Annotated in this window: 48 protein-coding genes (2 of these 48 cut by a window edge); 19 read left to right on the plus strand and 29 right to left on the minus strand. The window is 65.0% G+C overall.

From position 1 onward, the window contains the following. The 3 genes in view from murJ to Q4G24_RS00545 are tightly spaced (at most 50 nt apart) and all read right to left on the minus strand, a layout consistent with a single transcriptional unit that may run on beyond the window. Positions 1-712, minus strand: the beginning of a protein-coding gene (murJ, locus tag Q4G24_RS00535; protein WP_303364539.1) for a murein biosynthesis integral membrane protein MurJ. Its footprint begins 818 nt before the window's first position; the window shows 712 of its 1,530 coding nt (coding positions 1-712); its start codon is at positions 710-712; its stop codon lies beyond the left edge, outside the window. A 21-nt stretch (positions 713-733) separates the two neighbouring features. Then, positions 734-3,472: a [protein-PII] uridylyltransferase gene (locus Q4G24_RS00540; protein ID WP_303364540.1), complete on the minus strand. Its 2,739-nt coding sequence runs from the start codon at positions 3,470-3,472 to the stop codon at positions 734-736. A 50-nt stretch (positions 3,473-3,522) separates the two neighbouring features. Continuing rightward, positions 3,523-4,728, minus strand: coding sequence for a penicillin-binding protein activator (locus tag Q4G24_RS00545; protein WP_303364541.1), 1,206 nt, complete (start codon positions 4,726-4,728; stop codon positions 3,523-3,525). 107 nt (positions 4,729-4,835) lie between these two features. Between Q4G24_RS00545 and rsmI the strand changes: the two genes are divergently transcribed. The 3 genes from rsmI (at position 4,836) to gshB (ending at position 7,156) form a co-directional block, all read left to right on the plus strand. Continuing rightward, positions 4,836-5,735: a 16S rRNA (cytidine(1402)-2'-O)-methyltransferase gene (gene rsmI / locus Q4G24_RS00550; RefSeq protein WP_303364542.1), complete on the plus strand. Its 900-nt coding sequence runs from the start codon at positions 4,836-4,838 to the stop codon at positions 5,733-5,735. Next, a complete protein-coding gene (locus Q4G24_RS00555) occupies positions 5,732-6,142 on the plus strand; it encodes a YraN family protein (RefSeq protein WP_303364543.1) in 411 nt (136 codons plus the stop codon). Before rsmI ends, Q4G24_RS00555 begins: the two co-directional genes overlap by 4 nt. Positions 6,143-6,208: 66 nt before the next feature. Continuing rightward, a complete protein-coding gene (gene gshB, locus Q4G24_RS00560; RefSeq protein WP_303364544.1) occupies positions 6,209-7,156 on the plus strand; it encodes a glutathione synthase in 948 nt (315 codons plus the stop codon). Between the two features lie 108 nt (positions 7,157-7,264). Here the strand turns inward: gshB and Q4G24_RS00565 are convergent, their stop codons facing one another. The 6 genes from Q4G24_RS00565 to Q4G24_RS00590 form a co-directional block, all read right to left on the minus strand. Further along, positions 7,265-8,779 carry a YifB family Mg chelatase-like AAA ATPase gene (locus Q4G24_RS00565; protein ID WP_303364545.1) on the minus strand — a complete coding sequence of 505 codons (1,515 nt, stop codon included), beginning with the start codon at positions 8,777-8,779 and terminating at the stop codon, positions 7,265-7,267. A 133-nt stretch (positions 8,780-8,912) separates the two neighbouring features. Then, a complete protein-coding gene (locus Q4G24_RS00570; protein ID WP_303364546.1) occupies positions 8,913-9,497 on the minus strand; it encodes a d(CMP) kinase in 585 nt (194 codons plus the stop codon). A gap of 1 nt (position 9,498) precedes the next feature. Then, on the minus strand, positions 9,499-10,671 hold the full coding sequence (locus Q4G24_RS00575; RefSeq protein ID WP_303364547.1) for an FAD-binding oxidoreductase: 1,173 nt from the start codon (positions 10,669-10,671) through the stop codon (positions 9,499-9,501). 123 nt (positions 10,672-10,794) lie between these two features. Next, a complete protein-coding gene (tsf, locus tag Q4G24_RS00580; RefSeq protein ID WP_303364548.1) occupies positions 10,795-11,673 on the minus strand; it encodes a translation elongation factor Ts in 879 nt (292 codons plus the stop codon). 85 nt (positions 11,674-11,758) lie between these two features. Next, positions 11,759-12,544, minus strand: a complete 786-nt coding sequence (gene rpsB, locus Q4G24_RS00585) for a 30S ribosomal protein S2 (RefSeq protein ID WP_303364549.1) — start codon at positions 12,542-12,544, stop codon at positions 11,759-11,761. Positions 12,545-12,762: 218 nt separating this feature from the next. Then, positions 12,763-14,307, minus strand: coding sequence for a trimethylamine methyltransferase family protein (locus Q4G24_RS00590; RefSeq protein WP_303364550.1), 1,545 nt, complete (start codon positions 14,305-14,307; stop codon positions 12,763-12,765). 156 nt (positions 14,308-14,463) lie between these two features. Between Q4G24_RS00590 and Q4G24_RS00595 the strand changes: the two genes are divergently transcribed. Then, a complete protein-coding gene (locus Q4G24_RS00595) occupies positions 14,464-15,105 on the plus strand; it encodes a bifunctional 4-hydroxy-2-oxoglutarate aldolase/2-dehydro-3-deoxy-phosphogluconate aldolase (protein WP_303364551.1) in 642 nt (213 codons plus the stop codon). 1 nt (position 15,106) lies between these two features. After that, positions 15,107-16,297, plus strand: a complete 1,191-nt coding sequence (locus Q4G24_RS00600) for an MFS transporter (RefSeq protein WP_303364552.1) — start codon at positions 15,107-15,109, stop codon at positions 16,295-16,297. A gap of 92 nt (positions 16,298-16,389) precedes the next feature. On the opposite strand, the gene Q4G24_RS00605 is transcribed toward Q4G24_RS00600, so the two are convergent. Further along, positions 16,390-19,482, minus strand: coding sequence for an efflux RND transporter permease subunit (locus Q4G24_RS00605; protein WP_303364553.1), 3,093 nt, complete (start codon positions 19,480-19,482; stop codon positions 16,390-16,392). Then, complete coding sequence (locus Q4G24_RS00610; RefSeq protein ID WP_303364554.1) at positions 19,479-20,672, minus strand: efflux RND transporter periplasmic adaptor subunit; 1,194 nt, start codon at positions 20,670-20,672, stop codon at positions 19,479-19,481. Before Q4G24_RS00610 ends, Q4G24_RS00605 begins: the two co-directional genes overlap by 4 nt. Positions 20,673-20,783: 111 nt before the next feature. On the opposite strand from Q4G24_RS00610, the gene Q4G24_RS00615 reads away from it, so the two are divergent. Next, the gene (locus tag Q4G24_RS00615) at positions 20,784-21,311 is read left to right on the plus strand and encodes a TetR/AcrR family transcriptional regulator (protein ID WP_303364555.1); all 528 of its coding nucleotides are present in this window, start codon (positions 20,784-20,786) and stop codon (positions 21,309-21,311) included. Between the two features lie 92 nt (positions 21,312-21,403). Here Q4G24_RS00615 and pcaF read toward each other — a convergent pair whose 3' ends face one another. Genes pcaF through Q4G24_RS00645 form a run of 6 tightly spaced genes read right to left on the minus strand, consistent with a single transcriptional unit; the run spans position 21,404 to position 29,091 of the window. Continuing rightward, the gene (gene pcaF / locus Q4G24_RS00620) at positions 21,404-22,606 is read right to left on the minus strand and encodes a 3-oxoadipyl-CoA thiolase (protein WP_303364556.1); all 1,203 of its coding nucleotides are present in this window, start codon (positions 22,604-22,606) and stop codon (positions 21,404-21,406) included. Beyond that, entirely contained in the window at positions 22,603-24,666 is a 2,064-nt protein-coding gene (locus tag Q4G24_RS00625; RefSeq protein ID WP_303364557.1) for an FAD-dependent oxidoreductase, read from the minus strand. Before Q4G24_RS00625 ends, pcaF begins: the two co-directional genes overlap by 4 nt. Further along, positions 24,663-26,312: a cyclohexanecarboxylate-CoA ligase gene (gene aliA / locus Q4G24_RS00630; protein ID WP_303364558.1), complete on the minus strand. Its 1,650-nt coding sequence runs from the start codon at positions 26,310-26,312 to the stop codon at positions 24,663-24,665. The genes Q4G24_RS00625 and aliA overlap by 4 nt, the downstream gene beginning before the upstream one ends. A gap of 29 nt (positions 26,313-26,341) precedes the next feature. Then, positions 26,342-27,499: a cyclohexanecarboxyl-CoA dehydrogenase gene (gene aliB, locus Q4G24_RS00635; RefSeq protein WP_303364559.1), complete on the minus strand. Its 1,158-nt coding sequence runs from the start codon at positions 27,497-27,499 to the stop codon at positions 26,342-26,344. 29 nt (positions 27,500-27,528) lie between these two features. Beyond that, a complete protein-coding gene (gene badI / locus Q4G24_RS00640) occupies positions 27,529-28,311 on the minus strand; it encodes a 2-ketocyclohexanecarboxyl-CoA hydrolase (RefSeq protein ID WP_303364560.1) in 783 nt (260 codons plus the stop codon). Positions 28,312-28,320: 9 nt separating this feature from the next. Next, positions 28,321-29,091 (minus strand): SDR family NAD(P)-dependent oxidoreductase, encoded by a 771-nt coding sequence (locus tag Q4G24_RS00645; protein ID WP_303364561.1) that lies wholly within the window; start codon positions 29,089-29,091, stop codon positions 28,321-28,323. 173 nt (positions 29,092-29,264) lie between these two features. Here Q4G24_RS00645 and Q4G24_RS00650 point away from each other — a divergent pair, with 173 nt between their 5' ends. Beyond that, complete coding sequence (locus Q4G24_RS00650) at positions 29,265-29,759, plus strand: MarR family winged helix-turn-helix transcriptional regulator (protein WP_303364562.1); 495 nt, start codon at positions 29,265-29,267, stop codon at positions 29,757-29,759. Between the two features lie 24 nt (positions 29,760-29,783). On the opposite strand, the gene Q4G24_RS00655 is transcribed toward Q4G24_RS00650, so the two are convergent. Then, positions 29,784-30,944 (minus strand): acyl-CoA dehydrogenase family protein, encoded by a 1,161-nt coding sequence (locus Q4G24_RS00655; RefSeq protein ID WP_303364563.1) that lies wholly within the window; start codon positions 30,942-30,944, stop codon positions 29,784-29,786. A 275-nt stretch (positions 30,945-31,219) separates the two neighbouring features. Here Q4G24_RS00655 and Q4G24_RS00660 point away from each other — a divergent pair, with 275 nt between their 5' ends. Genes Q4G24_RS00660 through Q4G24_RS00670 form a run of 3 tightly spaced genes read left to right on the plus strand, consistent with a single transcriptional unit; the run spans position 31,220 to position 36,182 of the window. Continuing rightward, positions 31,220-32,365 (plus strand): DUF563 domain-containing protein, encoded by a 1,146-nt coding sequence (locus tag Q4G24_RS00660; protein WP_303364564.1) that lies wholly within the window; start codon positions 31,220-31,222, stop codon positions 32,363-32,365. A 41-nt stretch (positions 32,366-32,406) separates the two neighbouring features. Beyond that, positions 32,407-34,377: a glycosyltransferase family 2 protein gene (locus tag Q4G24_RS00665; RefSeq protein WP_303364565.1), complete on the plus strand. Its 1,971-nt coding sequence runs from the start codon at positions 32,407-32,409 to the stop codon at positions 34,375-34,377. After that, positions 34,374-36,182, plus strand: a complete 1,809-nt coding sequence (locus Q4G24_RS00670; protein ID WP_303364566.1) for a glycosyltransferase — start codon at positions 34,374-34,376, stop codon at positions 36,180-36,182. Before Q4G24_RS00665 ends, Q4G24_RS00670 begins: the two co-directional genes overlap by 4 nt. A gap of 39 nt (positions 36,183-36,221) precedes the next feature. Here the strand turns inward: Q4G24_RS00670 and Q4G24_RS00675 are convergent, their stop codons facing one another. The 8 genes from Q4G24_RS00675 to Q4G24_RS00710 all read right to left on the minus strand — a co-directional run bounded on the left by Q4G24_RS00675 (position 36,222) and on the right by Q4G24_RS00710 (position 45,609). After that, positions 36,222-40,190 (minus strand): G8 domain-containing protein, encoded by a 3,969-nt coding sequence (locus tag Q4G24_RS00675; protein ID WP_303364567.1) that lies wholly within the window; start codon positions 40,188-40,190, stop codon positions 36,222-36,224. Positions 40,191-40,352: 162 nt separating this feature from the next. Further along, entirely contained in the window at positions 40,353-40,589 is a 237-nt protein-coding gene (locus Q4G24_RS00680) for a hypothetical protein (RefSeq protein ID WP_303364568.1), read from the minus strand. A gap of 292 nt (positions 40,590-40,881) precedes the next feature. After that, positions 40,882-41,211 carry a thiosulfate oxidation carrier complex protein SoxZ gene (gene soxZ, locus Q4G24_RS00685; protein WP_303364569.1) on the minus strand — a complete coding sequence of 110 codons (330 nt, stop codon included), beginning with the start codon at positions 41,209-41,211 and terminating at the stop codon, positions 40,882-40,884. 9 nt (positions 41,212-41,220) lie between these two features. After that, positions 41,221-41,715 (minus strand): thiosulfate oxidation carrier protein SoxY, encoded by a 495-nt coding sequence (locus tag Q4G24_RS00690; RefSeq protein ID WP_303364570.1) that lies wholly within the window; start codon positions 41,713-41,715, stop codon positions 41,221-41,223. Next, positions 41,699-43,027: an FAD-dependent oxidoreductase gene (locus Q4G24_RS00695; protein WP_303364571.1), complete on the minus strand. Its 1,329-nt coding sequence runs from the start codon at positions 43,025-43,027 to the stop codon at positions 41,699-41,701. Before Q4G24_RS00695 ends, Q4G24_RS00690 begins: the two co-directional genes overlap by 17 nt. Before the next feature lies 1 nt (position 43,028). After that, positions 43,029-44,036: a YeeE/YedE family protein gene (locus Q4G24_RS00700; RefSeq protein ID WP_303364572.1), complete on the minus strand. Its 1,008-nt coding sequence runs from the start codon at positions 44,034-44,036 to the stop codon at positions 43,029-43,031. Further along, positions 44,033-45,304 (minus strand): NAD(P)/FAD-dependent oxidoreductase, encoded by a 1,272-nt coding sequence (locus Q4G24_RS00705; RefSeq protein WP_303364573.1) that lies wholly within the window; start codon positions 45,302-45,304, stop codon positions 44,033-44,035. The genes Q4G24_RS00700 and Q4G24_RS00705 overlap by 4 nt, the downstream gene beginning before the upstream one ends. Continuing rightward, positions 45,301-45,609 (minus strand): c-type cytochrome, encoded by a 309-nt coding sequence (locus tag Q4G24_RS00710; protein WP_303364574.1) that lies wholly within the window; start codon positions 45,607-45,609, stop codon positions 45,301-45,303. Before Q4G24_RS00710 ends, Q4G24_RS00705 begins: the two co-directional genes overlap by 4 nt. A 349-nt stretch (positions 45,610-45,958) precedes the next feature. On the opposite strand from Q4G24_RS00710, the gene Q4G24_RS00715 reads away from it, so the two are divergent. The 3 genes from Q4G24_RS00715 (at position 45,959) to dctP (ending at position 48,964) form a co-directional block, all read left to right on the plus strand. After that, the gene (locus tag Q4G24_RS00715) at positions 45,959-46,474 is read left to right on the plus strand and encodes a TRAP transporter small permease subunit (protein ID WP_303364575.1); all 516 of its coding nucleotides are present in this window, start codon (positions 45,959-45,961) and stop codon (positions 46,472-46,474) included. Positions 46,475-46,535: 61 nt separating this feature from the next. After that, positions 46,536-47,858 carry a TRAP transporter large permease subunit gene (locus Q4G24_RS00720; protein WP_303364624.1) on the plus strand — a complete coding sequence of 441 codons (1,323 nt, stop codon included), beginning with the start codon at positions 46,536-46,538 and terminating at the stop codon, positions 47,856-47,858. 74 nt (positions 47,859-47,932) lie between these two features. Next, the gene (gene dctP / locus Q4G24_RS00725) at positions 47,933-48,964 is read left to right on the plus strand and encodes a TRAP transporter substrate-binding protein DctP (RefSeq protein ID WP_303364625.1); all 1,032 of its coding nucleotides are present in this window, start codon (positions 47,933-47,935) and stop codon (positions 48,962-48,964) included. Positions 48,965-49,016: 52 nt separating this feature from the next. Here the strand turns inward: dctP and Q4G24_RS00730 are convergent, their stop codons facing one another. Then, complete coding sequence (locus Q4G24_RS00730; protein ID WP_303364576.1) at positions 49,017-49,703, minus strand: response regulator transcription factor; 687 nt, start codon at positions 49,701-49,703, stop codon at positions 49,017-49,019. Between the two features lie 131 nt (positions 49,704-49,834). On the opposite strand from Q4G24_RS00730, the gene ribA reads away from it, so the two are divergent. Together ribA and Q4G24_RS00740 are read left to right on the plus strand one after the other, a co-directional pair. Further along, positions 49,835-50,893, plus strand: coding sequence for a GTP cyclohydrolase II (gene ribA, locus Q4G24_RS00735; protein WP_303364626.1), 1,059 nt, complete (start codon positions 49,835-49,837; stop codon positions 50,891-50,893). Between the two features lie 41 nt (positions 50,894-50,934). Continuing rightward, complete coding sequence (locus Q4G24_RS00740; protein ID WP_303364627.1) at positions 50,935-51,411, plus strand: L,D-transpeptidase; 477 nt, start codon at positions 50,935-50,937, stop codon at positions 51,409-51,411. Here the strand turns inward: Q4G24_RS00740 and Q4G24_RS00745 are convergent. Further along, entirely contained in the window at positions 51,402-52,055 is a 654-nt protein-coding gene (locus tag Q4G24_RS00745; RefSeq protein WP_303364577.1) for a YggS family pyridoxal phosphate-dependent enzyme, read from the minus strand. The genes Q4G24_RS00740 and Q4G24_RS00745 overlap by 10 nt on opposite strands. Before the next feature lie 70 nt (positions 52,056-52,125). Beyond that, positions 52,126-53,061 (minus strand): porin, encoded by a 936-nt coding sequence (locus Q4G24_RS00750; protein WP_303364578.1) that lies wholly within the window; start codon positions 53,059-53,061, stop codon positions 52,126-52,128. Between the two features lie 333 nt (positions 53,062-53,394). Between Q4G24_RS00750 and Q4G24_RS00755 the strand changes: the two genes are divergently transcribed. From Q4G24_RS00755 to holA, 4 genes are all read left to right on the plus strand, one after another. Further along, complete coding sequence (locus tag Q4G24_RS00755) at positions 53,395-53,868, plus strand: DUF3576 domain-containing protein (protein WP_303364579.1); 474 nt, start codon at positions 53,395-53,397, stop codon at positions 53,866-53,868. An 81-nt stretch (positions 53,869-53,949) separates the two neighbouring features. Beyond that, positions 53,950-56,481 carry a leucine--tRNA ligase gene (gene leuS, locus Q4G24_RS00760; protein WP_303364580.1) on the plus strand — a complete coding sequence of 844 codons (2,532 nt, stop codon included), beginning with the start codon at positions 53,950-53,952 and terminating at the stop codon, positions 56,479-56,481. Next, positions 56,481-57,005, plus strand: a complete 525-nt coding sequence (gene lptE, locus Q4G24_RS00765; RefSeq protein WP_303364581.1) for an LPS assembly lipoprotein LptE — start codon at positions 56,481-56,483, stop codon at positions 57,003-57,005. Before leuS ends, lptE begins: the two co-directional genes overlap by 1 nt. Continuing rightward, positions 57,002-57,671 carry the 5' portion of a DNA polymerase III subunit delta gene (gene holA, locus Q4G24_RS00770; RefSeq protein ID WP_303364582.1) on the plus strand. 359 nt of this gene lie beyond the right edge of the window, so 670 of the gene's 1,029 nt are visible here — the first part of the coding sequence; the start codon lies at positions 57,002-57,004; the stop codon falls past the right edge of the window. The genes lptE and holA overlap by 4 nt, the downstream gene beginning before the upstream one ends.

Below are 57,671 nucleotides of genomic sequence, written 5' to 3' on the forward strand. Positions count from 1 at the left end.
CAAAGGCCGCAGGCAGCGCCACCGCGATCAGGCGGCGCATGTCGGGCGTCATCCGCGGCCTGCGCGGCACGAAACGCCAGCCGATGCGCCGCGCCGCCCACCACACCAGCCCAAGCTGCGCCAGCCCGGTCAGCGGCGTGGCCCATGCCAGCGTCAGCCCCATATCCCAGCCCTGCCAGTGACCCAGCAACATTCCGGCGATGAACAGCAGGTTCAACATCACCGGCGCCGCCGCAGCCGCCGTAAACCGGCCATGCGCGTTCAGCACACCCGAAATCATCGAGGCCAGCGAGATCAGCAGGATATAGGGAAAGGTGATCCGGCCATATTCCACAGCCAGATCAAACCGTTCGCTGCCCCAAAACCCCGCCGCCATCGCCATGACCAGCAGCGGCATCAGGATCATCGCGACAGCCGAAATCACCGCGACGACAAAGAACAGCCCTGAAAACGCGTCGCGGGCGAATGTCTGCGGGTCTTCACTCGATTCCAGCTTTTTGGCGAACAGCGGCACAAAGGCGGTGTTGAACGCCCCTTCGGCAAAAAAGCGGCGGAACATGTTGGGCAGCGAAAAGGCCACCAGAAACGCCTGCGCCACCGGGCCGGTGCCCAGCCATGCCGCCATCAGAATATCGCGCACGAAACCCGAAACCCGCGACACGAAGGTCCAGAGTCCCACCGACAGGAAACCGCGGATCAGGCCCTTGCTCATCTTATGCTCCGAAAGGGTGGGTCACTGTTCGGCCCGCTTTGCGCCGTCGGTCATGGCCTGACGCAGCTTGCGTTCCAGCATCTCGCGCTTGGGGGCGCTGTGCAGTTTCAGCCCGAACATGTCCTTGACGTAGAAACTGTCCACCACCTGCGCGCCAAAGGTGGCGATCACCGCGCTGACGATCTGGATATGGTTCGCGGCCAGAGTGCGGGTCAGATCGAACAGCAGGCCGGGGCGGTCGCGGGTGTCCACCTCGATGATGGTATAGATGTCGCTGCCCTCGTTGTCGAAGGTGATATGGGTCGGAAAGCGGAACTCGCGTTCGCGCTTTTTCACCTTGTCGCGGCTGGCGAACACGTCGCGGGCGACGATTTCCCCTTTCAGCGTGCGGTCAATCGTCTGGCGCAGGCGCGGCAGGCGTTCCTCGGCAAAGGGGCGGCCCTCGGTGTCCTGCACCCAGAACACGGCGGTCGCAAAGCCGTCCTTGGTGGTATAGGTGCGCGCATCGACGATATTCGCCCCCATCAGCGACAAGGCCCCGCACAGGCGCGAAAAGATGCCCGGATGGTCGGCCAGCACAAAGGCCGCGCGGGTGGCATCGCGATCATGGTCGGGGTGCAGGTCGATGCGGATCTCATCGCCGCCGATCCCTTGCAGCAGCCCGGCGAACACCGCCTGCGTTTCGGTCGGCAGCCCCGGCCAATAGCTGTCGTAATGCCGCCCCAGTTCGGCGCGGATGGCCCTGGGTTCCCAGCCTTTGGCGATCAGCAGGTGGCGCAGGGCGCGCTTGGCCTCGTTCTGGCGCTTGTCGCGGTTCAGCTCCTCCAGCCCGCTTTCCAGCGCGATGACGGTCTGCTGATGCAGGCGGCGCAGCAGGTCGGCCTTCCAGTTGTTCCATGTGCCCGGCCCGACGCCGCGAATATCGCAGACCGTCAGCACCAGCAGCAGATCCAGCCGCCGCCGGGTTTTCACCACCTTGGCAAAATCGCGCAGCGTGCGCGGGTCGGCGATGTCGCGTTTCTGCGCCACATCCGACATCAGCAGATGGTTGCGCACCAGCCATTCGACGGTTTCCACCTCTTCGGCGCTTAACCCCAGACGGGTGACGATGCGGCGGGCGATCCGGGCACCGATGATCGAGTGATCCTCGGGGCGGCCCTTGCCGATGTCATGCAGCAGAACCGCCAGATACAGCACACGCCGGTTCACACCCGCCCGCATGATGTCAGAGGACAGCGGCAGATCGTCGGGATGTTCGCCGCGCTCGATCTCGGCCAGAGCGGCGACGCATTGGATCAGATGCTCATCGACGGTAAAGTGATGATACATGTTGAACTGCATCATCGCCACGACCGGCTCGAATTCGGGGATAAAGGCGGCCAGAACCCCCAGTTCGTTCATCCGGCGCAGCGCGCGTTCGGGATTGCCGTGTTTCAGCAGCAGGTCGATAAAGATATGCGCCGCCTCGGGCGTGTTGCGCACCTGATCGTCGATCAGGTCCAGCCGCGCCGCCACCGCGCGCATGGCGTCGGGGTGGATCAGCAGGCCGGTGCGCAATGCCTCCTGGAACAGGCGCAGGATATTGACCGGATCGTTAAAGAACGATGCCTCATCGGCGATGGTCAGCCGCCCCATATCGTCGCTGAACCCATCGTGCAGCTTGCGCCGGCGGCGGAACAGCCGGCCCAGAAACGGAGCCTTGCGGACATGGCGCGATTCCAGCCCGGTCAGGAACACGCGGGTCAGCTCGCCGACCTTGGTGGCCTGGCGGAAATAATCCTGCATGAAATGTTCCACGCCGCGCCGCCCGCCTGCGTCGTGATAGCCCATGCGCCGCGCCACCTCGACCTGCATATCGAAGGACAGCACATCCACCGCCCGCCCGGCGATCAGATGCAGATGACAGCGCACGGCCCACAGGAAATCCTCGGCCTGCCAGAATGCGCTGTGTTCGTCGCGGGTGAAAAAGCCAAGGTCCACCAGTTCGACGGCACGATCCACGCGGTGGATGTATTTGGCGATCCAATACAGCGTTTGCAGGTCGCGCAGCCCGCCCTTGCCCTCTTTGACATTGGGTTCCAGCACATAACGCTGGCCGCCCTGACGGCCGTGGCGGTCCTTGCGCTCGTTCAGCTTGGCTTCGACGAATTCGGGGATGGTATTGGCGAACAGATCCGCCCACAGCCGGTCGCGCAGATCCTCGGCCAGGGGGGCAAAGCCCGTGACCAGCCGGTGTTCCAGCAGGGCGGTGCGGATGGTCATATCGGCCTGCCCCAGCCGCAGGCAGTCATCCACGGTGCGGATCGAATGGCCGACCTTCAGCTTCATGTCCCACAGCATGTAAAGCATGGATTCCACCACGCTTTCGGCCCAGCCGGTCACCTTGTAGGGGGTCAGCAGCAGCAGGTCGATGTCCGAGGACGGGGCCATCTCGGCCCGGCCATAGCCGCCGACCGCCAGCACCGCCAGCCGTTCGGCATCCGAGGGGTTGGGCTGCGGATGCAGATGCTGCGTGGCAACGTGATGCACCGCGGTGACGATGCCATCGGTCATGCTGGCGATGGCGCGCACGGTTTCCCGCGCCGCGCGGGGGTGTGTCTCGAAGCCCGCCGTAATATCCGCCATCGCATCGGCGCGCATCCGGGTCAGGAACCCGACCGTTGCGGCACGCAGCGCGCGCGGGTCGGTCAGGTCAGCCAGATGCGCGTCCAGCCGGGGCAGCAACTCCTCGGGCGAGAACAGAGAATGCGCGCCGGGCAATGCCGGCGCGCTTTGCACAAGATCGTTTCGCTGCACCGGATCGGGCAAGATCAGGAGCCCGAGCGCCCAAAGCCGCGCGGTGCCGGTTCAAGGATCACCACCTGACCGCCCCGGATCGTCGCCACCGCCAGCGCGCGCCGGTTGCTGCCATCGGGCAGCAGGCGGAACACGCCGTTGACGCCGCTGAACCCGGCGCTGCTGGTCAGGCCGCGCGTGGTCAGCGCATCGCGACGCCCGGCGCGGGCCAGTGCCGCAATCGCCGACACGCCGTCATAGGCCAGACTGCCCAAGGCATGCGGGTTTTCACCATGCGCGGCGCGATAGCGGTTGTTGAACTGCCCCGACAGCGAGGTATCGGGGATCGCAAACCAGCCGTTTTCCAGCGCGGGCAGGCGCAGGCGCGAGGCGGGTTCGTCCCAGCGGGTCAGGCCCATGAACTGCGTCACCTGCCCGGTAACACCGGCGGCGGCCAGCTTTTCGGTCAGATAGGGCAGCACCGCCTGATTGTTGGCGGTCATGAACACGGCATCCACCCGGCCCGATTGCACGGCCTGCGCGATCTGCGGTGTCACGCCCTCGATCCCCTGCTGCGACACCGGATGCGTCACCCGCCCGGCCAGCGTTGCGCCATTGCGGGCCACCGCGCGTTCGATGGCATGGGCACCGACGCGCCCGGCCACGTCGTTTTCGGCAACCATCAGCACCCGGCGCTTGTTCTGGCGCACGCCATAGCCGACCAGCCGGTCGGCCACATTGGCAAAGGTATTGCCCAGCACAAAGACGTTGCCACCCGCGATGTCGGCATTGTTGGAAAAGCTCAGCACATTCACATCGCGGCCCTGCATCGCATTGCCGACCGCATTGGCGGATTCGGCAAACAGCGGGCCGATGATGACCTTGGCCCCGGCATCCACGGCCTCGTTCGCGCGGGCGACGGCAGTGGCGGGATTGTCGCCATTGGTTTCATAGACCCGCAGGTCGATGATGGCGCCCTGCGCATCGCTGGCCGCCAGCCGGGCCGAGTTGGTCAGGCTGCGCGACAGCCAGTTCAGATCGGCATTGCCCGACCCGCCCGGCACCAGCAGGGCAACCGGCACCGGCTGGCGCGGGTCGATCATCTGGCCGGTAGAGGGGCCGGTCAGCGCCCCTGCCCCCGGCTCGCAGGCCGCAAGGACAAAGGCTGAAAGCACGGCGGCACCGCGCAGAACGATCCCGCGCAGGCGTGACGCGGCGCGGTGGGGGGCAATGGCTGTCATCGCGCTGATTTCCCTGTATGTCGGTGACTTGGAATTGGGTGTTACCCGATGCAACCTATTGCGATACGCCCGCCAAGGCAACGCGCCTATAAAACAGGACACCCGCCATGAGCGACGATCTCAGCCCCGCCGCCACGCCGCTGAGCGCACGAATCGAGGCCCCCCGGCTGGAACCGGGGCTTTATCTGGTCTCGACCCCCATTGGTGCTGCGCGCGACATCACCCTGCGGGCGCTGGACGTGCTGAACAGCGCCGATCTGCTGGCCGCCGAAGATACGCGCGTGCTGCGCCATCTGATGGACATCCACGGCGTACCGCTGCGCGGGCGGCGGATTGTCGCCTATCACGACCACAACGCCGACCGGCAGCGCCCGGCGATCCTGTCCGCGCTGGCCGAAGGTCTGTCGGTCGCCTATGCCTCGGACGCGGGAACGCCGCTGGTGGCCGATCCGGGCTATCGCCTTGGCCGCGACGCGACCGGGGCCGGACACCGCGTCCACGCCGTCCCCGGCGCATCCGCAGCACTGGCGGCGCTGACCGTATCGGCGCTGCCATCAGACCGCTTTCTGTTCGCGGGCTTCCCCCCCACCGCCAAAGGTGCCCGCCGCGACTGGCTGTCCAGATGGGCGGGCGTCGATGCCACCATCATCCTGTTCGAAAGCCCGAGGCGCGTTAAGGAAACATTGGGAATTTTGTGCGAATCTGAACCGGATCGGGTTATGGTGATTTGCAGGGAACTGACCAAGAAATTCGAACAGGTGATGCATGGCACCGTCACGGAACTGGTGCAAATGATCCCCGACGAAGGGTTGCGCGGGGAAATCGTGCTGGTGCTGGACCGGCCTGCCCCGGTGATCGCGGGCGATGATGACATACAGGCCGCCCTGCTGGCGCGTCTGGACCGGATGTCGGTCAAGGACGCCGCCCGCGAGGTGGCCGAAGAACTGAATATGCCGCGGCGCGATGTCTATCAGATCGCGCTGTCGATCGAAAGGAATGGGGAATGACGATTCATCTGCGCGACGTTCACGGCACCGGCCCGGCGGCCACACGGTCGCGGCGCGGTGCCCTGGCCTGCCTGTCCGGTGCCATGGCCGAAGACAGCGTTGCCGCCCGTTATCAGGCGGCAGGGGCCGATCTGCTGGCACGCCGCTGGCGGGGGCGTGCGGGTGAAATCGACCTGATCGTGCAGCAGGATGACTGCGTGATCTTTGTCGAGGTCAAGAAATCGCGCACTCACGAACTGGCTGCCCTGCGTCTGGACCGCCGCCAGATGGATCGCATCTGCGGCGCTGCACTGGAATATTGTGGCACGCTGCCCTTGGGTTCGCTGACCGAAATGCGGTTTGACGTGGCGCTGGTCGATGAAACCGGGCGCATCGACGTGATCGAAAACGCCTTTGGCGAGAACTGATGCCAAGGGGTGACTTGCATCGGGCGTCGCCCCGCGCGACAACCGCCCCAAACCCCGGAGGATGGTATGAGCCTTTACGTCGCCCTGCAAATGGACCCGGTCGAGCATGTCTCGATCCACGCGGACAGCACCTTCCGCATCGGGCTTGAGGCACAGGAACGCGGGCACCGGTTGTTTCAATATACCGTCGACCGGCTGATCTACGATCAGGGCCGCGTTCTGGCGCAGGGCCGCCCCGTCACCTTGCAGCGCGAACAGGGCAATCACGCCCTTTTCGGCGATTGGGCCGAGGTGGATCTGACCGAATTCGATGTGGTCTGGCTGCGGCAAGACCCGCCCTTTGACATGGCCTATGTCACCTCGACCCATCTGCTGGACCGGGTGCGCGAACAGGTGCTGGTGGTGAACGATCCGTTCTGGGTCCGCAACTGCCCCGAAAAGCTGATGGTGCTGGATTTCCCCGACCTGACACCCCCCACCATGATCGCCCGCGACCCCGCCGCCATCCGCCGGTTCCGCGACCGCCACGGCGACATCATCGTAAAGCCGCTTTACGGTAATGGCGGTGCCGGGGTGTTTCACCTGCGCCCCGAAGACCCGAACCTTGCCGCGCTGCTGGAAACCTTTGCCGGCATCAACCGCGAGCCGATGATCGCCCAGAAATACCTGCCCGCCGTGGTCAAGGGCGACAAGCGGATCATCCTTGTCGATGGCGAACCCGTAGGCGCCATCAACCGCGTGCCGCAAAAGGGCGAGGCGCGGTCGAACATGCATGTCGGCGGCCGCGCCGAAAAGGTCGGCCTGACCGAACGCGAACGCGAAATCTGCGCCCGCATCGGCCCGGTGCTGCGCGAAAAGGGGCTGATCTTCACCGGCATCGACGTGATCGACGGCTGGCTGACCGAAATCAACGTCACCTCGCCCACCGGCTTGCAGGAACTGGAACGATTCGACGGCACCAATGCTTCGGCGCTGATCTGGCAGGCAATCGAACGCCGCCTTGCCGCAGCCTGAACCCGACACAATCGCCGCCGGAAACAGCCACAGCCCCGGCGGCACACACCAACCCTGCCCACAGATAACGGGCATCGCGAACCGGCGGCCAAAACCGCCATCGCGCAATCAGCCCCCCGCCACAAAGGGCAAGCGATAGCTGATCGCCTCGGCCAGATGGTTGACACGCACCGCCTCGGACCCGTCCAGATCGGCAATCGTGCGCGCCGCCCGCAGGATGCGGTGATAGCCGCGCGCCGTCAGCCCCAGCTTTTCCGATGCCTTCACGATCAGATCGCGCCCCTGCTGATCGGGCTGCGCGATCTCGTCCAGAATGGCGCTGCCCGCTTCGGCATTGGTGCGGATGCGCGGATCGCCCGCGAATCGCCGCGCCTGCACCGCACGCGCCGCCGCCACCCGTTCGGCCACCATGGCCGAGGTCTCGCCGCCCGAGGGCAGCTCCAGATCCAGAAAACTGACCGCGGGCACCTCGATGCGCAGATCGAAGCGATCCATCAGCGGCCCCGAAATGCGCCCCAGATAATCCCCCCCGCAAACCGGCGCCCGGTTACAGGCCCGCGCCGCATCGGCCAGATAGCCGCAACGACAAGGGTTCGCCGCCGCCACCAGCAGAAACCGGCAAGGATAGCGGATATGCGCATTGGCCCGCGCCACCACCACCTCGCCGGTCTCGATCGGCTGGCGCAGCGTTTCCAGCACCGGACGGGCGAATTCGGGAAATTCATCCAGAAACAACACGCCATTATGCGCCAGGCTGATCTCGCCCGGCTTTGCCCCGCGCCCGCCACCGACAATCGCCGCCATCGAGGCAGTATGATGCGGCTCGCGCAGAGGCGGACGGCGCGAGATCCCGCCCTCCTCCAGCACCCCCGCCAGCGAATGGATCATCGAGGTTTCCAACGCCCCGGCAGGGTCCAACGGCGGCAACAACCCCGGCAAACAGGCCGCCAGCATGGATTTCCCGGCACCCGGCGGCCCGACCATCAGCAGATGATGGCGACCTGCGGCGGCGATTTCCAACGCGCGCTTGGCCCGCTCCTGCCCTTTGACATGCGACAGACAGGTGCCGACGGGACGATCCGCGATCACTCCCGGCTGCGCGCGCGCCAGGGGGCTGCGGTCGGTCAGATGATCCACCGCCTCGCGCAGCGTCACCGGCGCCAGAACCGGAACCGATCCGACCCATGCCGCTTCGGCCCCACAGGGGCGGGGGCAGATCAGCGCCCGGTCATCCTCGGCGGCGGCCATGGCGGCGGGCAAGGCCCCGGCAACCGCCACCAGCCGCCCGTCCAGCGCCAACTCGCCCAAACAGACACAGCGCGCCAGCTCATCCGCCGGAATAACCTCAAGCGCCGCCAGAACCGCCAGGGCAATCGGCAAATCGAAATGCGACCCTTCCTTGGGCAGATCGGCAGGCGACAGATTCACCGTCACCCGCTTGTTCGGCAGCGCCACCGACAGCGCACCAAAAGCGGCGCGAACCCGCTCGCGCGCTTCGCTGACGGCCTTGTCGGGCAGGCCGACAATGGCAAAACCGGGCATCCCCGGTGCGACCGAACACTGAACCTCGACCAGACGCGCCTCGACCCCTTCGAAGGCGACGGAATAGGCGATGGCAACCATCCGCAAATCCTTTTTACGGTAATGGTTAACGCAACCCGGCTTAAAGAAAGGTTAACAACCCCGGCCCAAACCCGTCTTTCGTTGATAAATATCCCGCGGGGGTGCGGGGGCGCGAAGCCCCCGCTGCAACCGCTCAACCCAAAGCGGCCCTGACGATCCGCACCGCCTCGGCCACGGCGGCGTCAATATCCATCGCAGTGGTGTCCAGCACCAACGCATCTGCCGCCGGCTTCAGCGGCGCGGCGGCGCGGCCCGCGTCGCGGGCGTCGCGTTCGCGCAATTCGGCCAGCATCCGGTCCACATCCGCACCCAGTTCCGCCGCACGCCGCGCCGCGCGCACACGGTCGTCAGCCACCACATACAGCTTGACCGCCGCATCAGGGCAAATCACCGTGCCGATGTCGCGCCCGTCCAGCACCGCCCCCGGTTCCTGCGCGGCAAAGCGGCGCTGGAAATCGGTCAGCGCCCCGCGCACCTCGGCAATGGCGGCCACGCGGCTGGCGGCCTGACCCGCCGCCGCAGACCGCAGATCACCGCGCGCCAGATCATCGGCGCTCAGCCCCTGCGCCGCCGCAACCGGATCACCGCCCTTGGCCCCGACGGCGCGATACAGCAGCCCGGTATCCAGATGATGAAACCCGAAATGGGCGGCAAGAGCGCGGGCGATGGTGCCCTTGCCCGATGCGGCAGGCCCGTCGATGGCGATGGTGAACGGCATGTCAGACGATATGAGCTTCGGCGAATGGTTGGCGGTCGATCACCCTTTGCACCCCAAGCGGCGAAAGGTCCAGCGTCTGCCAGTCGCCATGCAGGATCTGTTCGGCAATCCCGCGCCCGACCGCCGGGGCCTGCTGAAGCCCGTGCCCGGAAAAGCCATTGGCGTGATACAGGTTCGGCACCAGCGGATTACGCCCCAAAATCGCGTTCTGATCCAGTGTGTTATAGGCATAATGCCCCACCCACCAGCGCACCACCCTGGCTGCGGCAAAGCCCTCGGCGCGGTGATACAGCGCGGGCCAGACCTCATCTTCGAACAGATCATGGCGCGGCTCGAAATCATCGGGGTCGCATGGCCCGTCATCGGCGGGAACGGTCGCCGCGATCCAGCAGCCGTGTTCCGGCCGGGCATAGATGCCCGAATGGTCGATGAACAGCGGCGCATCGGGGTGCCGTGCATCGGGGGCATCGACAACGAAAACCGTGCGCTTGCGCGGCTCGACCGGCAAACGCAGCGGCAGCCCATCCATCAGCGCATCGCAGCGGGTGCCGGCGGCATTGACGAAATGGCTGGCCTCGAACCGTTGACCATCTTCCAGCATCGCCGCCGTAACCCGATCGCCGTCGGCTTCAAACCGCACCACCCGCCCGGTGACGAAGCGCGCCCCCGCCGCCCGCGCCGCATTCCGCAGCCCCGACAGCAGGCCCATATTGTCGAACCAGCCCTCGTCACGGGGGCCGAAACTGGCCGCCACCACATCATCGCTGTTCATCCACGGATAGCGCCGGGCCAGCGTGGCGGCATCCCAGACCTCGGTCCCGGCCCCAAGGCCGCGCTGCATCTCGGCCAGTTCAGCCAACTGCGCCGCACCCGCATCAGTTCCGGTCAGAAACAGATAGCCGTTTTCGCGCAGCCCCAGATCGGGCACCCCACCCGCAGGCCCGGTGTTCCCGACAAAATCGCGGATGAAATCAATGCCAAAGCGGCTGATCTGCACATTCACCGGATTGGTGAACTGCGACCGGATCGAGGCCACCGACAGCGCGGTCGAACTGAACTGATAGCTGGGGTCGGGTTCCACCACCACCACCCGCAGGCCCGGCGACATCCGCGTTAACCAATAGGCGCAAGAGGCACCCATCACCGCCCCGCCCGCGATCAGAACATCCGCCATGCCGCACCTCCTGAAGATCGGTCATAGCAAGCCGATTCCGCCGCCGGGCGCAAGCGTCCGCACATAACAAAAACGCCGGTCCCGAACAGGACCGGCGTTCGCATCAGCGCAAAGGGGGAAGGATCAGTTCCCGCTCAGGGTCTTGGCGACCTCGGCGGCAAAGTCTTCTTCTTTTTTCTCGATGCCTTCGCCAACGGCCACGCGGGCAAAGCCGACGATGGTCGCACCCGCATCCTTGGCGGCCTGCTCGACCGTCACATCGGGGTTGATGACAAATTTCTGGCCCAGCAGGGTTACTTCTTCAAAGAACTTCGCCATCCGGCCGACGATCATCTTTTCGATCACGGCATCGGGCTTGCCCGATTCGCGGGCCTGTTCGGTCAGAACCTGCTTTTCACGCTCGACCAGCGCCGGGTCCAGATCGGCCTCACCCAGCGAGGCGGGCGAGGTCGCGGCAACGTGCATGGCGATCTGACGGCCAAGGGCCTCGTCGCCGCCGTCCAGACCAACCAGAACGCCGATCTTGCCCATGCCATCAGCAGCGGCGTTGTGGACGTAAGACACAACCAGCGGCGCCTCGACCTTGACCATGCGGCGCAGGGTCATGTTTTCGCCGATCTTGGCGATGGCGTCGGTCAGCACTTCGCTGACCGGCTTGCCGTCAACCGGAGCATTGGCCAGTTCCTCGACCGTATCCACCGACAGCGCGGCCTGCGCGATGGCGCGGACCATGTTCTGGAATTCTTCGTTCTTGGCAACGAAGTCGGTTTCCGAGTTCACCTCGACCGCGACACCCTTGCCATTGGCAACGGCGACAGCCACCAGACCTTCGGCGGCGATGCGGCCCGATTTCTTGGCGGCCTTGGCCAGACCCTTGGTGCGCAGCCAGTCAACAGCGGCTTCCATGTCGCCATCGGTTTCGGTCAGCGCCTTTTTGGCGTCCATCATCCCTGCGCCGGTCGTTTCGCGCAGTTCCTTCACCATCGCAGCGGTGATAGCCATCGGTTTTCTCCTTCGGATCAAAGCGTCAGGCGGGGCTTATCCCCGCCTGATGACAATTCGGTAACGATGCGGGCACCGGGCCGGATCAGGCTTCGGCGGTCTCGGCTTCCGCCTCGGCAGCGTCGTCCAGCTCTTCGACCGGGGCTTCGGCCAGCGCGCCCAGATCGACGCCAGCGGCACCCATCTGCGCCGACATGCCGTCCAGCGCCGCGCGGGCAGCCAGATCGCAATACAGCGCAATGGCGCGGGCAGCGTCATCGTTGCCGGGGATGATGTAATCCACGCCATCGGGCGAACAGTTGGTATCGACCACGGCCACAACCGGGATGCCCAGCTTGCGGGCTTCCAGAATGGCCAGATCTTCCTTGTTCACGTCGATGACGAACAGCAGGTCCGGCAGGCCGCCCATATCGCGGATACCACCCAGCGAGGCTTGCAGCTTGGCCTGTTCCCGCTCAAGACCCAGACGCTCTTTCTTGGTCAGCCCCTCGGCGCCCTGTTCCATCGTCTCGTCGATGGCCTTCAGGCGGTTGATCGACTGCGACACGGTTTTCCAGTTGGTCAGCGTGCCACCCAGCCAGCGGTGGTTCATATAGAACTGCGCCGATTTTTCGGCGGCATCGGCCACGGCCTTCGAGGCCTGACGCTTGGTGCCGACGAACAGCACGCGGCCACCCTTGGCCACGGTGTCGCGGATGACCTTCAGCGCCTGATCCAGCATCGGAACGGTCTGCGTCAGGTCCAGAATATGGATACCGTTGCGGTCGCCATAGATATACTGACCCATACGCGGATTCCACCGCTGGGTCTGGTGACCATAGTGAACGCCAGCTTCAAGCAGCTGACGCATGGAGAAATCAGGAAGCGCCATGTCCATGTCCTTTCCGGTTTGCGCCTTGGCAAGGGATTCAGGACAGATGCCCCAACCGGTGGACCATAACGGGATGTCTCCCCGCTGCGGCCCGCCCTTACCTGTGAAGTGGTCGCGCCTTACACGTCAAACGCACCGATGACAAGGGCCATCTTTGGTCCGATAAATATCCTCGGGGGGTCCGGGGGGCGAAGCGCCCCCGGCCTTCGGGCGCGACCTCACATAAAGGCGTCGGGTTCCGCCGCCTTTTTCCGCGCCACATAATCCGCCAGCGATTCAGCGATCCCGGCATCCAGATCGGGGGCCTGATATTCGCCCAGCATCCGCTGCACCTTGGCCGCGGCCAGCGTGGCGGTGTCGCGCGCGCCTTCTTCTTCCCAGGTCTCGAACGGCTTGTAATCCAGAACGCCGGTGCGCCAGAAGGCGTCCTTGTAATTCGCCTGGGTGTGACCGCAGCCAAGGTAATGCCCGCCCGGCCCGACCTCGCGGATGGCGTCCATGCCCTGCCCGTTGTCCGACATGTCGATGCCGGCGGCCAGGCGGTGCAGGATGCCCAGCTGATCGGCGTCCATGACGAATTTTTCATAAGACGACACCAGCCCGCCTTCCAGCCAGCCGCACGAATGCAGCATAAAGTTCACCCCCGCCAGCAGACCGATATTCAGCGTGTTCGCCGTCTCATAGGCGGCCTGCGCGTCGGGCAGCTTGGACCCGCAGAACGACCCGGCGCTGCGATACGGCAGCCCCAGCCGCCGCGCCAACTGCCCCGCGCCAAGGGTGATCTGCGCCGCCTCGGGCGTGCCAAAGGTGGGCGCGCCCGAATTCATGTCGATGCTGGTCACGAAAGCGCCAAAGATCACCGGCGCGCCGGGGCGGACCAACTGCGAATAGGCGACGCCCGCCAGCACCTCGGCCAGAACCTGTGTCAGCGTGCCCGCCACCGTCACCGGGGCCATCGCACCGCCGACGATAAAGGGGCTGATGATCGCGGCCTGATTGGCCTTGGCATACACCTCCAGCGCGCCCATCATCACCGAATCGAACGTCAGCGGGCTGTTGATGTTGATAAGGCTGGTCATCACCGTGTTCTGATCGACGAAATCCGACCCGAACAGCAGCCTGGACATTTCCACCGAATCCGCCGCCCGTTCAGGCAGCGTGACCGACCCCATGAAGGGCTTGTCCGAAAGCGTCATATGCGCGTGCAGCATGTCCAGATGCCGCTTGTTCACCGCCACATCGGTCGGTTCGCAGACGGTGCCGCCGGAATGGTGCAGCCATTTCGACATCTGCCCCAGCTTCACGAAATTGCGGAAATCGGCGATGGTGGCGTAACGCCGCCCGCCCGCCTGATCGCGCACGAAGGGCGGGCCATAGACCGGGGCCAGCACCAGATTGCGCCCGCCGATCTCGACGTTCCGTTCCGGGTTGCGGGCGTGCTGGGTAAAGGCGCGCGGCGCGGTGGCGCACAACTGCCGCGCCAGACCGCGCGGAATGCGCACCCGTTCGCCCTGCACATCGGCCCCGGCCTGCCGCCAGCGTTCCAGCGCCTCGGGCTGTTCAGGAAAGTTCACGCCGATTTCCTGCAAGACGGTATCGGCATTGGCCTCGATGATCTCGATCGCCTCGGCGTTCAGGATTTCAAGGTTGGGGATATTGCGGCTGATAAAGCGCGCGAATTCCGTGCGTGTTGCGGTGCGTTCTGCCCGCCGCGCCGCGCCGCCGCCACCGCGCCGTGACCGGCGTTCACCCTCATCGCTCATCTGCGGTCTCCCTGTCTGCTGCCTGATCCATAGGCCGCGCGCCCTGCCCCAACCCGCGCGTTTGCGTCAAAACACCGCCACAAAACGACATCGCGCACCCTTGCACCTTTCGCCGCCTGCGTTACCCTGCCCGCGACGCAAGGAAAAGGTGGCATCATGACCCCACAAGAACAGTCGCGGAAATCCCGCGCCCTGTGCCAGATCGCGCCGGTGATCCCGGTGATCGTCATCCGCGACGCCGCCCGCGCCGAAGGTCTGGCCCGTGCGCTGGTCGCAGGCGGCACCCCCGTGCTCGAAGTGACGCTGAGATCTGATGCCGCGCTGGATGCGATCCGCGCCATGGCGGCGGTTCAGGGCGGCTATGTCGGCGCGGGCACCGTGCTGACGCCCGATGATGCAAAACGGGCGAAAGACGCAGGGGCCAGCTTTGCCGTATCGCCCGGCCTGACCGACCGGCTGATCGACGCCTGCACCGACATCGGCCTGCCGCTGCTGCCCGGCACCGCCACCGCGTCCGAGGTGATGCGCGCGATGGAGGCCGGTTACGACATGCTGAAATTCTTTCCCGCCGAAGCCATCGGCGGCGCGCCGGCGCTGAAATCCCTGGGCGGGCCGCTGCCACAGGTCAGCTTTTGCCCGACGGGCGGTATCTCGCCCAAAAATGCGGGCGATTATCTGGCGCTGCCCAATGTCATCTGCTGCGGCGGAAGCTGGCTGGCAAGCGATGCCGACATCGGCGCCGGGAACTGGGACCAGATCGAACAACGCGCCCGCGACGCCGCCGCGCTGAGAGGCTAAGATGGATCGCGCCCGCCGGAATGTCGCGGTGCTGGTCGCCGCGCAGGCGATCCTTGGCGCGCAGATGTCGATGATCTTTATCGTCGGCGGGCTGGCGGGGCAGATGCTGACGCCGAACCCCTGCATTTCCACCCTGCCGCTGTCGATGATTATTCTGGGGTCGGCCCTATCGGCGCGGCCCTTGGCGGGGTTCATGCAGCGATACGGGCGGCGCGCGGGATTCAGCCTTGCGGTTCTGGCCGGAGCCATCGGCGCGGGCATATCCGCCGCCGGGCTGTGGCTGGGATCGTTCTGGCTGTTCATGGCCGGATCGCTGTTTACCGGCATCTATATGGCGGCGCAGGGGTTTTACCGCTTTGCCGCGACCGATACCGCCTCGCCCGAATTCGCGCCCAAGGCGATTTCATGGGTGATGGCGGGCGGTCTGGCCGCCGCGATCACCGGCCCGGCGCTGGTGCGGATGACCAATGACATTACCGCCGTGCCGTTTCTGGCCACCTATGGCGCGATTATCGCGCTGAACCTGTTTGGGCCGCTGCTGTTTTCCTTTCTCGACATTCCGCGCCCGCCCGCCCGCACCGCCGCCACGCCACCGGGCCGCCCGCTGGGGCAGATCCTGCGCGACCCCACCATCATCGTGGCGATGATCTGCGGCATGGTCGCCTATGCGCTGATGAATCTGGTGATGACATCGGCCCCGCTGGCGGTCGTGGGCTGCGGCTTTGCGCCCAATGACGCGGCCAGCATCGTCAGCCTGCATGTGCTGGCGATGTTCGCGCCCAGCTTTTTCACCGGCCATCTGATCGCCCGCTTTGGCGCGCCGGTGGTGGTGGGGGCCGGGCTGATGATTCTGGCCGGGTCGGGTGCCATCGCCCTGTCGGGGGTCGAGATGTCGCATTTCTATGGGGCGATGCTGCTGCTGGGGCTGGGGTGGAACTTTGGCTATATCGGCGCCACCGCCATGCTGACCGCCGCCCACAAGCCCGAGGAACGGGGGCGGGTGCAGGGCATCAACGATTTCTTCGTCTTTGGCGGGGTATTTCTGGCCTCGCTGTCGTCGGGCGGGCTGATGAACTGCCTTGGCGGCGACGCCCAGACGGGGTGGAGCGCGGTAAACCTTGCCATGCTGCCGTTTCTGGTGCTGGCGGGCGGGGCGCTGATCTGGCTGGTGCTGCGCCCCAAAGACGCCTGAGCGCCCCGCCACCGGGCCGGGCCGGGCCAGACATAACAACGCCGGGGCAATCACCGCGCCCCGGCGTTTTTATGCTGGCAACAGGCCGGGCCTTACTGTGCCGGCTGCTGGTCCACCCGCACGCGGGCCTGTTCGTCGGGTTCCTCGGGCGCGGGCCTGGCCTCTTTGGGGGCGATCAGCGTGTAAACCGTCGGCACCACGAACAGCGTGAACAGCGTCCCCACGGAAATGCCGGAAAAGATCACCAGACCCATGGCAAAGCGCGCCGCCGCACCCGCGCCATCGGCGGTCATCAATGGCACCACCCCCACCGCCGTGGCGATGGTGGTCATCAGGATCGGGCGCAGACGCAGGCGGGCCGCCTCGATCATGCCTTCCTCGCGCGACAGGCCACGTGTTTCCCGCTGCTGATTGGCGAATTCCACCAACAGGATACCATGTTTCGAGATGATGCCGATCAGCGCCAGCATGGCGATCTGGGTATAGATGTTCAGCGTTCCCAGCCCCAGATTCAGCGGCACGATCACGCCAAAGATCGCCAGCGGCACCGAGGTCAGGATGATGAACGGATCGCGCCAGCTTTCGAACTGCGCCGCCAGCACCAGATAGATCACCACCAGCGCCAGCCCAAAGGCCGCCAGAATGCCCGCGCCTTCGGTCTTTTCCGTGCGCGACTGGCCGGAATAGTCGATAAAGAAGCCGTCGGGCAGAATTTCGGCGGCAATCGCCTCGATCTCGGCCAGACCGTCGCCGGTGGTCACGCCCGGCAGCGGCAGGGCGGAAATGGTGGCGGCGTTCAACTGGTTGAACTGTTCGATGCTGGCGGGCGCGGCGCGGGTGTTGATGTCGATCACCGCCGACAGCGGCACCATTTCCCCGGTCAGCGACCGGATGCGGAACTCGCCCAGACGTTCGGGGTTTTCCCGGTATTCCCGCGGCACCTGCATGATGACGTCATAGCTGTTGCTGTCGCGGTCGAACTGGCCGATGGCCCCGCCCCCCACCAACAGCGACAGCGTGGCGCCGATCTGGCTGGCCGGAATGTTCAGCGCCGCCGCCCGGTCGCGGTCGATGGTGACGACAACCTGCGTGGTGTCGAAACTCATCGAGTTCTGCACGATGATGAACCGCCCCGAGGCCTGTGCGCGATCCTTGATTTCCTCGGCCAATTCATAGACCTGCGCGGCATCCGAGGTGGACTGGATCACCATGGTGATCGGCAGCCCGCCCCCCGTGCCCGGCAGCGAGGGCGGCGCAAAGACAAAGGCCTGCACCCCGGCCAGCGGCTCGATCCGCGCTTGCAGATCCTGCTGCACCTCGGCCTGACTGCGATCGCGTGCGCCCCAGTCCTTCAGCGCCCACAGGGCAAAGCCCGAATTGGTGCCGCCGCCAAAGCCGACCACGGAAAAGCTGGCCTCGACCTCGGGCAGGCCGGCGGTCAGATCGTTGATCTGATCGACATAGCGCGAGGTATAATCCGTCGTCGCATAGGACGGCCCCGCGACCATGGCCAACAGCGCGCCCGCGTCTTCCTCGGGGGCCAGTTCGGTCGAGGTCTTGGTGAACAGATAAGCGGTCACACCCATCAGCACGACCATAATCATGATCGTCACTGGCCGGTAATCGAACGAGCTTGCCACCCGGCGCGCATACCAGCCCTCGACCTTCAGGAAATTGCGGTCGATCCATTGCTGAAACCGCGAATGCCCGCCCGCCTTCAGGATACGCGCCGACATCATCGGCGAAATGGTCAGCGCGACAATGCTGGACAGGAACACCGCCCCGGCCAGGGCCAGGGCAAATTCCTGAAACAGCGCCCCGGTCAGGCCGCCGGTAAAGAACAGCGGCATGAACACCGCCATCAGCGCCAGCGTGGTGGCAACGATGGCCGTGAACAGTTCCTTCATCGAGAAAAAGCTGGCCTGCATCGGCGTCATGCCGTCATCAATATGCCGCTGGACGTTTTCCACCACCACGATGGCATCGTCCACCACAATCCCGATGGCCAGCACCAGCGCCAGCAGCGTCAGCAGGTTGATGGAATAGCCCGCCACGAACAGCAAAAACAGCGCCCCCACCAGCGACAGCGGGATGGCGGCCACTGGCATGGCCACCGACCGGATCGACCCCATGAACAGCAAGATCACCACCGAGACGATGGCGGTCGCCTCGGCGATGGTGCGCAGCACCTCGCGGATCGAGGCGGAAATGGCGTCGGTGGCATCATACATCAGCGTCATCGTCATGCCCTGCGGCAGCGATGCCTGAATCACTGGCAATTGCGCGCGGACATTGGCGGTGGTGTCCAGCGGGTTGGCCCCCGGCGTGGGAAAGATGCCGATAAAGGTGCCGGGTTCGCCGTTGAATTCGACCACGGTATCGGTGCTTTCGGCCGCCAGTTCGACGCGGGCCACATCGCGCAGCCGCACCACGCTGTCACCGCTGCCCGACAGCGGCATCGCCCCGAACGCCTCGGGCGTTTGCAGCGTCGATTCCATGGTGATGGGATAGCTGACCAGCTCGCCCTCGGTCTTGCCGGGCGCGGCCAGAAAGTTGGAGCTGTTGATCGCCTGCATCACCTCGGATGCGGTCAGGCCACGGCTGGCCAGCAGCACCGGGTCGATCCAGACCCGCATGGCATAGTTGGCGCCGCCCAGAATTTGCACCTCGGCCACGCCCTCGATGGTGGACATGCGGGGGCGGATCACCCGTTCGATATACTCCGTCAATTGCTCGGGCGTCATATGCGGGTTTTGCAGCGCCAGATACATGGTGGCGAACTGCATGCCCGTGCCCTTGACGATCGAGGGGTCTTCGGCATCCGATGGCAGTTCGCTGCGCACCTCTTGCACCTTGGACATGACCTCGGTCAGCGCCACGTCGGGATCGGCCCCCAGCCGCATGTTCACCGACACCACCGAGGCCGAAGGCTGCGACTGCGTGCTGACGTAATCCACCCCTTCGGCGGTCGAAACCGCCGCCGCAATGGGCGAGGTGACAAAGCCCTGTATCAGATCCGCCGAAGCGCCGGGGTAAACCGTGGTGACGGTGACAACGGTTTCGTCAACCTCGGGGTATTCGCGGATTTGCAGGTTCGACGCACCCATCGCACCCAGCAACAGCATGAACAGCGCCACCACGGTCGCCAGAACGGGCCGCTTGATAAAGATGTCCGACATGCTCATGGCGCGGCATCCCCGGCGGGCTGATCCGATGCCGGTTCCGCGGGCGCGGCGGCGGTTTGGGCCGAGGGGGCTGGCGGGGTCTGGCCCTGCCCGTCGGGGGTGACGGTGTTATCCACCCTGACCCCGGCCCCGTTCGACAGCCGGTTCTGGCCCGATGTCACCACCTGCTGGCCCGCCGTAACGGCGCCGCCCCGAACTTCGATCATGCCCCCCGACCGGCGGCCCGGCTGCACAAAGACCTGCGCCACCTCTTGCGTGGCACCGCCTTCGGGCGGGTCTTCACGGTCGCGCAGCACATAGACGTAATCGCCATACAGGCTGGACATGACCGCCGTCTGCGGCAGCGCGATCACGCCGTCTTCGGCGGGCAGCACCACCGACACGCGCACGAACTGCCCCGGCGTCAGCGCGCCATCGGCCCCGTCGATCTGCGCGCGGATCGACACCATCCGGCTGGCGGAATCGATGCGCGGGTCGATGCCGGTGATTTCCCCGGCCAGGGGCTGCGCGTCTTCGGCGATGCGCGCCTCGATCCGCTGGCCCATGCGCAGATTGGGCAATTCCTGTTCGGGCAGGCTGAAATCGACATGCACATTGTCGATGTCCTGCAAGGTCGCCACCACCGTGCCGGGGCTGATATAAGCGCCCGGATCGACCTGCGGCAGACCGATGATGCCATCGAAAGGCGCGACCAGACGGCGCTGCTGCACCACGGCTTCGGCCCGCGCGACCTGCGCTTCGGCGGCGCGGGCATTCGCCTGAGAGGTTTCCAGATTCGCATCCGCCGCCACGCCGCGCTGTTGCAATTGCCGCGACCGGCGCAGCGTGGTCTGCGCCAGATCCAGCTGGCTGCGGCTGGCGGCCAGATCGGCGGTCTGCATCACGTCATCCAGTTGCAGCAACAGCTGATCCTGTTCCACCCGGTCATTCGCGGCAAAGGCGATCTGTGTCACGATACCTGCGGTTTCTACCGTCAGATCAATGCCTTGCGACGCCTTGACGGTGCCGGTCGCCTCGATCCCCGGACGCCATGTCACGGGTTCGACGGTCACGGTCGTCACCGGCATCACCTGTTCGGGCAGGTTGGCGAAAATATCGGTAATCATCTGGTCGCGGAACATGTTGAACCAGATCAGGCCACCCCCGACCAGGGCCAGCATGACAGCGGCAATGATGAATCGCAGGATCATCGGATGTCTCTCTCGTTGCGGCGCAGGCTGAAGAGTAGCTGTATCGCGCGGATTGTGCTATCGCCGGAATAACTTTACCGTCCAGACGGTATTGTCAATGCCGAGGACAAGATGGCCCGCGATCCCCGCCAGACCCGCCTGCGCATCCTGACCGCCGCCGAAACGCTGACCCGAACGCAGGGGGCAAGGGCCGTCTCGCTAGAGGCGGTGGCCGAACAGGCGGGTATATCCAAGGGCGGGCTACTGTATCACTTTCCCAGCAAAGAGGCGCTGATGCAGGGGCTGGTGCAGCATTATCTGGATCAGGCCGTGGCCCGTCTGGATGCCGCAGATGCGGATCGACCCAATGGCATCCTATTGCAATTGCTGAATAATTTCGAACAAGACTGGCAGGAATCGCAATCGGCCAGCGGTCTGCTGGCGGCGGTGACGGAACATCCCGGCATTCTGGCCCCCGTGGCCGAATTCAACGATCAGGCGCTGCGCCGGCTGCGCGCCGGATCAACCGATCCGCTGCTGGCCGAGCTGATCTTTCACAGCCTGAACGGGCTGTGGTCGGCGCGGATGCTGGGGATTCATTCCCCCGATGACAAGCATGTGATGGCGCTGATCGCGACGCTGCGTCAAAGGCTGGTCTAGGCTTTCGCCCCGCTCATTGCACGGCGGCGCGGCGGCGTGGGTGATCGGCCCGCGATAGCCCGCTGCGATGGGGCCGCACGGCCTGCCCGGCCCTAGGCGCGTTCGATCAGCAGCGCCGCCCCCTGCCCCACGCCGATGCACATGGTGGCCAGCGCATATCGCCCGCCGCTGCGGGCCAGTTCCAGCGCGGCGGTGCCAGCGATGCGCGCGCCCGACATCCCCAGCGGATGCCCCAGCGCGATGGCCCCGCCGTTGGGATTCACGCGCGGATCGTCATCGGCCAGCCCCAGCCCGCGCGTCACGGCAAGGGCCTGCGCGGCGAAAGCCTCGTTCAGCTCGATCAGCGACAGATCGGCCAGGGTGATCCCGGTCAGCGCCAGCAGCTTGCGCACGGCGGGCACCGGGCCATAGCCCATCACGCGCGGCGCCACCCCGGCACTGGCCGCCGCCACGATCCGGGCCAGAGGGCGCAGGCCGTGGCGCTGTGCCGCCGCCGCACTGGCCACCACCAGCGCCGCCGCTCCGTCATTCACGCCCGAGGCATTCCCCGCCGTGACCGAGCCATCGGGCCGCGTGATCGGGCGCAGCGCCGTCAGTTGCGCCAAGGTGGTGTCGCGCGGGTGTTCATCCTGCGCGACCGTGGCGGTCTGGCCCCGCCCCTGCGGCACGCGCACCGGGGTGATTTCCACCGCCAGCCGCCCGCTGGCCTGCGCCGCCGCCGCGCGCCTTTGCGACCGCAGGGCAAAGCCATCCTGATCGGCGCGGCTGATGCCGTGTTCGTCGGCCAGATTCTGCGCGGTGTCGGGCATGGACTCGGTGCCATAGGCGGCCTGCATCCGGGGGTTGACGAAACGCCAGCCGATGGTGGTGTCATAAACCTCGCCCGCGCGCGACCATGCTGCGCCGGCCTTGGGCATGACGAAGGGCGCGCGGGTCATGCTTTCGACGCCGCCCGCGATGGCCAGTTCCATATCGCCCGCCCGGATCGCGCGTGCCGCCGCCGCCACCGCCTCTAGCCCGGAACCGCACAGCCGGTTCACCGTCACCCCCGGCACACTGTCGGGCAGCCCGGCCAGCAGCGCGGCCATGCGGGCGACGTTGCGGTTATCCTCGCCCGCCTGATTGGCGCAGCCCAGCCAGACCTCCTCGACCGCCGCCGGGTCCAGCGCCGGGTTACGCCGCAGCAGTTCGGCCAGCGGCAGAGCGGCCAGATCATCGGTCCGCACCTGCGCCAATGCGCCGCCATAGCGCCCGATGGGCGTGCGGATGTAATCGCAGATGAAGGCGTCGCTCATCCCGGTGCCCCCGTCAGTTCGTCCAGCCCGACACCCGTTTCCACCGCGCGGCGCAGGATTGCGGGCACCTGCCATGACAGCGGGTCCGCCGCCGCATACCCCTCGATCCGGGCCAGCACCCCGGTCAACCCGGCCCGCCCGGCATAATGCAACGGCCCGCCGCGCCAGCGCGGAAAGCCATAGCCATGCACCAGCACCAGATCGACATCGGACGGTGCGGTGGCAATGCCCTCATCCAGAATTTGCAAGCCTTCCGCGATCATGGCGGTGGTGGCGCGGGCCACGATTTCCTCATCAGAAAAGGCGCGGCGGGTGATGCCCGCCTCGGCGCTGGCCTGCGTCACAATCGCGTCGATCATGGCCGAGGGCGTCGCCGTGCCACCGTCGTAATCATACCAGCCCGCCCCGGTCTTGCGCCCCAGCCGCCCCGTTTCCACGATCCGGTCGGCAATCGGCACATAACGCACACCGGGCTGACTGGCCCAGTTCAGCCGTTTGCGGTTGGCATAGGCAATGTCCAGCCCCGACAGGTCTTGCACCTCATACGGACCCATCGCCATGCCCCAGCCGCGCATCGCCGCATCGACCTGCGCGGGCAGCGCGCCTTCAATCAGCATCACATCGCAGATCTGCCGGTATCGCGTCAGGATACGGTTGCCGATAAAACCGTCGCAGACCCCCGCCAGCACCGGGATTTTCCCCAGCCGCGCGGTCAGGCGCAGGGCGGTGGCCAGCGTTTCCGGCGCGGTGGCGCGGGCGCGGATCACCTCGACCAGCTTCATCACATGGGCAGGGCTGAAGAAATGCAGCCCCAGAAAGCGTGAAGGGTCACGCACCGGCTGCGCAATGGCGTCGGGGTTCAGATAAGACGTGTTGGTGGCCAGAATCGCATCGGCGGGCAAGGCGGCGTCCAGCGCGGCAAAGACCTGCTGCTTGGCGGTCAGATCCTCGGGCACGGCCTCGATGGCGATCTGCGCCGGGGGCAGGTCGGCATAGCCGCTGTGCAGGCTGTGCCGCGCGGCCTGATCGGCGGCGGCCTGCCCTGCCGTCATCTTGCCGCGCCTGACCGCATCGGCATACAGCCGGGCCAGATTGCCGCGCGCCCGTTCTGCCGCCGCCGCATCCGTCTCGACCGTTGCGACCTGAATGCCCGCCTGCGCCAAGGCATAGGCGATCCCCGCGCCCATGGTGCCGCCGCCGACCACCACGGCGCGTTCAACCGGGGCACCGCCCTGACGGCCAAGGGCCATGGCCGCGCGCTCGGCGAAAAAGAGGTGCCGCAGCGCCGCGGCCTGATCCCCGGTCTTGAGGTCCAGAAACGCCGCGCGTTCCAGCGCCAGCCCCTGATCCAGCGGCAGCCGGGCCGAGGCCGCGACCAGATCGACCGCCCGCTGCGGCGCGATCTGCCGGGGGCTGCGTTTCGCCGCCCGCGCCCGCGCGGCATCCAGCGCCGCATCATCCGCCGCCGGGGTGGGCCGCGCGCCGGTGGCGGGCCGGTCGGGCAGCGCCATCCGCGCGGCATGGGCCAGCGGATCGTCGCAAACCGCATCGACCAGACCCAATGCCTGCGCCGCATCGGCCTTGATAACGCGGCCCTCGGCAATCATCGCCACCGCCTGCGCCACGCCGATCAGGCGCGGCAGGCGCTGTGTGCCGCCCGCGCCGGGCACGACACCCAGCGTGACTTCGGGCAGGCCCAACGTCGCAGCGGGCGCGGCCACCCGCGCCGCACAGGCCAGAGCCAGCTCCAGCCCGCCGCCAAGCGCCGCGCCGTTGATCGCGGCCACCACCGGCACCGGGCTGGCTTCGATCCGCGCCACCACATCGGGCAGGTGCGGCGGCTGCGGCGGGGCATCGAATTCGCGCGCATCGGCCCCGGCGACAAAGGCACGGCCCGCGCCGGTCAGCACGATCCGCGCCGCCCCGGCCCGCACGGCGGCATCCAGCGCCGCCATCAGCCCGGCCCGCACCGGCTGCGAGGTGACATTCACCGGCGGGTTGTCGATGGTGATGACGGCCACATCACCGTCATGGTGCAGCCGGACCGGATCAGCCGTCATGGCTGCGCGGCCTGATTTTCCGCGCGCAAACGGTTGCGCAGCACGAATTTCTGCACCTTGCCCGAAGCGGTGGCGGGCAGGGCATCGACGATCTCTAACCGCTCGGGCCAGTATTGCGTGGCAAACCGGCAGGATTGCAGATGCGCCGTCATCTGGTCGAAACTGATCGTCTGCCCCGGCCTTGGCACGATAAAGGCGCAGGCCCGTTCGCCCAGCCGTTCATCGGGATAGCCGACCACGGCAACCGCCTGCACGGCGGGATGACGAAACAGCGCCGCCTCGACCTCGACCACGGGGATGTTTTCGGCGCCGCGGATGATGATGTCCTTGGACCGGCCGCAGATGCGGATATAGCCATCGGCATCCATCCGGGCGATGTCGCCGGTGTCGAACCAGCCTTGGGCATCGGTGTTGTTCCACTGCGGGCGTTTCAGATAGCCGCCAAAGTTGGAACAGCCGCGCACGAACAGTTCGCCCTCATGGCCCGGCGGCACGGGCTGGCCATCCGGCCCGCGAACGCACAGCTCCATCCCCGGCAGGGGCACGCCGTCGGAACTGGCCGATTTATCCGCCGCATCGTCCAGACGCACGGTGGTCACGGCCCCGTTTTCCGTCATTCCCCAGGCGGAAATCACCCGCGCGCCCGTCACCTGCTGCGCCCGTTCCACCACCGGGCCGGGGATCGCCGTGCCCGCGCATAAAAAGATGCGCAGCGCGCTGGTGTCGATCCCGTCCTGTTCGACCACCGTGGTCAGGTCGATCAGGAACGGGGTCGAGGCCATGGTCCATGTCACCCCTTCATCCCGCAGGATCTGCGCGGCGCGCGCCTTGTCCCATGTGTTCAGCAGCACCGACCGCGCCCCCAGCATCAGCGGCAGCAGCAGCCCATACATAAAGCCGGTCTGATGGGCCATCGGCGAAAACATCATGATGACATCATCGCCGCCCATCCGCAGCCGGTCGGCAAAGGGGGCAAGGTTGGCATACATGGTGTTGGCGGTGTGCATCACGCCCTTGGGCTCGCCAGTGGTGCCGGATGTATAGATCAACTGGCACACATCATCGGGGCCAAGCCGGTCGGCAGGGGCCAGCCCGGCGGCATCGGCATCAAAGGCCGGATCGCTTAGCGCCGCGTCAAAGCTGTGGGGGCCATCGCCGCCCATCACGATGACATGGCGCAGGTCAGGCAGATCGGGGCGCATCCGCCCGGCCATCGCCTGATGGTCAAAGCCGCGGAACTCTTGCGGCACGATGAACACCTTGGCCTGCCCATGGGCCAGCATAAAGCCCAGCTCGTGTTCGCGGAAAATCGGCATCACCGGGTTGAACACCGCACCGATCCGGGAACAGCCCAGATAGGTGGCGACGAATTGCCAGCCATTGGGCAGTTGACAGGTGACGACATCGCCACGCCCGACACCCAGCCGCCGCAAGCCCACCGCCACGCGGTTCGCCAGCCGGTCAAGCTCGGCCCAGGTCAGATCGCGGCGGGTGCCGGCCACCAGATCAAAGGCCGACAGCGCCAGCCCCTGCGCATCGGCGGCAAGGCGGGCATCAAGGTAATCATCGGCGGTGCGGTCGTGCCACAGCCCGGCCTGCGTCATCGCCTGACGGCGCGGTTCGATCAGAACGGCGTCAAATTCCATGCTGTCCTCCCTTGGGGCAAGGTCCCGGTTCAGGCGGTTGTGGCATCGCGCCCGGCGCGTTCGCGGGCGATGATGTTCTTCATGATATGCGCGGTGCCGTCGCCGATTTGCAGCCCCAGCACATCGCGCAGCCGCTGCTGAAACGGCAGCGCATCGGAATAGCCGGCATGGCCGTGGATCAGCAGGCAGGCGTGGATCGTCTCGTAGGCCAGCAGCGGCGGCCACCATTTGGTCATCGCGGCCTCGGCCGTGTGCGGCAGGCCCTGATCCTTCAGCCACAGCGCATTCAGCGACATCAGCCGCGCCGCCTCGACCCTGGTATCGAAATCGGCCAGTTGGTGGGTGATGCCCTGAAACGCGCCCAACGGTTTCCCAAAGGCCCGCCGTTCGCCGATATAGGCCCATGTTTCATCCAGACTGGCGCGGGCCGCGCCCAGACATTGCAGCCCGATCAGGCTGCGGGAAAAGTCGAACCCCTGCATCACCTGCCCGAAACCGCGCCCTTCTTCGCCCAGCAGATAATCGGCGGGCACCCGGACGTTATCGAACCAGATCGAGCCATGCCCGACCGAATTCTGCCCCATGTTGGAAAATTTCGAGGTGGTGATGCCCGGCAGGTCCAGCGGGATCAGAATGGCCGACACACCCCGCGCGCGATCCTCGGGGCGGCCGGTGCGGGCAAATGTCACCACGCCCCGCGCGATCTGGTTGGCGGAAATCGAGGTTTTTTCGCCGTTGATGATATAATCGGCCCCGTCGCGCTCCATCCGCAGGCCCAGATTTGCCGCATCTGAACCGCCCTTGGGTTCGGTCAGCGCGATGGCCAGCATGATCTGCCCGGCGGTCAGTTGCGGCAGCCATTCGGCGGCGATATGCGGTTTCGCGAATGTCGCAAGGATCTGCCCGTTCAGCGAGGCCAGCAGCGGCGCATAGCCAAAGGTGAAATCCGCCTTGGCGATTTCCTCGATAATGGCACCGGAATACAGGTAATCGGCCCCGATCCCGCCAAATTCCGGCGGCAGTTCCGGGGCGATCAGGCCCAGTTCGCCCATCTCGTGCAGCAGCGACATGTCGAATCTGCCCGCCTTTTCCCGCGCCAGATAGCCGGGGGCGACACGGTCTTGCGCGAATTTACGCGCCAGATCGCGGATCTGATCCAGTTCCGGGCTGTCGAAAACGGTTCTCATGCGGGGCACCTGCTGCGGATGGGCGGGGCTTATTTGCCGAACTTGCGGAAATCGGGCTTGCGCTTTTCGCGAAAGGCGATCCCGCCCTCTTTGCTTTCATCGGTATCATAATACAGCGACAGCGCCCGCATCCCCATGGCGGAAATGCCCCGGATGCTTTCGCTGTCGGCATTGAACGACAGCTTGGCCAGCGCCAGTGCCGTGGGCGAGCGTTCCATCAGCTCGGCCGTCCAGCGATCCACCTCGGCATCCAGTTCGGCGGCGGGGACGACGGCATTCACCAGCCCCATCGCCAACGCCTCGGCTGCGGTGTAACGCTTGTTCAGATACCAGATTTCACGGGCGCGTTTTTCGCCCACGACGCGGGCCAGATAGGCGGTGCCAAAGCCCGGATCGACGGACCCGACCTTAGGCCCGACCTGCCCGAACTGCGCGGTCTCGGATGCGATGGTCAAATCGCAGATCGTCGCCAGCACGTTACCGCCACCGATGGCAAAGCCGTTGACGCGGGCGATGACGGGTTTGGGCACGTCGCGGATCAGCGATTGCAATTCGTCGATCGGCAGGCCGATGACGCCGCGCCCGTCATACCGGCCATCATGCGCCGACTGATCGCCGCCGGTGCAGAACGCCTTGTCGCCCGCGCCGGTCAAAACGATCACGCCGATGTCGCGATCCCAACCCGCCTTTTGAAAGGCGTGGATCAGCTCGTCCACGGTCTGCCCGCGAAAGGCGTTGTATTTCTCGGGGCGATTGATGGTGATCCAGGCCGCGCCGCCGCGTGTGTCATAGGTAATATCGGTATAATCCATGATGCCCCCTCAGCCGTGCATGGTCAGGCCGCCCGATACGGAAATCACCTGTCCGGTGATGAACGCCGCATCGTCGCTGGCCAGAAACAGGATCGCGCCCGGCAGATCGTCGGGGCGGCCAAGGCGGCCCATCGGAACCGCCCTGGCAAAGGCGCCGCGCAGTTTTTCCGTGTCACCCGCGGCTTCCAGAAAGGCATCCAGCATCGCGGTTTCGGTCACGCCGGGGCAGACAGTGTTAAAGGTGATCTGATCGCGCGCATGTTCGCGGGCCAGCGTTTTCATGAATGCGATGATCCCCGCCTTGCAGGCCGCATAGACGGATTCGCCCGACGACCCGACCCGCCCCGCGTCCGAGCCGACCGACACGATCCGCCCGCCATTGCCCCGCGCCACCATCGAGGCCAGCACCGGCTGGGTGATATTCAGCACCGAGCGCAGGTTGATGTCGATGATTTTGGTCCAGAAGTCAGGGTCTTGTTTCAGGAACGGCACGAACAGATCCCAGCCGGCATTGTTCACCAGAATGTCGATGGGGCCAAGCTCGGCCTGAACCCGCTCTACCGCCGCGCCGGTGGCGGCATGGTCGGTCAGATCGGCGATCATCGCAAACGCCGCGCCGCCCGATGCGGTGATCTGGTCAACCACCGCCTGCGCCGCGTCAGTGCTGATGTCAGCCACCACCACCCGCGCCCCTTCCTGCGCAAACCGCAAACAAGTGGCCGAGCCGATCCCGCCGCCGCCGCCGGTCACGACAACCAGTTTATCCTTCAGACCTCTCAAGACATCCTCCTGCCGTTCATCACGCCTGTTCGGATCGGGACCGGCCTGCGGTCATCCAGATCGCGCGTCTTGCCGGGCAGTCTGCGGCGGGGGTGATATTATGTCAACTAGTTTACGCAAAAATTCCGGCGCACCATCTTGCGCCGCATCCGCTTTCGCGCAACCCTGCGGGGATGAACGACAAAACCCGGCACACCGACACCTTTGGCGCGGACCTGTCCAACCGGCTGGCCTTTCGGCTGTATCAATGCGCCAATCAGTTGAACAAGACCGGCACCAAATGGATGGAGCGGCACGAGGTGACGACCCAGCAATGGGCCATCATCGGCGCACTGGTCAACCCACGCTGGCGCGACGGCATTGCGGTGCGCCATCTGGCCGGGGTGCTGATGGTCAGCCGCCAGAACCTGACCGGCGTGCTGTCGCGGCTGGAATCGCGCGGCTGGATCGAACGGACGATGGACGAACAGGACAACCGCTCGCGGCTGATCCGCCTGACGCCCGAGGGCTGGCAGCGGTGGGCCGAAATGCAGGCCGACATCCTGTCCTTTTACGATGCCGCGATGAAGGACATGTCCAACAGCGACAAGATCCACCTGCTGCACCATCTGGACAGATTGCGCCACAATTTCCGCGACATAGATCAGTTGCAGGGCGGCGAGGGCTGAGGCCCGGCCAGCCCTGCCAGCGGCTCAGATCGCGGCGCGGGCCTGTTCGGCCATGGCGCGGGCGATGATGCCCTGCTGAATCTGCGTCGTGCCTTCGTAAATGCGGAACAGGCGGGCGTCGCGGAACAACTGTTCGGCCCGGTATTCGCGGATATAGCCGTTGCCGCCATGCACCTGCACATTGCGGTCGGCGACCCGGCCGACCATTTCGGATGCGAACATCTTGGCGCAGGATGCCTCGACCCCGACATCCTGCCCGGCATCGCGGCGGCGCGCGGCATCCAGCACCATGCAGCGCGCGGCATAGGCCTCGGCCCGGCTGTCGGCGAACATCGCCTGCAACAGTTGAAATTCCGCGATGGGTTTGCCGAACTGCCGGCGCGTCACGGCATAGGCCATCATGTCGTCGATGATCCGTTCCGCCAGCCCGGTGCAGGCGGCGGCGATATGCAGGCGGCCCTTGTCCAGCACCTTCATCGCGGTCTTGAAGCCCTGCCCCTCGACCCCGCCGATCAGGGCATCCGCCGGGATACGGCAATCCTCAAGGATCACGTCGCAGACATGCGCGCCCTGCTGGCCCATCTTGTGTTCCGGCCTGCCGGTGGACAGGCCCGGCGTGCCCGCCTCGACCGCAAAGGCGGATACGCCGCGCGGGCCGGGCTGGGCCGGATCGGTGCGCGCCATCACCGTGAACAGACCGGCATGGGGCGCATTGGTGATAAAGCGTTTGGTGCCGTTCAGGATGTAATGATCGCCGTCGCGCCGCGCCGTGGTGCGCACCGATCCGGCATCCGACCCCGCATCCGGTTCGGTCAGCGCAAAGGCCCCGATAATCTGCCCCGAGGCCAGCCCCGGCAGATATTTCGCCTTTTGATCTGCCGTCCCGTCAATCGCGATCCCCTGCGAGCCGATGCCGATATTGGTGCCGAACACCGACCGAAAGGCCGGCGCGGCGCGGCCCAGTTCCAGAATCAGCAGGGCCTCTTCTTCCATGTTCAGGCCAAGGCCGCCGTAATCGGGGCTGATCGACAGGCCGAACAGGCCCAGATCGCGCATCGCATCCAGCAGATCACCGGGAATGGCATCGGTTTGCGCGACCACGGCTTCGGCGGGGATCAGGCGTTCATCCACAAAGCGGCGGATCGTCGAAATCAGATGGTCGCGGGTGTCCGGGTCCAGTGCCATATCGCCCTCAATCTTGATATATGGCAATATATTGTCACATATGACAGCAAAGGCAAGGCCCTGCGCAGATCACAGCCGCCCGCGCCCGCCAAACCCGCAACGCAGCCGCCGGATGCAAAGTTTTTCCCATTCGCAGAATGGCATAACCGCCTCTGGTTAACGCCGCAGGCCGGGCGAATACCTTGTGAAGCGGGCGTTTCTGTGCAATGTCTGCACCCTGAATTTCCCTGCCCGCATCCTTGGCCGATGCGGCAGCCAGCCAAGGTGAACCCGGCATGTTCGTAGATGAATCCTTTGAACCAAGCCCCGATCACGGCTGGTCGCGCGAGGTCAGGCCGGTCGAAGGCGCGACGATCATTCCGCCCACCAATATGCTGGCCTTTCCGACCTGTGGCGTTCTGGACAGCAGCGGCACCGATCTGCCCGAGGCCGCGATCTATCGCAGTTCCGCCGAGGGGCGCCTGCGCCGCATGATGCTGCCGCCCAAACCCGCCCAAGGGCCGGTGGCGCGCCTGTCGGGCACGCATCTGTGGGGCGGGCAGATCTTTAACCATTTCGGCCATTTCCTGACCGAATCCATCTCGCGGCTGTGGGCGGTTGCCGATCATCCGGCGGACAGCATCGTTTTTGTCGGTCGCCACAAGGAAATGACCGATCTTCAGCAATGGCACCGCAATTTCCTGACCATGGCAGGGATCGACCTGCCGGTGCGGCTGATAACCGAACCAACGCAGGTCGAACGCCTGCTGGTGCCGGGTCAGGGCTTTGGCCTTGGTCCCATCGCCCGCGGCACGCCGGAATTCCGCGCCTTTGGCCACCGTCTGGCCGAACAGATCGAACCCAAAGGCGACGACAGGATCTATATCTCGCGCACCCGGCAGGGCAAAAAGGGCCGGGCGCTGAACGAGGTTCAGATCGAAGACAACATGCGCCGCAACGGCTATGGCATCTATTACCCCGAACGGCATTCGCTGGCCGAACAACTGGCCCAGTATCGCAAGGCCAGCCATATCGTCGGGCTGGACAGTTCGGCCTTTCATCTGGCCGGACTGATCGCCCGCCCCGGACAAAAGATCGCCATCATCCTGCGCCGCAACATGTCGGCCTATTACAACATCCAGCGCCAGTTCGAAGGCATGACCGGCACCAGCCCCGATATTCTGAACGTGCTGGAAGGCGACTGGATGCCCGAAAAGCACAAAGGCGCATCGCGGCTGAGCTGGGGGCAACTGGATCATGCGGCACTGGCGCGGCTGCTGGCCGAACGCGGCTATATCGACAGCGCCGACGACTGGCACCTGCCGACCGAAACCCAGAAAGAGGGTGCATTGCAGGGGCTGGCCAAGCATATGGGCGGCGCGGCGATGAAATTCGTGCCCGCCGACACGCCAATAGACCAACAGATGGCCGGCAGGCACTGACGGCCCGCCGTGATCCGATCCGCAGCGCAGGGCCGCATCCGATGACCTCGAAACCGACTGACACGACCAAGGCCGGGCTGGCGCCCATCGGATCGCTGTGGATCGACGGGCCGCTGTCATGGCTGGAAATCGCCTCGGTCCGCAGCTTTGTCGAACTGGGCCATGATTATGTGCTGTATAGCTATGGCTCGGTGCCCAACCTGCCCCAGGGCGCGCAACTGCGCGACGCGCGCGAGGTCTGGGCCAATGACGACATCATCACCCATGCCAAGGCGGGCAGCCCGGCCATCCACGCCGATGTGTTCCGCGCCATCATGGTGCGCGATACCGGCCGGGTCTGGGTCGATACCGACATCATCGCGCTGAAACCCTTTCCCGCCGATCTGCAATGGTTCATCGGCCATGAACGCGATGACAAGCTGTTGCTGGGCAATGCCGTCATGGGCGCGCCGCGCGGGTCTGAAACCATCCGGCTGCTGGCCGATTTCCTGACCACCCCCAACGCGATCCCGCCATGGCTGCCGCAGGGCCAGCGCAAGCGGATGCAGGCGACGCTGGACGCAGGCCAGACGCTGAATCTGGGCGATCTGCCATGGGGGGCCACCGGTCCCATCGCGCTGACGCATTTCGCCAGCCAAACCGGCGATCTGGCCCATGCGCAGCCGACGCATGTGTTCTTTCCGATCAGCTTTCAGGATCGCAAGCTGCTGACCGAAAATGCCAGTCTGGACCGCGCCACCCAGTTGATCGGGCAGGACGACGTGCTGTGTGTGCATCTGTATTCCCGCTGGATGCGCAAATACACCAAGGGGATGCGCGGCGGCGTTCCGGCGCGGCGGTCATGGATCGGCGCATGGCTGGATCAGCGCCAGCAGGTCGATTACGACGCGCTGGAACAGAAAACGCAGGTCAAGGCCGCCCAGCAGGAACGCAGCAAGGACAAGCTGGACCGGATCGACCCGGTGGCCTTTCTGACCGATCTGGAGGAACGCAAGGCGCACATTCCCGGCGGGGCCAACAGCTCGCCCTATGGGCATGTGATGCTGACCACCATGGCCAAGGACGAGGGGCCGTATATTCTGGAATGGGTGGCCTATCACCACCTGCTGGGCTTTACCGATATTCTGGTGCTGACGAATGACTGCACCGATGGCACCGATGAAATGCTGGATGCGCTGGCCGCGCTTGGGCTGGTGTCGCGGCTGGATAACGGCCCGTGGCGCGACAAGCCGCCGCAATCGCGCGGCATTGCCCGCGTCGGGGGGCATCCGTTGTTCACCCGCGCCGACTGGCACATGCTGATCGACCTTGACGAATTCTTGCAGATCAAGACCGGCGACGGATCGGTGAACGCGCTGATCGACCAGATCGTGGCGAAAAAAGCCACCGCGATGCCGGTGGCGTGGCGCTTTTTCGGGTCGGGCGGCAACCGGCTGTATCGCGACGAACCCGTGGTGTCGCGCTTTACCGCTGCGGCAACGGATCAGTTCGTCAAAGGCCATGGCGTCAAGACGATCTATCGCCCCGAACCATTCATGAAACTGGCGATCCACCGCCCGCATCTGAAACCCAAGTTCCTGAAAACCGACGAAAAGCAACTGCGCTGGGTCAACGGCTCTGGCCAGATACTGGATGGCCGCAAGGTCGCGTGGAAATACAAGCAGGGCCAGGCGGGCTATGATCTGGCGCAGGTCAATCATTACGGGGTGAAATCGGGCGAAGAATACCTGATGCGCCGCCTGCGCGGCGACGTGCTGAACAATCACAGCAAATATGACGCCGAATATTTCCGCACCTTCGACCGCAACGACATCACCGACACAGGCGCCGCCGATCTGGCCGACAAGGTTGCGAAATTCTGCACCCGCCTGCTGCGCGACAAGGGCGTAAAGCAGGCGCAGGCGCTGATCCGCGAACGCTATGCCGCCAAACTGGCGCGGCTGCGCGCGTCAGACGGCTATGACGACCAACTGGCGGAACTGGGCTTTGCCGGACCGGACGCCGGGGAATGAGGGTCATCGTCCATCCGGGCCTGCATCAATGCGGCACGGCCTTTCTGCACGAGACGCTGCGCGCCATCCCCCAGCCATTGCCGCAGGGCTGGATCAACGCCCGCAACGACGACCGGCTGCGCCCGGTGTTTCGCAGGCTGGCCGACGATCTGGCGAATTTTGCCACCACCGGCAGACCGCGCAAACGCGCCGGGGCACAGGCGGCGCTGCGCGATCTGCTGCAACAGGCGGGCGATCTGGGGGCGCAGGTTCTGCTGCTGTCGGATGACGGCTTTCTGGGCAGCCCGCCGGCGGGCCATCTGGCGGCGGGGCGGCCGCCGCTGCTCTATCCGCGCGCGGCCGAGGTCGCCGAACTGTTCGAGGCGGCGCTGTCTGGCCATGACCGCGACTATCTGTTCACCCTGCGCCCGCATCTCGACCTGCTGCGCCGTCAGTATCTGGACGCCATCGGGCATATCCGCTTTGACCTGTCGCTGCCCGATTATATCGACCGGCTGGCCGAACAGGGGCTGGCGGGCCATCGCTTTGACCGGGTGATCGGCGATTGGGCGCAGCACAGCGGCGCCCGGCGGATCACCCTGCTGCATCACGACCTGCTGGACGACGATCCCGACCAATATCTGCGGGCGCTGGAACGGTTTCTGGCCCTGCCCGCGCGGCTGCTGCACCCCCCGGCAAACCGGGCCGAGCCGGAACTGACGCCGGGCCAGATCGCCCTTGCACGGTCGCTGTTCGATCCGGGTCAAAGCAATCAGGACATCCGCCACAAACGCGAACAACTCGCCGCGCATCAGCCCGGCCCCGGCGATCCGCCCGACGACCCCCCGACCGCCGCGCAGGCGCAACTGATCCGCGACAGCTTTGCCGCTGATCTGGACAAGGACGCGTGGCCCTACCAGCAACTGACCCCACCCGACGACCTGCCCCCCGATCTTGGCGCGCTGAACGCTCATTTCGGCATCGGCGGGCTGGCGGATGCGCGGCCGGACGGGCGCAATGTCATCTATTTCTGGGATGCCGCGCTGAAAATGCCGCGTCCGTTTTACAGCAACGTCGCCCATTGCGCCGCGCAGCAACCCGGCTGGCAGGTGATGCTGTTGCACGATGCCGACGCCCCTGCCCTGCTGGACGGGCTGGACCCGGTGCTGGCGCAGACCTATCCGCAGATCCGCCCGCCCGCCGCGCGCAGCGATATTCTGCGGCTGGCGTTTCTGTTCAAACACGGCGGCTGGTATATCGACGCCGATTCATCGCCGGTGATGCCGCTGGATGATTTCGACCTGTCCCGCCCGGTGATGTTCCACCGCGATGACATGTCGCGCGGCCTGCGATTTTGCGCCAATCATTGCCTGTATTTCGACGCGGGCCACCAGATCCCCGGCCTGTGCCTGCAACGGATTGCCGAAAACATCACCCGCAAAACCCATCTTTACGATGTCGAGGCGTTTTCCGGCCCGGCGCTGCTGACGCGGGTTCTGACGGAACTGGATTACCCGGCAGATGCGCTTTACCCCTATTCGCGCTATTTCGTGCAGAAAGACCCGCTGTATTTCCGGTCGCTGCGCCTGCCCGGCTCTACCTCCTGGTCGATGGAGCAGTTCTTTGGCGTGCTGGACAACCTGCCGCCCGATTTCAGCGGGTTGCCGCTGAAGCTGTCGCCGCGCACCTCGGGTCAGTTGATGGTCATGCTGAACCGCCACCCCGACCCGGCCATTCTGGCGCAGATCGCGCAGATCCGGCCACGCTTTCTGAAAGACGGGCCGTTCCGGCAGCGTTACGAAACCGCATTCGGCCCCATCGGCTGATCGCTGCGGGACCGGCAGGCACCGGCCCCGCAACATCGGTCAAAAGACGAAGAAGTCATCCCCGTCCAGATTCAGCCCGCGCGACAGCGTGGCGAAATGCACCCGCGCAGCCGAACCAGTGCCATCTTCGTCGTAATACAGCCGGCCCGAGCGTGAATCATAGATGATCCGGTCCGCGCCGCTTTGCGCAACGCCGGTGGTGTTCGACCGAAAGCCCACATCCAGCGCACCGCCACGCAGCCCGGTAAAGATCGACTGAGCCAGCCAGATCGTATCCTCGTTCGGGGCAAAGTCGCGGATCGAATCGACGCTGCCATACGGCCGCGTATCTATGACAAAAACATCCGCGCCCGCGCCGCCGATCAGCACATCGCTGCCCGCGCCGCCATACAGCGTGTCATTGCCGCCTCCGCCGCGCAGCGTATCGTTGCCAGACCCGCCCCAAAGCCGGTCGTCGCCCGCATCGCCGCTGAGCGCATCATTCCCGTTGCCGCCATGCAGCCAGTCGTTGCCCACGCCGCCGAACAGGGAATCATTGCCGTTACCGCCGTGCAACGTGTCATTCCCCAGCCCGCCCCAAAGACGGTCATCGCCATCATCGCCATACAGCAGATCGTTATCCGCATCGCCGAACAGCTGATCGTTGCCGATGCCGCCATACAGGGTGTCGTTCCCGCCACCGCCGCGCAGCGTATCATTGCCGTCATCGCCCCACAGCCGGTCATGGCCGGTGCCGCCGTTCAACACGTCATGGCCGGAACCGCCATAGAGCCAGTCGTTGCCCGCGCCGCCGAACAGGGTATCGTTACCCGCATCGCCGCGCAGCGTATCGTGGCCATCCTCGCCCCACAGGCCGTCGTTACCGTCGCCGCCGCGCAGCAGATCGTTACCCTGATTGCCATGCAGCGTATCGTTGCCAGAACCACCATCCAGCGTATCGTTACCGCCGCCGCCATGCAGTTTATCGTCACCGGTATCGCCATACAGCCGGTCATTGCCCGCGCCGCCGTTCAGCAGATCGTTCCCGGCACCGCCATACAGCAGATCATCGCCGGATTCGCCATTCAGCATATCGTTGCCATTGTCGCCGCGCAGCGTGTCATTGCCCGCACCGCCGTAAAGGCGGTCGTTGCCGTCGTCACCATGCAGCAGGTCGTTGCCGGCGTGGCCATACAGCACATCATCGCCCAAACCGCCGTAAAGGCTGTCATTGCCGTCCCGGCCATAGAGGGTATCGTTGCCCTCATCGCCCCACAGCCGGTCGTGGCCGCCACCGCCGTCCAGCACATCATGGCCCGACCCGCCATACAGCCAGTCATGGTCGTTGTCGCCAAACAGGGTATCGTTGCCCGCACCGCCGCGCAGCGTGTCATTGCCATTGCCGCCGCGCAGGACGTTGTTGCCGGAATTGCCGGTCAGCACATTGGCGCGCGCATTGCCGGTGCCGTTGATATGGGCCGTGCCGGTCAGCGTCAGATCCTCGACAAAGCGAATGCCCTGATGCGTGTCCAGCGAATAGGTGACAGAGCTTTCCACCCGGTCATGCCCGCCCGCATCAACATGCCCGCCGCGCACCGTCGCCTCGTCCACGATGTCGGTGGTTTTGGTTACGGTATAAACATCGTCACCGGCCCCGCCCATCATGACCAGCGCGCCCTTGGCGTCGATCCAGTGGATCATGTCGGTTTCAGGGGCCGTTCCGTCAAAAGAGCCATTGTTGCGCAGGCCATAGCGCGCGATTTCCCGTTCGGTCACGCTGAATTTGACGATGTGATGAACCTCCAGCACCTCGCCGGTGGCGCGGTCAGCCACATAGTCCAGAAAGCGGATGACACGGGTGCCATCGGGCAGCGTCCAGAACCCGTCGCGCTGAATCAGCATCAGCATCGAGTTCTTGTCCACCAGCTCACGGTCATTGACCGACAGCCGTTCCTTGGTGCCGATGGAATCGGTCTTGATGCCCGCGCGGCTGAACGGCTGGCCCAGCTTGTAAACTTCCGGCCCGGTATAGGTCAGCGACAGCCGGCCGGGGGTCAGATCGGCGGAATCCATCGTGGTATGGAAACCGGGGCGAAAATTCACCAGCACGTTCTCCACATTGGTCGCATCAAGGTCGATCAGGATATGCGCCACATCCGAGGGCAGCACCTTCGGGTAATGTTCGGAAAACGATTCGTCCGCCTCGGTGAAGTAAACGCCGTTCTTGAACCCGTCCAGCTTCAGACCGTTGAACACCATGTCAAAGACGTTCAGGCTGAACCGGACACCGTTCGACGCAGCGGCGACCCGTTCGGAGTTCGTCGTTCCGATCAGATCAAAGTCCAGCATCGTGTAATGCGACGTATAGCCGATCACAACGCCGGTCGAGGTTTCCCAGTTCAGGAAACCGTCAAAAACCGAACGAAGATCGTTGTTTTGTTCAGGGGTGGCCTTGATGACCATCAGCCCGATCTGGGTGCCGAAGGCCTCGTTGTCGCGGAACCCTTCGATCGGGGTGCGGTTAACGGCCACGGTGTCCTGCCCGTAAGCGATACCGGGATATTCCAGATTATCCGCCAGCGGATTTTCAGGTGCGACGCGATGGAACCATGTATAGCCGTGGGTGGTGTTGATCGCCACGTTTTCAACGGCATGAACCTGACGCCCGGCGAAAAAGAACCCGTCGCCGGTCTTGCCGATGTCATTGTCGGCGGGGTCGCCCACACGTTTCACCGACCAGTCGCCATAATCGACACCAGAGGATTTGATGGCCATGTTCTGGCCCCAGACGCCGGTTTCGTTGCCGTCCTCGGCCACGAAGGCGGCGCCGAACACGTCAAAGGCCACGTTGCCGATGAAATCGGCGTGGCTGCCGTGATGAACAAAGCCCCAGCCCGGCGATCCGCTGACGGTATTGCCGATGGCGATGGCGGGGTTGTCCTGATCCTCGACCCCGTTCTTGTGGAAATGGAACGGATAACGCGCCTTGGCGTTGAAATCGGCCGTCAGCGTCCCCGCCTTCGAGGCGTCCATCGCCGCCTGCGATTTGTCGGTGCGGCCCAGATCGTCAAAGGCGGCATAGCGCACATCGACATCGTTGGAATGCATGAACATCACATGACCGCGGTGATGCGTCTGCGTGGCATCTCCGTCGATACTGGAAAAGGTGATGTTGCGGGTCATGTTCGCGACATAGGCCGACAGATCGTCGCGCGGCGTGTCGTGGTCATAGGTCAGCGGGCGGTCCAGCGTAACGGTGTTACCCTCGATCCCGATGATCCGCACTTCTTCGTCCTGGCTTTCCTTGTGAACCACGGCGCGGACGCTGTTATCCCAGGTCCAGCCGGTCTTGTGCGTGCCGCTGAGAACCAGGTTGTCGCCGACCTGCCAGCCCTTGGGCACCTCGGCCAGTTTCAGCACCGTGTCGCCTGCCATGGCATCGGTAGCGACCTTGACGAAGGGGGTCTTTTCCGCCCCGTGAATCTCTGCCGCCCCGTGCGAGATGACGCCGCGCGACAGCAGCGCCGGGTCCCAGCCGATGTCGATATCGCCGTTATTGGCGATCTTGATTTCCGCCTGAACGCCGGCCTGCACCGGATTGTCGGCGGTGCCGATTTCCAGCCGCCCCTGCGGGCTGACCACCAGCGTATCCACCACCATCCGGGTGTCCGAGGCCGTGGCAAAGGACAGTTCGCCATCGACACGCACGGTGAACAGCGAGGTATCGCTGACCTCGTTGTAATTCACCGAAATACCTTCGGGAATCAGCGCCTTGGCCCCTGCGGTGGGGATGCGCCCCTGATACCATGTGCCCGGATCGAACCAGTCGCCGTTCTTGATGGCGATATGGGTCGCCTCGGCCCGTGGCACCAGCGCCAGCAGCCGCGCATGATCCGCGGCCATCCCCTCGTTCGACATGTCATGCGCATGTTCAGGCGCGTTCTTTACCGCCCGGACAAAAGCATCAGCATCGCCCGTGTTGACAGGGTAAGTCGGATGATCCGCAGAATGATCACCGTTCGTTGGCATGATGCACCTTTAAATTCAGAAGTCAGCGTCCTGCGATAGCCTGTGATCGCCGACGTCATCAATACGGTCTTGCATGCAAAATGCGACGTAATTGTAATGCCCGCCAGAAGATCGGCATAAATCTGCCGCGAATCGGCGGAAACCTCTGAAATTAACTAAAAATTAACCTTTAATCGGTAGTTTTCCGCCGATTTTCAACGCAGGGTTGAGGGTTTTGCTCAATAGCCTAATTTGCACATGCTGCATAAACGTGCAGATGAGGGCGGGTAAACAAGCATATAGAATCAACGCAGCACCCTGCGGCGCGGGCAATGCCGCGCCGCAGAAACCGTCTTGACCCTCAAGGGTGATGCTGCGCCCGGCCCCGGCGAAATCGCCGCGCTCATCGGTCCAGATCATGCGCAAGGTGCCGCTGTCGCGGGCGGCACAGGTGAAACCGATACAGGGTTCCGGGATACAGCCGGTTTCAGCGCACCCTGCGGCGCGGGCAATGCCGCACCGCAGAAACCGTCTTGACCCTCAAGGGTGATGCTGCGCCCGGCCCCGGCGAAATCGCCGCGTTCATCGGTCCAGATCATGCGCAGGGTGCCGCTGTCGCGGGCGGCGAAAGTGAGAACTCGATACAGGGTCGGGATACAGCCGGTTTCAGCGCACCCTGCGGCGCGGGCAATGCCGCGCCGCAGAAGCCATCTTAACCCTCAAGGGTGATGCTGCGCTCGGCCTCGGCGAAATCGCCGCGTTCATCGGTCCAGATCATGCGCAGGGTGCCGCTGTCGCGGGCGGCGAAGGTGAACTCGATATAAGGGTTCTGGGAGACAGTCGGCTCGGGCTGCCATTCCATCAGCACGGCATCATTCAGCAACGCGCGGAACCCGGTCAGGATATTGCGCGGCATAGGCGTGCCATCGGCCTGTTGGCGAAAGCCGGTTTCCATCGGATGCGCGATCTGGGCGCGGATGCGCACGATTTCATCCCTGGCGGGGGTTTCGGTGCTGATCCAGATGCGGGGGGGTCTGCTCATGGTTGGTCCTCACATACCGCAGCCGCCGGCGGCGACGGTGGTTTCGGCGCTGGCTTGCAGGAAACGGCCATCGCTCATCCGGGCGACGGCGCGGACGCGCATGCTTTCGATCAGGCGCAGCCGCAGGGCCACATCCACCGGACCCGTCGCCGGGCCAAAGCGGAACACGCTGGCCAGCGGCAGCGGGTTACGGTCGGCCAGCACGATCAGTTCCTCGCAATAGACATCCGCGCCGGGGTCGGCCGCGATCTGCACGCGGACGGGCACAGCGGCGGGGTTATCGGCCAGCGCGGGCAGGTCCAGCAGCAGGTCGGCTTGCTCTGCCGTGGCATCGCCCAGGAATTCGGCGATAATCCGGTCGGCCTCGGCATCGTCGGGCTGCGGAAAGGCGCTGGTCAGCATGTGCTCCTGTGCCATCGCCGCCTGCCCGGCCAGCGCGGCGGCGCCAAAGGCTGCCGCGCCGATCAGGATCTGCCGCCGGTCGGGTTCAGCGCAAAAAGTCATTGAACATCCCATCAATCCAAACAAAGTCTTCTTCCAGCAGATCGGGCGTGCGCACGTCAACGTCAATCTGCGTCTGCTGCACATTCCCGTCAGGGCCGATTTCGTAAAAGAACTCGACCGAGATGGCCTCGCGCGGGTCGCCGTTCACCAGCATATAGCACAGGTTGTCGGGCAGTTCCGCCACGACTTCTTCGCCGCGCACGCGCTGACCGATGTTCCGTGCCACGATCTTGGCGATATAGTTCGCGACATGCGCGCTTTTGGGGTAATGGCCGAACTGCGGGGAAATCGTGCCCATGCTGTCGCCGACGATATACACGCTGTCATCGCTGTTGGCGTGGAACAGGCGCGGGTGCATATCGGCCCAGCCGGTCGAGTTATCCTCGGCGTCGCGGCCGATCAGATCGGCATAGAACACCATTTCCGACGCCTGATGCGGCGGCATGATGATGGCTTCGTCAAAGTCGAAATCACCCGCCTCGGTCATGATGCGCTTGTTATAGGGGTCCAGTTCGCGGACGCGCGCATTGGGCACATGGGTGATGATGTCGGGATACAGTTCCTCGAACGCGGCGCGGTATCCGGCCCCGATGGGGGCGATCATCGGTTTCGGGTCAAGGATCAGGATCTTGGCCGGGATGTTGTTGACCTTGAAATGCCACGCCATCACGCAGGCCCGCTCATAGGGCGAGGGCGGGCAGCGATGCGGCGGCGGCGGCAGCGTCATCACGATGGTGCCGCCCTTGAAATCGTGGATCTTGTTCTTCAGCGCCACATGTTCCGCACTGGGGATATAGGCCGAAGGGAAATGCGTCCGGGTGTAATCCGCCGCCGCCGTGTCATCGCCGAACCACACGTCATAGGCATTGCGGATGCCGCCCGCGAGGATCAGGAAATCGTAATCAACGCTGCCTTTTGACGTGCGCACGATCTTGCGGTCGCGTTCGATGCCGGTGATCTCGCACTGGATCAGGCTGTAGCCGTATTTATTGGCCGGATGCAGCATGTCCTGGGTCAGGAATGCGGTATCCACCACGTCGATCAGCCATTTGTTCGACATCGGGCAGGACCAGAAGAACGGGTTGCGTTCCAGCAGGATCACTTCGGCATCGGGGACCTCTTGCCGCAGATAGCGTGCGGCGGTCATCCCGCCCCATCCGCCGCCGCAGACGACGATGCGCGGACCGCGCCCCTCGCGCGGTTTCAGTATCGTGTCGGCGGTCAGCGCGGCGGGGGCGGCCAAAAGGCCAGTGGCGGACAGGCCAAGGGCCAGGGCGGGCGCCCCGGTCAGCAAGCTGCGGCGATGGATCATGTCAGATTCCGGTGTTTCGTGTGTGACGGGTTGCGATCAGAGCAACCGCAATCCCGGCCAGAATACCGGCAAACGCGACCAGACTGGCCAGCGACAGCGTAGAAACTCCGCTTAAACCTTGCCCGATCGAACACCCCAAGGCAAGCACTCCGCCAAAGCCCATCAGCACGCCGCCCGCGATAGCTTTGACGGTCTGGCGCGGGGTGGTAAAGCTTTCGATGCGCAGATCGCGCATCAGCACGGTCATGCCAAAGGCCCCCAGAAACGTGCCGCCCACAACCGCCACGCCAAAGACCAGCGCCCGCCCGGTGGACAGCATCAGCCACAGCAGGCCGTCGCCCACCGGCCCGACAAAGCTGACCGAGGTCAGGATCGGCGGATCGAACGGGTCAGCCGTCGCCGCCGTGATCCACCAGCCCGCCGCCACGGTTGCGCCCACGATCACGGCGGCGGCGGCCTGTGGCAGATGAGTGCGGCGGATCAGCGGCCATGCCAGTGCCAGCAGCGCCAGCACCGGCCCGCCGATGGCCAGTGGCGCGGGGATCACCTGCGCCAGCGACAGCGCCTGCGGCTGCGCGACGCCCCACGACTGCATCCACAGCCGCAGCGGGGCCAGCACGCCGGTCAGGCTGGCCTGCGCGGTCAGGCCAAGGCAGGCCAGCACCACGACCGAACGCAGGTTGCCCCCCGCCGCCAGCACCACCGACCGCGCCCCGCAGGCATTGGCCAGCACCATGCCCACGCCAAAGATCGCACCCCCCGCCAGCATCGCCACCCAGGAAAAGCGGGGCCGCATCGGCAGGGATTCCGCCAGATCGGTCAGCCCCGCCATCTGCAAGCCCTGCGCGCCGATGATCGCCACCGCCAGCGCCAGCGCAAAGGCGCGCAGCGGCGACAGATCGCCGCCGCTCAGCAACCCCTTCATCCCGCGCAGCAGGCAGAACCGCCCGGCCCGCGCCGCCGCACCAAAGACCACGCCCAGCAGCAGACCGGCCAGAACCGGCGTCACGCCGCGCCCCAGATGTCGGTGGTGATGGCCTCATACCAGCCCGCGCCATAGACCGCCTCGGCCTTGCGGAATTCGGCGTCGGCCTCGATGGGGCTGACGCCGCCCGCGCCCTCGATCTCGACCACGGCATCGTCTTGCGCGGCATAGACCCCGGCGACCGAGATGCCCCAGTCCGGCCCGATCAGGCTGTAGCAGGTGTTGGCAAAGCTGGCGGTCGGGGGTTCCTGCCCGGCCAGTTCGGCGCTGATCGCCGCCGCCGCCACCTTGGCCTGCGCATTGGCGCAAAAGCCCGATTTCGGCATCGGCGCGGCGATGGTCGCATCGCCCACCACATAAATGCCCGGCACCTGCGCCGATTCAAAGCGGCCCGCCCGCACCGGCACCCAGCCCGTCGCATCGGTGACGCCGGCACGATCCGCGATCCAGCCGGCCTTTTGCGGCGGGACCACGTTCAGCACATCGGCCCGATGCACGGTGCCAAAGGCGGTTTCCACCTGCCGCGCCGCCGCATCGACACGCAGCACCTGCCCGTCATCCGACAGCGGCACCCATTCGATCATGTCGCCATACAGCGCATCCCAGCCCTGCTGGAACAACCCCTGCTTGGAAAAGCTGTCCTTGCTGTCCAGCAGCAGGATTTTCGACGCCGGCTTGTTGGTTTTCAGGTAATGCGCCACCATCGAGGCGCGCTCATACGGGCCGGGCGGGCAGCGGAAAGCGCCGTCGGTGATCGACATGACGAATGTGCCGCCGTCCTCCATCGCCTCTAGCCGGGCTTTCAGCAATTGCGTCTGCGGCCCGGCCTTCCACGCATGGGGGGCCAGTTCCGCCGCCGCCTCGTCATAGCCGTCCAGCGCGTTCCAGCGGATGTCGATGCCCGGCGACAGGATCAGCCGGTCGTAATCCAGCACCGCCCCATCGGCCAGCGTGACGCGCCGGGCGGCGCTGTCCACATCCTGCGCGGTGGTGTGGATCACCTCGACCCCCTGCGCGCGCAGATCGTCGAACCCGTGGCCGATGCTGTCCCATGTCCGCAGCCCGCCCAGATAGAGGTTGGAAAACGGGCAGGTCACGAACCGCTGCGCCGGTTCCACCAGCGTCACCCGCAGATCCGGGTTCAGCCGCCGCAGATAGCGCGCCGCCGTGGCCCCGCCAAAGCCGCCGCCGACCACCACCACATGCGCCGAGGCCGCCTGTGCCCGCACCAGCGCGGGGGCCATCAGGCTGGCCCCGATACCGCCCAGAACCGTTCGCCGTGTGAATGTCATTGCCCGATCTCCGAAAACCATTGCGCCAGCGCGGCGATCTGCGCCTCGTCATAGCCGCGCATATGCCGCCCCATCACCGTCGAAGGCTCTGATCCGTCGCGAAAGGCCAGCATCCGCGCCTGCAAATCATCGCGCGGCAGCCCCGCGATCGAGGGAATCGCCCCCGGCGAATGCCCGTCGGGGCCGTGGCAACTGGCGCAAGGCCCGGCCAGCACCTGCACCGCCGTGCGGTCCGGTTCCTGCGCCGCCGCCATGCCCGGCAGCAGGACGCACAGCGCCAATATCCCCGTCAGTTTCAGGCGCATCGCAGTCTTTCCCCTTGCAGCCAGATCTCGCCGCCATGGTGGCGCAGCGATCTGGCCAAGTAAAGCAATGGAAACAAAAAGGAAAGTTTGTTTCGCCACATTGCGACCAGCCGGAACGGCGTTCCCCGAAACGCCGGCGGGGCAGAACCTGCGCCCCGCGCCCGCGATACACCCCCGCCACGCCGGGCACAGGCCGCACAGCCGCCGCGCGACCCCGAAACCGCCCTTTCCCGCCAGAGCTGCGCCGCCGGGCCGCAAAACTGTTCAAAAGGTCACGACTGCCGCGATTGACACACCGTCGCCAAATCGAAACAGTGCGCGCGCATAAAACAAGAAAAGGAGGGGGGACATGATCTCGGTCATCGACTGGATCAATGAAACGGTCGGGCGCGTGCTGTCGCTGATCGCGGGCGTGTTTGCCGTTATCATCATCTATGACGTGTTCATGCGCTATGTGATGGTGCGGCCAACGCCCTGGGGCTTTGACATGACAAAGATGCTGTATGGCTTTTACTTTGTCATGCTGGGCGGCTATGCGCTGCGCCATCAGGCCCATGTCAAGGTCGATCTGCTGACCGCGACCATGCGCCCCGCGATGCGCCGCTGGACAGAGGTCGCCGGTTACATCATCTTTTTCCTGCCCTTCAGTCTGGTGTTCATGCTGTATAGCTGGCAGTTCGGCCTGCGTGCGCTGGCGCAGATGGAACGCACCTATGGCGCCGTGCAACTGCCGGTCTATCCGCTGAAACTGGCGATGGGCGTCGCCGCCACGCTGCTGTTCATTCAGGGCATTTCCGAATTGCTGAAGCTGGTCCTGCACCGCACCGACCATCTGGAACCGATGGAGCCGCTGGATGTTCACTGATTTCATCAACAGCGCCATCCCGGTGCTGAACGGCGCGCTTGGCTGGATGGCCGTTCCCGGCATCAGCGGCGAAGGTATCGCGCTGGTCATGGCCGGTCTGCTGGTGATCGGCCTGTTCATGGGGCACCCGCTGGCCTTCGTGCTGGGCGGCACCGCCGTGCTGGGGGCCTTTATCGCCGGAAAACCGATGGTGCTGGGCATCACCATCAACCGCATCTTTGGCGATGTTCTGGATAATTACACGCTGATCGCCATTCCGCTGTTCGTGCTGATGGCGCGGTTCCTGTCGGACAGCGGCGTGACCGACAAGATGTTCGAGGCGCTGCGCCACCTGATGGCCAATGTGCGCGGCGGGCTGGGGCTGGCGGTGGTGTTCATCTCGATCCTGCTGGCGGCGACCACGGGCATCATCGGGGCCTCGATCACCGTCATGGGGCTGATGGCACTGAAACCGATGCTGCAATACCGCTATGACAAGCGGCTGACCACCGGGCTGATCGGTGCCTCGGGCTGTCTGGGCATCCTGATCCCGCCCTCGATCATGCTGATCCTGATGGCATCCTATGCCCCCGGCCTGTCCGTGGGCGAGCTGTTCGCCGGCGCGCTGATCCCCGGCGTGGCACTGGGGCTGATGTATGGGGTCTATGTCTATATGGTGGCGCTGATCCGCCCCGACATGGCCCCGCGCCTGTCGGAAAGTGAACAGATCAGCCGGTCTGCCATGTGGCGGATGCTGATCGTCGAGGCGGTGCCGCCGCTGATCCTGATCCTTGGCATTCTGGGGTCGATGCTGATGGGCATCGCCACCGCGACCGAGGCATCGGCCATCGGCGCCGTGCTGGCGCTGCTGATCGTGATCGTTCGCGGGCGTTTCACCTGGGCGAATTTCTACAGCGCCTTTCTGGAAACCGGCCGCACCTCGGCGATGATCCTGTTCATCGTTGTGGGCGCGACCGCCTTTACCGGCGTGTTCAACATCACCGGCGGGCTAAGCGCGACGCAAAGCCTGATCCGCGGGCTGGCCGACGACCCGAACACGCTGCTGATCGTGATGCTGGTGTCGGTGTTCATCCTGGGCATGTTCCTTGACTGGACCGGCATCGTGCTGCTGTGCTTTCCGATCTTTCTGCCGATCGTGACGGAAATGGGCGTCAGCCCGCTGTGGTTCGTGGTGCTGATGGCTGTCGTGCTGCAAACCAGCTTTCTGTCGCCGCCCTTCGGCTATGCGCTGTTCTATATGCGGGCGATTTCGCCGCCCGACATTACCATGGTGGACATCATCAAGGGCGTGATCCCCTTTATCATCATGGTGTTGCTGATGTGCGGCCTGATCGTGCTGTTCCCGCAGCTGGTCACATGGCTGCCCGAAACGCTGTATAAATAACCAACGGAGGAGATAAGATGAAAACCGCAATCCTGACCTGCGCCGCGCTGGCCGCACTGACGGCGGCCCCGGCCATGGCCAACAACTGGACGATGACCAGCACCTGGCCATCCTCGCTGGAACTGATCGAGATTGACAAACACTTCGTCAAGCTGGCCAACGACCTGATCGACGATTCTGACCTGACCATCGAGTTCTTTGAGGGCGGCGCACTGGTCCCCGCAGGCGAGGTGTTCGGCGCGGTCGAATCGGGCACCATTCAGGCCGGGGCCGACTGGCCGGGTTACTGGGCCGGGCGCGACCCCGCCTTTTCGCCTCTGGCCACCACCGCCAGCCTGTTCAATGCTGTGGATTACGTCAACTGGATCAAGGCATGGGGCGGGGATGAAATCTATAACGAGGTCTATGGCCGCTTTGGCATGGTCTATCTGCCCTATGGCGTGACCAACAATGAATCCGGTTTCCGCACCGTCAGCAAACCGATCCGCACCACCGACGACCTGCAAGGTCTGCGCCTGCGCGTATCTGGTCTGGAACAGGGGCGGCTGCTGGAAAAGCTGGGCGGCAGTCAGGTCTCGATCGCGGGTGGCGAGATTTACCAGTCGCTGGAACGCGGGGTCATCGACGGGGCCGAATTTTCCACCCCGAACGTCGATCTGTCGGGCGGTTTCCAGCAGGTGACCAAATACTGGTCCACGCCGGGCTGGCACCAGTCGTCATCGGTGTTCGGTGTCATGATTAACAAAGCCGCATGGGACGCCCTGTCCCCCGAAACCCAGGAAAAGCTGAAAATCGCCGCCGATGCCACGCTGCTGTGGTCGCTGGCCAATACCGAAAAGCGCGCGACCGAAGCCTATCAGGCATTCCAGGACGCGGGCACCGAGATTACCCGGTTGGACGATGCAACGCTGGAAAATATCCAGAACATGGCCAACGAAACCATCGTCGAGGTGGCCTGCGCCAACCCGACCTCGGCCAAGGTCTATGCCTCGATGCTGACCTATCTGGACGATTATGCGAAATGGCGCGATGCCTCGGCCCCGTTCAATCTGGGCCGCACGCCGCAAGGCCCCGATCTGGCCCGCATTCAGGAATGCGCGGGCTGACCTGACCCGCCGCCGCAACGACAAGGCCCGCCACACGGCGGGCCTTGATCGTTCAGGCCACCAGACGATAGCCGCCCGATTCCGTCACCAGCAGCCGGGCATTGCCGGGATCGGGTTCGATCTTTTGCCGCAGCCGATAGATATGGGTTTCCAGCGTGTGCGTGGTGACGCCCGCGTTATAGCCCCAGACCTCGTGCAGCAGCACATCGCGCGGCACCACCCCATCCTGTGCCCGATACAGGAATTTCAGGATATTGGTTTCCTTTTCCGTCAGCCGGATCTTGCGATCCTTGGCATCGACCAGAATCTTCATCGAGGGCTTGAACGTATAGGGGCCAAGCTGGAAAATCGCGTCCTCGGACTGTTCATGCGTGCGCAATTGCGCCCGCAGACGCGCCAGCAGAACCGGGAATTTGAACGGCTTGGTAATGTAATCATTCGCGCCTGCGTCCAGCCCCAGAATGGTGTCCGCATCGGTGTCATGGCCGGTCAGCATCACGATGGGGCATTTGACGTTCAGCTTGCGCAGCTTTTTGCACAGCTCGCGCCCGTCGGTATCGGGCAGGCCCACATCCAGCACCACCAGATCAAACAGGTTGCCCTTGACGGCCTCGACCGCCTCGGCACCGCTGCCGGCCTCGGTCACGTCGAAATCATCGGTCGCGACCAGTTGTTCGGCCAAAGCCTCGCGCAGATCGTCTTCGTCATCGACCAGCAGGATCTTTTTCAGTCCGGGCATGGTTGCCTCCTTTGCCTGTTTGACCGATGGATGGGGGCGCGCGAGGCCTGCGTCCAGCAAGGTTGCAGAAATCTCACAGGCTCTTGTCCGCAGGCGCCCTTATGTTTCAGATTGTTACAGAAATGACCCCGATGCCGCTGATCCCGACCCTGCCCGAACGAATCGCCCGCGCCCGCGCCGATCTGCGCATGGGCCTGCCGGTGCAGATCGGCGGCTGGCTGACGGCGGCGCTGGAAACGCTGACCCCCGACCGGCTGGCGGCGCTGCGCGGCTTTGGCCCGCCGCTGGCCGTGCTGACCGAGCGCCGGGCCGCGACGCTGAAGGCGCGGATCTATGATGCCGGGCTGGCGCGGGTGCAGGTGCCCGATGATGCCGACCTGCGCTGGCTGCGCGCGCTGGCCGACCCCGCCGATGACCTGATGGTGCCGCTAAAGGGACCGCTGTTCACGCTGCGCGGCGGCAATACCGCGCCCCATGCCGCCGCGCTGGCGCTGGTGAAATCGGCGCAACTGCTGCCCGCCGCGCTGATGGTCGTGGCCCCGCCGCTGCCCGATCTGACGGTGCTGGACCCCGCCCCCCTGCGGGCCGAGCTGACCCGCGCCGCCGCCATGGCCCCGGTGGCGAACGCGCGCCTGCCGCTGAGCACGTCGGAAAACGCCCGGCTGCACATCTTTCGCCCCGACACCGGGGACGAGCCGCATTACGCCATCGAAATCGGCGACCCGCCCCGCGATGCCCCGGTGCTGACGCGGCTGCACTCGGCCTGCTTTACCGGCGATGTGCTGGGCAGCCTGAAATGCGATTGCGGCCCGCAATTGCACGCGGCACTGGCCGCCATGGGCACGGCAGGGGCGGGGGTGCTGCTCTATCTGAATCAAGAAGGCCGCGGCATCGGGCTGGCCAACAAGATGCGCGCCTATAGCCTGCAAAATCAGGGCTTTGACACAGTGCAGGCCAACCACCGCCTTGGCTTCGAAGATGACGAACGCGACTTCCGCACCGGCGCGGCGATCCTGCGGCGGCTGGGGTTCGACGCCGTGCGGCTGATGACCAACAACCCGCGCAAGGTGGCGATGCTGGAATCCCAGGGCATCCGCGTCGCCGAACGGGTGCCGCTGCTAACCCCGCGCAACCGCCATAACAGCGGCTATCTGGATACCAAGGCCGAAAAATCAGGGCACCTGCTGTGACGCTGCACCTGACCCCGCGCGGGCTGTCCGCCTTTGGCCGGATGATCCCCTGTTCCATCGGGCGCGGCGGCATCCGCCCCGACAAGCGCGAAGGCGATGGCGCCACCCCCAGCGGCACGCACCGGATCGCGCAACTCTATTACCGGCCCGACCGCCTGCCCCCGCCCGCGCCCTGGGCCATCGCCATCGGCCCGCGCGACCTGTGGTGCGACGACCCGGCGCACCCGGCCTATAACCACGCCACCCGCGCCCCGCTGGCCGCCAGCCATGAAAAGCTGCGCCGCGCCGATCCGCTGTATGACGTGATCCTGACCACCGACTGGAACTGGCCCGACGCCACCCCCGGCAAGGGCAGCGCCATCTTTCTGCACCAATGGCGACGCCCCGGCTTCCCAACCGAGGGCTGCATCGCCATGGCGCGGCCCAACCTGATCTGGCTGGCCAAACACGCCGCGCCGGGAACGCGGCTGATGGTTTCCTGTTTGCCTAAATACGCAAATCCGGCCGCTCAACCATAATCGCGCGCGCCGAATATCGCGCTGCCGACCCGCACATGAGTCGCCCCTTCGGCGATGGCGGCCTGAAAATCGGCACTCATGCCCATCGACAGCAACGGCAGGCCCGCATCCGCCGCCAGCGAGCGCAGCAGGCGGAAATGCGGCACCGGGTCCGCGCCTTCGGGCGGGATGCACATCAAGCCGCGCGGCGACAGGCCCAGTTCGGCGCAGGCCGACAGGAAACCGGGCAGTTCATCGACCAGAACCCCCGCCTTTTGCGGCTCGTCCCCGGTGTTGACCTGCACGAACAGATCCGGCAGCACCGCCCCGTCCGCCGCCAGCCCGGCCAGCTTGCGCGCCAGCGACATGCGGTCCAGCGTGTGGATGGCGTCGAACAGCCCCACCGCCACCCGCGCCTTGTTCGATTGCAGCGGCCCGATCATATGCAGCGATACGCCCGGATAGCTGACACGCCAGCCGGGCCATTTGCCCTGCGCCTCTTGCACATAGTTTTCGCCGAACACACGCTGGCCCGCGTCCAGCACGGCCAGCACCCGGTCATCGGGCTGCACCTTGCTGACAGCGATCAGCGTCACCGTTTCCGGGTCGCGGCCCGCCTGTTCACATGCGGCCCGGATGCGGGCCTGAATATCCAAAACACCCATGCCCTTACCAAACAAAAAGAAAAGAGCGGGCACAAGGCCCGCTCTTTCCGAAAATCATCCGATCATCAGATCAGAAGTTGAAACGCACGCCCAGATCGCCGCGGGTTTCTTTTTCATAGCCACGCTCGACCGCGCCGGCCAGATAGGCACCGCCCAGATCGTATTTGAAGCCGATACCGAAGGCATTGTCGGTTTCTTTGGCAGCCCATTCACCATCGTTGTTGGCGATGTAAGCCGACAGGGTGGTCTGCGGAGCAACAACATAGTCACCATACAGAACAATGGTCTTGCCAGCATCGACAGTGCCGATTTCGCCGTTGTCGATGTAGTTCAGACCGATACCGTTATCGGTGCCCGGCATGGTGTAATAGGCACCAACGAAGTATTTGTCGTTGTCAGCAACACCAGCGCCGTCCTGAACGGCAGCGGCCGACAGTTGCACGTCGTTCCATTTGTAGTCAACCGAGACGGCCAGTTCTTCGGTGCTGCCCGAAGTGGTCTGGTTCGGGTCAATATAGGACAGGCGGGCGGTCAGATCGCCAACGCTATAGATCGCGGCCAGACCCTGACGCTGGTTTTCATCACCGTAGGATTTGGACGAATACGCGTAGAAGGTGTCTTCCGGGTTACCGAACGAACGGCTCAGCAGACCGACTTCCGATTCGTAGATCAGGCCAGCTTCGTCGAAGGCGGTGTAGACGTTACCGATCTGAACGGTCGCACCCTGATAGGTGGCGTAGATCTGCGCCGGGTTCACGCCGGTGCTGGAATCGCCCTGATCCCACTGGATGCGGAAGCGCGCACCGAAATCAACGCCGATGTCCGACGAGGTGGTGGCGTGGATGTTCAAACGAACACGCGACTGCATGTGGGTTTTCGAAACGGTGTCACCGGGATCGCTGTGATAGCTCAGCGCGGTGCGGCCATAGCCCGACAGGGTGATGTCAGCGGCAGCAACGCCAGCCGACAGAACCAGCGCGGTGGAGGCGAAAAGAGCCTTTTTCATGGTGATGTTCCCTCTTGTCTCTCTGTTGCCCAAGCTCGGCCTTGACCGGTCCGGGGATGAGAACGGTTTGAGCCTTTCCGAGCGTTGATGCAACGGAATCACCCCGGTCGATAATTCTTTAGTCAAATCTGTGATGCACAAGCGCCACACCCTGTTGCAACAGCCCCGAAAACGCCATCGCAACCTTAAATTGCAGGGCCGCGGGCCGGATGACGCGGCAGCCGCAGCCGAATGCGCCGGAATGCCCAAGGCGCTTGTCGCGGCAGGTGGTTCCGCGCTATGGCTGGGCATCCGCGACCAGCGGGCCGTCTGACTGCTTTACGGGAATATGCCATGTCCGCCCAAGCCCTGCGACTGACCCTTGCCCTTGGCCTCTGCGCCGGTCTTGCTGCCTGTGGCGGCTTGCGGCTGGGCGGCGGCGGGTCCGACACCGGGGCCGCGCCGCGCCCCGAACAGCGCGAAACCACCATATGGGAGGCGTTTCGCGGCCGCGATAACCCCAACAATACGGTGGGCGTGAACAAATATCTGTGGAACGCCAGCCTTGAGGTGCTGAATTTTCTGCCGGTGCAATCGGTTGATCCGTTCACCGGCGTGATCGTCACCGGCTATGGCACGCCGCCGGGCGGCGGGCGCAGCTATCGCGCGACGATCAAGATCAGCGATCCGGCGCTGGACGCGCGCAGCCTGAAACTGTCGCTGCAAGGGGCGGGCGGGTCTGCCGTGGCCCCCGATACCGTGCGCGCGGTCGAAGATGCGATCCTGACCCGCGCCCGGCAGCTGCGCATTCAGGACGGGCGGCTGTAATCCACTAGGCGTAAGGCGTCACTGGACCCGAGCGGCGTCTGGGGCTAAACCCGGCGGGCGAAATATGCCCGAGGAAGCCCCATGCCCTATACCCCGTCGAACAGCGAAGCGCACTGGCAACAGGCATGGGCCGAGGCGGGCAGCTTTACCGCGACCCGCGACGACCGGCCGAAATATTATGTGCTGGAAATGTTCCCCTATCCCTCGGGGCGCATCCACATGGGCCATGTGCGCAACTATACCATGGGCGACGTGGTGGCGCGATATAAGCGCGCGCAGGGCTTTTCCGTGCTGCATCCGATGGGCTGGGACGCCTTCGGGATGCCCGCCGAAAACGCCGCGATGGAACAGGGCGGCCACCCGCGCGACTGGACCTATGGCAATATCGCCACCATGCGCGATCAGTTGCGCCCGCTTGGCCTGTCCATCGACTGGTCGCGCGAATTCGCCACCTGCGACGATGCCTATGTGCATCAGCAGCAGGCGATGTTCCTTGATATGCTGGAAGCCGGGCTGATTACCCGCAAGTCGGCTCAGGTCAACTGGGACCCGGTCGATATGACCGTGCTGGCGAATGAACAGGTGATCGACGGCAAGGGCTGGCGATCCGGCGCGCAGGTCGAACGGCGCGAGCTGACACAGTGGTTCTTCCGCATCTCCGACTATTCCGACGAATTGCTGTCGGCGCTGGACGGGCTGACCGGCTGGCCGGAAAAGGTCCGCACCATGCAGGCCAACTGGATCGGCAAATCGCGCGGGCTGCAATTCCGGTTCGACACGGTGGACCTGCCCGATTTCCCGCAGATCGAGGTTTACACCACCCGCCCCGACACGTTGATGGGCGCGTCCTTCGTGGCGCTGTCGCCCGATCACCCGCTGGTCAAATCGCTGATGGACCGCCCCGACATCGCCGCCTTTGTCGAGGAATGCCGCAAGATCGGCACGACAGAAGAGGCGATCGAAACCGCGCCCAAGCTGGGTTTCGACACCGGGCTGCGCGTGCGCCATCCGCTGGACCCGGCATGGGAATTGCCGATCTGGATCGCCAATTTCGTGCTGATGGATTACGGCACCGGCGCGATCTTCGGGTCGCCCGCGCATGACGAACGCGACCACGAATTTGCAACGAAATACGCCCTGCCGATCCGCGCCACCTTTGGTCAGCCGGGCATGTCGCAGGAACAGGCCGATGAGCTGGTCACAGCCGCGCCCTATGTGCCGCTGAAATCCGAAACCGTGACCTATGTGCGCGGCTTTGCCGGGGCAACGGATCAAACCGGCGACGATGCCGTGACCGCCGCCATCACCGTGGCCGAACAGGGCGGCTGGGGCGAGAGCGTGACCAAATTCCGCCTGCGCGACTGGGGCATCTCGCGGCAACGCTATTGGGGCTGCCCGATCCCGGTCGTGCATTGCGAGACCTGCGGCACCGTGCCGGAATCCAAGGAAAACCTGCCGGTGCTGTTACCGCTGGACGTCAGCTTTGACACGCCCGGCAACCCGCTGGACCGCCACCCGACCTGGCGGCAGACCACCTGCCCCAAATGCGGCGGCGCGGCGCGTCGGGAAACCGATACGATGGACACATTCGTTGATTCGTCGTGGTATTATGCGCGGTTCACCTCGCCGGGGGCGGCCACGCCCACCGACCGCGCTGACGCCGATTACTGGATGAACGTCGATCAGTATATCGGCGGCATCGAACATGCGATTCTGCACCTGCTGTATTCGCGATTCTTCGCCCGCGCGATGGTGAAAACCGGGCATCTGCCCGATGCGGCGTGCGAACCGTTCAACGCGCTGTTCACGCAGGGCATGGTCACGCATGAGATCTATCAGACCACCGACGCGCAGTCCCGCCCGGTCTATCACCTGCCCGAGGATGTAAGCGACGGCAAACTGGCCGACGGCACGCCGGTGACGGTGATTCCCTCGGCCAAGATGTCGAAATCGAAAAAGAACGTGGTGGACCCGGTGAATATCGTGTCCAGCTTTGGCGCCGATACCGCGCGCTGGTTCATGCTGTCCGACAGCCCGCCCGAACGCGACGTGGAATGGACCGCATCCGGGGCCGAGGCGGCGCATAAATTCCTGGCCCGCGTCTGGCGTCTGGCCGAGGATGTGCAGGATGGCCCCGCCGACCCCGATCTGGCCCGCGCGGCGCATCGCGCCATTGCCGAGGTGACGAAATCCATTGAAACCTTTGCCTTTAACAAGGCGGTGGCGGCGCTTTACACGCTGGCGGGTGCCATCGGCAAATCGCCTGCGGGCGGCGAATCGCGCCGCGATGCGCTGCGGATCATGGCGCAGCTGATGGCACCGATGGTGCCGCATCTGGCCGAAGACCTGTGGCAGATGTCCGGCGGCACCGGCATGGTGGTGGATGCGGCATGGCCGCAGGCCGACCCTGCGCTGTTGCAGGACGACAGCGTGACCCTGCCGATCCAGATCAACGGCAAGCGCCGCACCGAGATCACCGTGCCCAAGGACATGCCCAAGGATCAGATCGAGGCCTTGGTGCTGGCCGATGACACCGTGCAACGCTTTCTGGACGGGGCCGCGATCAAAAAGCTGATCGTCGTGCCCGGCCGCATCGTCAACGTGGTGGCGTGATGGCGATGCGCAGCACCGGGCCGCTTGCTCAGCTCGCCCCCCGCCGGGGCACGCCGCGCCGCACCGTGCTGGCCGCGCTGGCGCTGCTGGCACTGACGGGCTGCGGCATGACCCCGGTCTATGGGCCGGGCAGCCCGGCCAAGGCGCTGTTCGGGCAGGTGCGCCCGAAAGACGCCTCGACCTTCGACGAATTCACCTTTAACCGCCGCATCAGCGAACGGCTGGGACCAGAGGGGGCGGATTACGCCCTGTCCTATACGCTGCGGTTCGGCGCGGTGCCGCAGGGCATCACCCCGGACGAGGTGACGACCCGCTATTCCCTGAACGGCACCGCCGATTTCACCCTGACCGATGCGGCGGGCCATGTGGTCACGCGCGGGCGGGTCAGCAATTTCACGTCCTTCTCCACCACCGGCACCACGGTTGCCTCGCTGATGGCGGATGTGGACGCGCGGGAGCGGCTGGCGCGGATGCTGGCCGATCAGGTGGTGACGCGGCTGATCGCCGCCGTCGCGGCACAGTGAACCTGAAGGGCGGCGAGATCGCGCGCTATCTGGCGCGGCCCGACCCGGCCCGGCCTGCGCTGCTGATCTATGGCAATGACGCCATGCGCGTGGCGCTGAAACGGGCCGAGGCGGTGAAATCGCTGACCGGTCCCAATGCCGACGAAGAAATGCGCCTGACCCGCATGGCGGGCGGCGATCTGCGCAAAGACCCGGCGGCGCTGATGGATGCGATCAAAGAGGTCGGCTTCTTTCCCGGCCCGCGCGTGGTGCTGGTCGAAGATACGCCCGATGCCGTGGCCGATACCGTCGCCGCCGCGCTGGCCGAATGGCGCGCGGGCGATGCGGTGATGGTGGTCACGGCGGGCAATCTGTCGAAATCCTCGGCGCTGCGCAAACTGTTCGAACCTCACGCGCAGGCCGTGGCCGCCGCCATCTATGACGAACCGCCCGGCGAGGACGAGATCACCCGCTGGCTGGCCGATGCCGGTCTGCATCAGGTGCCGCGCGATGCCATGCGCGACCTGCTGACGCTGGCCCGCGCGCTGGACCCCGGCGATCTGCGGCAGGTGATCGAAAAGATCGGGCTGTATAAATACGACGACCCCAGCCCTCTGACCCCCGAAGATGTCGCGCTGATGGCCCCCGCCACGATCGAGGCCGATCTGGACGCCGCCATCCATGCCG

Source organism: Paracoccus sp. (in: a-proteobacteria) (assembly GCF_030538695.1).
Taxonomy (GTDB): Bacteria; Pseudomonadota; Alphaproteobacteria; order Rhodobacterales; family Rhodobacteraceae; genus Paracoccus.

Excerpts from the sequence above, each read along its gene's own strand:
- dctP (WP_303364625.1), top strand. The coding sequence starts at position 47,933 with ATGGCCAACAACTGGACGATGACCAGCACCTGGCCATCCTCGCTGGAA.
- Q4G24_RS00555 (WP_303364543.1), top strand. The coding sequence starts at position 5,732 with ATGACGATTCATCTGCGCGACGTTCACGGCACCGGCCCGGCGGCCACA.
- Q4G24_RS00575 (WP_303364547.1), bottom strand. The coding sequence starts at position 10,671 with ATGGCGGATGTTCTGATCGCGGGCGGGGCGGTGATGGGTGCCTCTTGC.
- Q4G24_RS00695 (WP_303364571.1), bottom strand. The coding sequence starts at position 43,027 with ATGATCCATCGCCGCAGCTTGCTGACCGGGGCGCCCGCCCTGGCCCTT.
- Q4G24_RS00670 (WP_303364566.1), top strand. The coding sequence starts at position 34,374 with ATGAGGGTCATCGTCCATCCGGGCCTGCATCAATGCGGCACGGCCTTT.
- gshB (WP_303364544.1), top strand. The coding sequence starts at position 6,209 with ATGAGCCTTTACGTCGCCCTGCAAATGGACCCGGTCGAGCATGTCTCG.
- aliA (WP_303364558.1), bottom strand. The coding sequence starts at position 26,312 with ATGGAATTTGACGCCGTTCTGATCGAACCGCGCCGTCAGGCGATGACG.
- Q4G24_RS00745 (WP_303364577.1), bottom strand. The coding sequence starts at position 52,055 with ATGGGTGTTTTGGATATTCAGGCCCGCATCCGGGCCGCATGTGAACAG.
- Q4G24_RS00740 (WP_303364627.1), top strand. The coding sequence starts at position 50,935 with ATGATCCCCTGTTCCATCGGGCGCGGCGGCATCCGCCCCGACAAGCGC.
- Q4G24_RS00600 (WP_303364552.1), top strand. The coding sequence starts at position 15,107 with ATGGATCGCGCCCGCCGGAATGTCGCGGTGCTGGTCGCCGCGCAGGCG.
- Q4G24_RS00590 (WP_303364550.1), bottom strand. The coding sequence starts at position 14,307 with ATGAGCGATGAGGGTGAACGCCGGTCACGGCGCGGTGGCGGCGGCGCG.
- tsf (WP_303364548.1), bottom strand. The coding sequence starts at position 11,673 with ATGGCTATCACCGCTGCGATGGTGAAGGAACTGCGCGAAACGACCGGC.
- Q4G24_RS00570 (WP_303364546.1), bottom strand. The coding sequence starts at position 9,497 with ATGCCGTTCACCATCGCCATCGACGGGCCTGCCGCATCGGGCAAGGGC.
- Q4G24_RS00660 (WP_303364564.1), top strand. The coding sequence starts at position 31,220 with ATGTTCGTAGATGAATCCTTTGAACCAAGCCCCGATCACGGCTGGTCG.
- Q4G24_RS00565 (WP_303364545.1), bottom strand. The coding sequence starts at position 8,779 with ATGGTTGCCATCGCCTATTCCGTCGCCTTCGAAGGGGTCGAGGCGCGT.
- Q4G24_RS00615 (WP_303364555.1), top strand. The coding sequence starts at position 20,784 with ATGGCCCGCGATCCCCGCCAGACCCGCCTGCGCATCCTGACCGCCGCC.
- Q4G24_RS00710 (WP_303364574.1), bottom strand. The coding sequence starts at position 45,609 with ATGCGCCTGAAACTGACGGGGATATTGGCGCTGTGCGTCCTGCTGCCG.
- Q4G24_RS00605 (WP_303364553.1), bottom strand. The coding sequence starts at position 19,482 with ATGAGCATGTCGGACATCTTTATCAAGCGGCCCGTTCTGGCGACCGTG.
- Q4G24_RS00705 (WP_303364573.1), bottom strand. The coding sequence starts at position 45,304 with ATGACATTCACACGGCGAACGGTTCTGGGCGGTATCGGGGCCAGCCTG.
- Q4G24_RS00755 (WP_303364579.1), top strand. The coding sequence starts at position 53,395 with ATGTCCGCCCAAGCCCTGCGACTGACCCTTGCCCTTGGCCTCTGCGCC.
- Q4G24_RS00625 (WP_303364557.1), bottom strand. The coding sequence starts at position 24,666 with ATGACGGCTGATCCGGTCCGGCTGCACCATGACGGTGATGTGGCCGTC.
- rsmI (WP_303364542.1), top strand. The coding sequence starts at position 4,836 with ATGAGCGACGATCTCAGCCCCGCCGCCACGCCGCTGAGCGCACGAATC.
- rpsB (WP_303364549.1), bottom strand. The coding sequence starts at position 12,544 with ATGGCGCTTCCTGATTTCTCCATGCGTCAGCTGCTTGAAGCTGGCGTT.
- aliB (WP_303364559.1), bottom strand. The coding sequence starts at position 27,499 with ATGAGAACCGTTTTCGACAGCCCGGAACTGGATCAGATCCGCGATCTG.
- soxZ (WP_303364569.1), bottom strand. The coding sequence starts at position 41,211 with ATGAGCAGACCCCCCCGCATCTGGATCAGCACCGAAACCCCCGCCAGG.
- Q4G24_RS00650 (WP_303364562.1), top strand. The coding sequence starts at position 29,265 with ATGAACGACAAAACCCGGCACACCGACACCTTTGGCGCGGACCTGTCC.
- pcaF (WP_303364556.1), bottom strand. The coding sequence starts at position 22,606 with ATGAGCGACGCCTTCATCTGCGATTACATCCGCACGCCCATCGGGCGC.
- Q4G24_RS00610 (WP_303364554.1), bottom strand. The coding sequence starts at position 20,672 with ATGATCCTGCGATTCATCATTGCCGCTGTCATGCTGGCCCTGGTCGGG.
- Q4G24_RS00665 (WP_303364565.1), top strand. The coding sequence starts at position 32,407 with ATGACCTCGAAACCGACTGACACGACCAAGGCCGGGCTGGCGCCCATC.
- Q4G24_RS00715 (WP_303364575.1), top strand. The coding sequence starts at position 45,959 with ATGATCTCGGTCATCGACTGGATCAATGAAACGGTCGGGCGCGTGCTG.
- lptE (WP_303364581.1), top strand. The coding sequence starts at position 56,481 with ATGGCGATGCGCAGCACCGGGCCGCTTGCTCAGCTCGCCCCCCGCCGG.
- ribA (WP_303364626.1), top strand. The coding sequence starts at position 49,835 with ATGCCGCTGATCCCGACCCTGCCCGAACGAATCGCCCGCGCCCGCGCC.
- Q4G24_RS00750 (WP_303364578.1), bottom strand. The coding sequence starts at position 53,061 with ATGAAAAAGGCTCTTTTCGCCTCCACCGCGCTGGTTCTGTCGGCTGGC.
- Q4G24_RS00680 (WP_303364568.1), bottom strand. The coding sequence starts at position 40,589 with ATGATCTGGACCGATGAGCGCGGCGATTTCGCCGGGGCCGGGCGCAGC.
- leuS (WP_303364580.1), top strand. The coding sequence starts at position 53,950 with ATGCCCTATACCCCGTCGAACAGCGAAGCGCACTGGCAACAGGCATGG.
- badI (WP_303364560.1), bottom strand. The coding sequence starts at position 28,311 with ATGGATTATACCGATATTACCTATGACACACGCGGCGGCGCGGCCTGG.
- Q4G24_RS00730 (WP_303364576.1), bottom strand. The coding sequence starts at position 49,703 with ATGCCCGGACTGAAAAAGATCCTGCTGGTCGATGACGAAGACGATCTG.
- Q4G24_RS00690 (WP_303364570.1), bottom strand. The coding sequence starts at position 41,715 with ATGACTTTTTGCGCTGAACCCGACCGGCGGCAGATCCTGATCGGCGCG.
- Q4G24_RS00595 (WP_303364551.1), top strand. The coding sequence starts at position 14,464 with ATGACCCCACAAGAACAGTCGCGGAAATCCCGCGCCCTGTGCCAGATC.
- Q4G24_RS00675 (WP_303364567.1), bottom strand. The coding sequence starts at position 40,190 with ATGCCAACGAACGGTGATCATTCTGCGGATCATCCGACTTACCCTGTC.
- Q4G24_RS00545 (WP_303364541.1), bottom strand. The coding sequence starts at position 4,728 with ATGACAGCCATTGCCCCCCACCGCGCCGCGTCACGCCTGCGCGGGATC.
- Q4G24_RS00655 (WP_303364563.1), bottom strand. The coding sequence starts at position 30,944 with ATGGCACTGGACCCGGACACCCGCGACCATCTGATTTCGACGATCCGC.